Origin of the sequence: Halodesulfovibrio spirochaetisodalis (assembly GCF_001672295.1) — a bacterium.
GTDB classification, from domain to species: domain Bacteria; phylum Desulfobacterota; class Desulfovibrionia; order Desulfovibrionales; family Desulfovibrionaceae; genus Halodesulfovibrio; species Halodesulfovibrio spirochaetisodalis.
On sequence record NZ_JXMS01000030.1, the window covers coordinates 1 to 47,763 of the forward strand.

Annotated in this window: 44 protein-coding genes and 1 tRNA gene; 21 read left to right on the forward strand and 24 right to left on the reverse strand. The window is 45.0% G+C overall.

Going from position 1 to position 47,763, the window contains the following annotated elements; all coding sequences use genetic code 11:
* Window positions 1-97: 97 nt before the first annotated feature.
* Entirely contained in the window at window positions 98-1,468 is a 1,371-nt protein-coding gene (locus SP90_RS13920) for an amidohydrolase (RefSeq protein ID WP_066857159.1), read from the reverse strand.
* A gap of 455 nt (window positions 1,469-1,923) precedes the next feature.
* On the opposite strand from SP90_RS13920, the gene SP90_RS16725 reads away from it, so the two are divergent.
* The 7 genes from SP90_RS16725 (at window position 1,924) to SP90_RS13950 (ending at window position 8,363) form a co-directional block, all read left to right on the forward strand.
* Window positions 1,924-2,091, forward strand: coding sequence for a hypothetical protein (locus SP90_RS16725; RefSeq protein WP_197498804.1), 168 nt, complete (start codon window positions 1,924-1,926; stop codon window positions 2,089-2,091).
* 35 nt (window positions 2,092-2,126) lie between these two features.
* Complete coding sequence (locus SP90_RS13925; protein ID WP_066857559.1) at window positions 2,127-2,948, forward strand: transporter substrate-binding domain-containing protein; 822 nt, start codon at window positions 2,127-2,129, stop codon at window positions 2,946-2,948.
* A gap of 217 nt (window positions 2,949-3,165) precedes the next feature.
* On the forward strand, window positions 3,166-4,176 hold the full coding sequence (locus SP90_RS13930) for an amino acid ABC transporter permease (RefSeq protein ID WP_066857562.1): 1,011 nt from the start codon (window positions 3,166-3,168) through the stop codon (window positions 4,174-4,176).
* Window positions 4,173-4,904 (forward strand): amino acid ABC transporter ATP-binding protein, encoded by a 732-nt coding sequence (locus tag SP90_RS13935; RefSeq protein WP_066857565.1) that lies wholly within the window; start codon window positions 4,173-4,175, stop codon window positions 4,902-4,904. Before SP90_RS13930 ends, SP90_RS13935 begins: the two co-directional genes overlap by 4 nt.
* A 460-nt stretch (window positions 4,905-5,364) precedes the next feature.
* Window positions 5,365-6,156 carry a MogA/MoaB family molybdenum cofactor biosynthesis protein gene (locus SP90_RS13940; RefSeq protein WP_066857568.1) on the forward strand — a complete coding sequence of 264 codons (792 nt, stop codon included), beginning with the start codon at window positions 5,365-5,367 and terminating at the stop codon, window positions 6,154-6,156.
* A 12-nt stretch (window positions 6,157-6,168) separates the two neighbouring features.
* Window positions 6,169-7,497 (forward strand): HD domain-containing phosphohydrolase, encoded by a 1,329-nt coding sequence (locus SP90_RS13945; protein ID WP_066857571.1) that lies wholly within the window; start codon window positions 6,169-6,171, stop codon window positions 7,495-7,497.
* The gene (locus SP90_RS13950; protein ID WP_066857574.1) at window positions 7,494-8,363 is read left to right on the forward strand and encodes a 4-hydroxybenzoate octaprenyltransferase; all 870 of its coding nucleotides are present in this window, start codon (window positions 7,494-7,496) and stop codon (window positions 8,361-8,363) included. The genes SP90_RS13945 and SP90_RS13950 overlap by 4 nt, the downstream gene beginning before the upstream one ends.
* Before the next feature lie 206 nt (window positions 8,364-8,569).
* Here SP90_RS13950 and SP90_RS13955 read toward each other — a convergent pair whose 3' ends face one another.
* The 4 genes from SP90_RS13955 to hypA form a co-directional block, all read right to left on the reverse strand.
* On the reverse strand, window positions 8,570-10,132 hold the full coding sequence (locus tag SP90_RS13955; protein WP_066857577.1) for a phosphoethanolamine transferase: 1,563 nt from the start codon (window positions 10,130-10,132) through the stop codon (window positions 8,570-8,572).
* A 142-nt stretch (window positions 10,133-10,274) separates the two neighbouring features.
* Window positions 10,275-11,510 carry a P-loop NTPase gene (locus SP90_RS13960; RefSeq protein WP_066857580.1) on the reverse strand — a complete coding sequence of 412 codons (1,236 nt, stop codon included), beginning with the start codon at window positions 11,508-11,510 and terminating at the stop codon, window positions 10,275-10,277.
* A gap of 249 nt (window positions 11,511-11,759) precedes the next feature.
* A complete protein-coding gene (gene hypB, locus SP90_RS13965) occupies window positions 11,760-12,416 on the reverse strand; it encodes a hydrogenase nickel incorporation protein HypB (RefSeq protein ID WP_066857583.1) in 657 nt (218 codons plus the stop codon).
* 9 nt (window positions 12,417-12,425) lie between these two features.
* Window positions 12,426-12,779, reverse strand: a complete 354-nt coding sequence (hypA, locus tag SP90_RS13970; protein ID WP_066857586.1) for a hydrogenase maturation nickel metallochaperone HypA — start codon at window positions 12,777-12,779, stop codon at window positions 12,426-12,428.
* Window positions 12,780-12,920: 141 nt separating this feature from the next.
* Between hypA and SP90_RS13975 the strand changes: the two genes are divergently transcribed.
* Genes SP90_RS13975 through SP90_RS13985 form a run of 3 tightly spaced genes read left to right on the forward strand, consistent with a single transcriptional unit; the run spans window position 12,921 to window position 15,249 of the window.
* A complete protein-coding gene (locus tag SP90_RS13975) occupies window positions 12,921-13,646 on the forward strand; it encodes a tetratricopeptide repeat protein (RefSeq protein WP_066857589.1) in 726 nt (241 codons plus the stop codon).
* 25 nt (window positions 13,647-13,671) lie between these two features.
* The gene (locus SP90_RS13980; protein WP_066857592.1) at window positions 13,672-14,475 is read left to right on the forward strand and encodes a tetratricopeptide repeat protein; all 804 of its coding nucleotides are present in this window, start codon (window positions 13,672-13,674) and stop codon (window positions 14,473-14,475) included.
* A gap of 27 nt (window positions 14,476-14,502) precedes the next feature.
* Window positions 14,503-15,249: an AMIN domain-containing protein gene (locus SP90_RS13985; protein ID WP_066857595.1), complete on the forward strand. Its 747-nt coding sequence runs from the start codon at window positions 14,503-14,505 to the stop codon at window positions 15,247-15,249.
* A 218-nt stretch (window positions 15,250-15,467) separates the two neighbouring features.
* Here SP90_RS13985 and SP90_RS13990 read toward each other — a convergent pair whose 3' ends face one another.
* Window positions 15,468-15,668 (reverse strand): heavy-metal-associated domain-containing protein, encoded by a 201-nt coding sequence (locus SP90_RS13990; protein ID WP_066857598.1) that lies wholly within the window; start codon window positions 15,666-15,668, stop codon window positions 15,468-15,470.
* 159 nt (window positions 15,669-15,827) lie between these two features.
* Here SP90_RS13990 and SP90_RS13995 point away from each other — a divergent pair, with 159 nt between their 5' ends.
* Window positions 15,828-18,374, forward strand: coding sequence for a heavy metal translocating P-type ATPase (locus SP90_RS13995; protein WP_066857601.1), 2,547 nt, complete (start codon window positions 15,828-15,830; stop codon window positions 18,372-18,374).
* 218 nt (window positions 18,375-18,592) lie between these two features.
* Here SP90_RS13995 and SP90_RS14000 read toward each other — a convergent pair whose 3' ends face one another.
* The 10 genes from SP90_RS14000 to SP90_RS14045 all read right to left on the reverse strand — a co-directional run bounded on the left by SP90_RS14000 (window position 18,593) and on the right by SP90_RS14045 (window position 29,807).
* Window positions 18,593-19,015: a hypothetical protein gene (locus SP90_RS14000; RefSeq protein ID WP_066857604.1), complete on the reverse strand. Its 423-nt coding sequence runs from the start codon at window positions 19,013-19,015 to the stop codon at window positions 18,593-18,595.
* A gap of 130 nt (window positions 19,016-19,145) precedes the next feature.
* Window positions 19,146-20,633 (reverse strand): UTP--glucose-1-phosphate uridylyltransferase, encoded by a 1,488-nt coding sequence (locus tag SP90_RS14005; protein WP_082936464.1) that lies wholly within the window; start codon window positions 20,631-20,633, stop codon window positions 19,146-19,148.
* Between the two features lie 183 nt (window positions 20,634-20,816).
* Entirely contained in the window at window positions 20,817-22,658 is a 1,842-nt protein-coding gene (locus SP90_RS14010; RefSeq protein WP_066857681.1) for a UbiD family decarboxylase, read from the reverse strand.
* A gap of 315 nt (window positions 22,659-22,973) precedes the next feature.
* Window positions 22,974-23,468 (reverse strand): rubrerythrin family protein, encoded by a 495-nt coding sequence (locus tag SP90_RS14015; RefSeq protein WP_066857607.1) that lies wholly within the window; start codon window positions 23,466-23,468, stop codon window positions 22,974-22,976.
* A gap of 409 nt (window positions 23,469-23,877) precedes the next feature.
* Entirely contained in the window at window positions 23,878-24,375 is a 498-nt protein-coding gene (locus SP90_RS14020) for a rubrerythrin family protein (RefSeq protein ID WP_066857610.1), read from the reverse strand.
* Window positions 24,376-24,806: 431 nt separating this feature from the next.
* Window positions 24,807-27,170, reverse strand: a complete 2,364-nt coding sequence (locus SP90_RS14025; RefSeq protein ID WP_066857613.1) for a type IA DNA topoisomerase — start codon at window positions 27,168-27,170, stop codon at window positions 24,807-24,809.
* A gap of 42 nt (window positions 27,171-27,212) precedes the next feature.
* Entirely contained in the window at window positions 27,213-27,779 is a 567-nt protein-coding gene (locus tag SP90_RS14030) for an RIO1 family regulatory kinase/ATPase domain-containing protein (RefSeq protein ID WP_066857616.1), read from the reverse strand.
* A 167-nt stretch (window positions 27,780-27,946) separates the two neighbouring features.
* Window positions 27,947-29,245: a 4Fe-4S dicluster domain-containing protein gene (locus SP90_RS14035; protein WP_066857619.1), complete on the reverse strand. Its 1,299-nt coding sequence runs from the start codon at window positions 29,243-29,245 to the stop codon at window positions 27,947-27,949.
* Between the two features lie 35 nt (window positions 29,246-29,280).
* Entirely contained in the window at window positions 29,281-29,505 is a 225-nt protein-coding gene (locus SP90_RS14040; protein WP_066857622.1) for a hypothetical protein, read from the reverse strand.
* A gap of 8 nt (window positions 29,506-29,513) precedes the next feature.
* Entirely contained in the window at window positions 29,514-29,807 is a 294-nt protein-coding gene (locus SP90_RS14045) for a YciI family protein (RefSeq protein ID WP_066857625.1), read from the reverse strand.
* 372 nt (window positions 29,808-30,179) lie between these two features.
* Between SP90_RS14045 and SP90_RS14050 the strand changes: the two genes are divergently transcribed.
* The 4 genes from SP90_RS14050 to SP90_RS14065 all read left to right on the forward strand — a co-directional run bounded on the left by SP90_RS14050 (window position 30,180) and on the right by SP90_RS14065 (window position 32,001).
* Entirely contained in the window at window positions 30,180-30,545 is a 366-nt protein-coding gene (locus tag SP90_RS14050) for a hypothetical protein (RefSeq protein ID WP_066857628.1), read from the forward strand.
* A gap of 88 nt (window positions 30,546-30,633) precedes the next feature.
* Window positions 30,634-31,026, forward strand: coding sequence for a MoaF N-terminal domain-containing protein (locus tag SP90_RS14055; RefSeq protein ID WP_066857631.1), 393 nt, complete (start codon window positions 30,634-30,636; stop codon window positions 31,024-31,026).
* 6 nt (window positions 31,027-31,032) lie between these two features.
* Window positions 31,033-31,542 carry a MoaF-related domain-containing protein gene (locus SP90_RS14060; protein WP_066857634.1) on the forward strand — a complete coding sequence of 170 codons (510 nt, stop codon included), beginning with the start codon at window positions 31,033-31,035 and terminating at the stop codon, window positions 31,540-31,542.
* 12 nt (window positions 31,543-31,554) lie between these two features.
* The gene (locus tag SP90_RS14065) at window positions 31,555-32,001 is read left to right on the forward strand and encodes a hypothetical protein (protein ID WP_066857639.1); all 447 of its coding nucleotides are present in this window, start codon (window positions 31,555-31,557) and stop codon (window positions 31,999-32,001) included.
* 228 nt (window positions 32,002-32,229) lie between these two features.
* On the opposite strand, the gene SP90_RS14070 is transcribed toward SP90_RS14065, so the two are convergent.
* The 5 genes from SP90_RS14070 to phnD all read right to left on the reverse strand — a co-directional run bounded on the left by SP90_RS14070 (window position 32,230) and on the right by phnD (window position 36,539).
* Window positions 32,230-33,024 (reverse strand): HAD-IIB family hydrolase, encoded by a 795-nt coding sequence (locus tag SP90_RS14070; protein ID WP_066857642.1) that lies wholly within the window; start codon window positions 33,022-33,024, stop codon window positions 32,230-32,232.
* Between the two features lie 125 nt (window positions 33,025-33,149).
* Window positions 33,150-33,947 carry a phosphonate ABC transporter, permease protein PhnE gene (phnE, locus tag SP90_RS14075; protein WP_066857645.1) on the reverse strand — a complete coding sequence of 266 codons (798 nt, stop codon included), beginning with the start codon at window positions 33,945-33,947 and terminating at the stop codon, window positions 33,150-33,152.
* A complete protein-coding gene (gene phnE / locus SP90_RS14080; RefSeq protein WP_066857648.1) occupies window positions 33,940-34,728 on the reverse strand; it encodes a phosphonate ABC transporter, permease protein PhnE in 789 nt (262 codons plus the stop codon). The genes phnE (SP90_RS14075) and phnE (SP90_RS14080) overlap by 8 nt, the downstream gene beginning before the upstream one ends.
* A complete protein-coding gene (gene phnC / locus SP90_RS14085) occupies window positions 34,725-35,516 on the reverse strand; it encodes a phosphonate ABC transporter ATP-binding protein (protein WP_066857651.1) in 792 nt (263 codons plus the stop codon). The genes phnE (SP90_RS14080) and phnC overlap by 4 nt, the downstream gene beginning before the upstream one ends.
* A 9-nt stretch (window positions 35,517-35,525) precedes the next feature.
* Window positions 35,526-36,539, reverse strand: a complete 1,014-nt coding sequence (gene phnD, locus SP90_RS14090) for a phosphate/phosphite/phosphonate ABC transporter substrate-binding protein (RefSeq protein ID WP_066857654.1) — start codon at window positions 36,537-36,539, stop codon at window positions 35,526-35,528.
* A gap of 477 nt (window positions 36,540-37,016) precedes the next feature.
* Here phnD and SP90_RS14095 point away from each other — a divergent pair, with 477 nt between their 5' ends.
* The 4 genes from SP90_RS14095 to SP90_RS14110 all read left to right on the forward strand — a co-directional run bounded on the left by SP90_RS14095 (window position 37,017) and on the right by SP90_RS14110 (window position 42,209).
* A complete protein-coding gene (locus SP90_RS14095) occupies window positions 37,017-37,742 on the forward strand; it encodes an SIMPL domain-containing protein (protein WP_066857657.1) in 726 nt (241 codons plus the stop codon).
* Between the two features lie 209 nt (window positions 37,743-37,951).
* The gene (locus SP90_RS14100) at window positions 37,952-38,272 is read left to right on the forward strand and encodes a hypothetical protein (protein ID WP_066857660.1); all 321 of its coding nucleotides are present in this window, start codon (window positions 37,952-37,954) and stop codon (window positions 38,270-38,272) included.
* A gap of 191 nt (window positions 38,273-38,463) precedes the next feature.
* A complete protein-coding gene (locus tag SP90_RS14105) occupies window positions 38,464-39,663 on the forward strand; it encodes an FAD-dependent oxidoreductase (RefSeq protein WP_082936466.1) in 1,200 nt (399 codons plus the stop codon).
* Window positions 39,664-40,052: 389 nt separating this feature from the next.
* A complete protein-coding gene (locus SP90_RS14110; protein ID WP_066857666.1) occupies window positions 40,053-42,209 on the forward strand; it encodes a methyl-accepting chemotaxis protein in 2,157 nt (718 codons plus the stop codon).
* A gap of 139 nt (window positions 42,210-42,348) precedes the next feature.
* Here SP90_RS14110 and SP90_RS14115 read toward each other — a convergent pair whose 3' ends face one another.
* Entirely contained in the window at window positions 42,349-43,137 is a 789-nt protein-coding gene (locus tag SP90_RS14115; protein WP_066857669.1) for an ABC transporter permease, read from the reverse strand.
* Window positions 43,134-43,835 carry an ABC transporter ATP-binding protein gene (locus SP90_RS14120; protein WP_231895575.1) on the reverse strand — a complete coding sequence of 234 codons (702 nt, stop codon included), beginning with the start codon at window positions 43,833-43,835 and terminating at the stop codon, window positions 43,134-43,136. The genes SP90_RS14115 and SP90_RS14120 overlap by 4 nt, the downstream gene beginning before the upstream one ends.
* 452 nt (window positions 43,836-44,287) lie before the next feature.
* On the opposite strand from SP90_RS14120, the gene SP90_RS16650 reads away from it, so the two are divergent.
* Complete coding sequence (locus tag SP90_RS16650; RefSeq protein WP_157471322.1) at window positions 44,288-44,431, forward strand: hypothetical protein; 144 nt, start codon at window positions 44,288-44,290, stop codon at window positions 44,429-44,431.
* A gap of 651 nt (window positions 44,432-45,082) precedes the next feature.
* Window positions 45,083-45,169 (forward strand) — tRNA-Leu (locus tag SP90_RS14130).
* A gap of 217 nt (window positions 45,170-45,386) precedes the next feature.
* On the opposite strand, the gene SP90_RS14135 is transcribed toward SP90_RS14130, so the two are convergent.
* On the reverse strand, window positions 45,387-47,763 hold a 2,377-nt coding region (locus SP90_RS14135; protein WP_269449363.1), incomplete at its 5' end, for a calcium-binding protein.

Below are 47,763 nucleotides of genomic sequence, written 5' to 3' on the forward strand. Positions count from 1 at the left end.
TCGTAAAAAAAACGCATGTGTATTTCACATGTATTTTTTTACTACTTTTGCGTTGCTGATAGCTATATGCAAAAACAGCGAACGATACATGCATGAGTTAACGGACGCGCACAACAGGGAAGCGTGGTTTTAACTGTATTCCGGCACGTTCTCTGATGGAATCTGCATGCTGTTGTGCTTTTTCGAGAAGAGCGCTTTCGTCGAACGTGACAATAGCTTTATCCTTCATAAGCCACTGCCCGTCACACATGGTATGCGTCACATTAGATGAGTGCATTGAATAAACAAGGCTGGACACAGGGTCGTGCACTGGCACAGAGCCCGGTTTGAGTGAAGGTTTGATGATTGCGAGATCTGCCTTTTTCCCAGAAGTCAAAGAGCCAATCTGATCCTCCCACAACAGTGCCTTGGCAGCGTTTACAGTTGCCATCTCAAGAATGGTTTCCGCTGGAACAGTCGTTGAGTCAAGCGTGCGGCCTTTATGGATAAGGGCAGTCAGGTACAGTTCGTCCAGCATGTCCATACGGTTGTTGCATGGTGCACCGTCCGTCGCAATGCTCACACAAACACCTTTATTAAGCATTTCAGGAACCGGTGCAAAGCCAAGGACACGCATGGCTGCACCCGGGTTGTGTGAGACTTTAACATTGTGCTCGGCAAAAAGTTCAATTTCACGTTCAGTAAGCCACACTGTGTGTACTGCAAGAAGGTTCGGGCCGAGAGCACCCAGCTTTGCAAGGTGTTCGACAGTGGTGGCACCGCGTGTGTTGCGTACAAAATCAACCTCTTCTTTGATTTCAGCAACGTGCATATGAATGCCGAGGTTCATTTCGTCAGCAAGCTTCTTGGTACGCACGATAAGTTCATCGGAGTTGTTGAAGATGGTTCTTAACCCGAACCAGCAACGGATACGATCGTTTTCAGCGCCGTTCCAGCGTTTGATTAGGTCAAGCTGGATATTGAGTGCTTCGTCTGTACTTTCCTGTTTGTTTTCTGGAATTCCCTCACCGCAGTCCATGGTGGAGCGGGCTAGGATGCCTCTGATACCGGCTTTTGTGACAGCCCGTCCCATTGCGTCCACATGTTGTCCTCCTGGCTCTGCGAAGCAGGTCACACCTGAGCGGATGAGTTCTGCACAGCAGGCAAGAGCTGAAATTTCAACGTCTTCTTCTGTCATAGCCAGTTCGTAGGGCCATGTTCGTTCATGCAGCCATGTGAGGAGGTCTACATCGTCTCCCAGTCCACGCCCGAGTTGTTGGCACAAGTGAACATGTGTGTTGATAAGACCGGGAATAATGATGGAATCTGTACAGTCAATGACTTCAGCATCCGGTGAGATTAGCTCGGGTTCTACTGTGCCGACAGCGCTGATGCGGTCGCCAGTAATAAGGATATCACCGTTAACAAACATCTCGCGTTTGTCATTCATGGATAAGATAAGTGCATTGCGTAACAGTTTTTGCGACATGAGCCCTCCGCAAAGAGAAAATTGGAAAAAACGTGGGAATATGCCTGAGGGTTCCTGCTGTCAAACCTGCTGGTGTTGAGACAATTGCGCGAGACAGTTTCGTTAAAAAATCCGAAGCAGGCTTAGATGTAGCTAAGGAATAATGCGTGGTTGCCACGTTTTGGAGTGGACGTTACGGAGTGAATATACTACATATATCAATCGGCAACCAAGCTGCGGGAAACAGCTGTTGTCGACGGTGCCGGACCCGGTATTTCTGTTGTACAAAAAAAAGTGTACAGTTTCAGTCTGCTGGGAGGGAAGCCGGTGTGGCCTTTTGGTTTTATTAGTGAAAAATGATGTGCGGCAGCATTCTGCAGTGGGGCCGAAAACGGTTCTGGAACGTTTGATAGGCTGCTGAAGAACATGTCTGATGCATGATCTGAACGTTATTTTTTATGTAAGGAGTTAGTAGGATGGAACGAGTACTTAAAGATCGTTATAAGCGCGAGTTTGTTGAGGTTATCTGTCCGATATGCCGCAAAAGTCAGATTATCGCTTTGCCCGAAGAGCCTATGCCAAAGTGCGATAAGTGCAGACGGGAAATGGTAATTAAGGAAGTTTTGACCGAAGGGAAATACTAACTCTAGTTGTTTTTTATTATTATGGGAGAATAGGGATGAAATTTGTAAAAGTACTTATGGCGATTGCCATGACCTTTATGCTTGCAGCACCTGCTTCTGCAGCAGATATTGACCTTGCAAAAGAATCTACAATTAACAAGATTCTGAAAAGCGGTGAGCTTCGTGTCGGTTTTGACGCAAGTTACGCTCCTTTTGAGATTACCGATAAAAACGGTCGTTACATCGGTTTTGATATCGATCTTGCAAAAGAACTTGCAAAAGCTATGGGCGTAAAATTTGTGCCGGTTAACACAGACTTTGACGGCATTATTCCTTCCCTGCTTTCCAACAAGTTTGATGTTATTATTTCCGGTATGACCCTTACTCAGCAACGTAACCTGCAGATCGGTTTCTCTGATCCATACTTCCTTATGGGACAGGGCGTAATGGTTTCCAACAAGCTTCAGGGTAAAATTGCTCGTTACAAAGAGTTGAATGACCCTAAATATGTTGTTGTATCCCGTCTTGGTACAACCGGTGAAGAAGCTGTTAAAAAATATCTGCCAAAAGCAACCTACAAGTCTTTCGAAAAAGAAGTAGACTGCGGTATGGAAGTTATTTCCGGTCGTGCTGATGCATTTGTTTTTGATATTCCTGCCCTTGAGAACATTGCTTCCGTTCAGGGTAAAGGCAAAGTATTCGTATTGAACGATCCGTTTACTTTTGAGCCAATGGCTATCGGTTACAAGCAGGGTGACCCTGATTTTGCGAACTTCCTCAACAACTTTATTTTCCAGTTTAAAAACGACGGTCGTTACCAGCGTCTTTACGACAAATGGTTCCGTTCCGATGCTTGGAAATCCCAGTTGAAGAAATAGGGAATTTTGTCTACAAGGGGTCGGCCTAGTGCCGACCCTGTTTATTTTACTGTCACGCTCACCTGCGTTGCAGGGGACAGTAAAAATAATACAAGGCAAGCTAAGCTTCCTTCTGGTTTTATGACTCGCTGTGATATATACACAGCGTGATGTGGAGCCGGAAGGTTTTACTGTTTTTAAGAACTTGTTTGTAACGTGTTGAGATAAGGATTCGCAGATGATGAATTACACAGGACTCGACCGTCCTAAAAAGCCGGGCTATTACCTCTTCTGGAAAGCCATGTTTGTGGCAATTTGCCTGCTTGGCATCGGCTTTATTTACGCTGCTGCAGATTTTGTAGATTACAACTGGCGCTGGGAACAGGTGCCGCAGTACTTCTGGCTGGATAAAGACCTTGAGGTTCGTTCCGAAGCAGAAGGTGATCTTACAAAGATTGATAAGACTGCTGCAGGGTATACTCTGATTATTCAGGACGGCGGGCATGAGGAAATTGTTAACCTGCCTCCAGATGCAAATATTTTTCTGGTAGAAGGTGACTACGTATACATGGGTGATACTATCGCCGAATACCGTGTAAGTAAGCCCGGTATTTTGCTTGAGGCAACCTATGTAACGCTTAAGGTTTCCATGCTTGCGATTGTTCTTGGTATTATCGTGGGTATCCTTGCCGGCTTGATGCGTATTTCTGAAAATCCTTGTCTGCGTTGGCTTTCTGTTACCTATGTTGAACTTATCCGTGGTTCGCCTCTGCTCGTTCAAATTTTCCTTTGGTATTTTGTGGCAGGTTCTCTTATCAATGCCATGCTGGATAAAGTAGGGCTGAGTGCTATTCCTGCCTTATGGTACGGCGTGTTTGCACTGGCTATTTTTACTGGTGCTTATGTGGCTGAAATTGTACGTGCCGGTGTCCAGTCTGTGCATCGTGGTCAGAGTGAGGCTGCGCGTGCATTGGGACTTAGCGGACAGCAGGCTATGCGCAAGGTTATCCTGCCGCAGGCATTCCGACGTATTCTTCCTCCTCTTGCAGGCCAGTTCATCAGCCTTATTAAGGACTCCTCACTGCTTGGTGTAATTGCTGTGCGTGAGTTGACAAAGGCTACCCGCGAGGTAATCAGTTCGTCCCTCATGTCTTATGAACTGTGGATTGCTTGTACGATTATGTACCTCGTACTTACTTTTGCCCTTTCTGTGGCGGTTCAGTACCTTGAAAGGAGAGCGGTACGATGATCAGTGCTAAAAATGTAAATAAATATTTCTACATCCCTGAAGAGCTTCATGCTCTCAAAGATGTTTCCATGAACGTGGCAGCAGGTGAAGTGCTTGTTGTTATCGGGCCGTCTGGTTCCGGTAAATCTACGTTTCTGCGCTGCTTAAATCGTCTGGAATATGCAAACAGTGGCTCTATCACCATCGAAGGTACTGAGGTGCTGGATCCAAACTGTGACATCAACGAAATCCGTGCCGAAGTTGGCATGGTCTTCCAGTCCTTTAACCTTTTCCCGCATATGAGCGTGATTGATAATATTACCATGGCACAGATGACCGTGCGTAAGCGTTCTAAAAAAGAAGCGGAAAAGAAGGGTATGGAACTGCTGGAAAAAGTTGGCCTTGCACATAAATATAATGTGTATCCTGATCAGCTTTCCGGTGGTCAGCAGCAGCGAATTGCTATTGCCCGTGCGTTGGCAATGGATCCGAAGGTGCTACTGTTTGATGAGCCTACCTCGGCGCTTGATCCGGAAATGGTTGGTGAGGTTCTTGATGTTATGAAGAATCTTGCAAAAGAAGGTATGACAATGGTCGTAGTAACTCACGAAATGGGCTTTGCCCGTGAGGTGGCTGACCGCGTTGTGTTTATGGATGGCGGGCAGTTGGTTGAAGAAGGTACTCCTGAACATTTCTTTACCAGCCCTGAGCATGAACGCACTAAGTTATTCCTCAGCCAGATCTTATAGCAGTTTTGATTATATTATGATTCATCAGGCGGGCTCGATTTTGAGCCCGTTTTTTTATTTGCTCCTGACTTTTGTGTTGTCTGTGACTTTGTGGGTGTGCGCTTACTGGATGCTTTGGGTTCGGTATTGCTTTGAAAACAGGAAGAGGGTATTTGTCCTGCTGGCTATCTATCCATTTTTATTGCTTGATTCGGTAATAGCCTGATAAAAAGGCGTATTGTTTTTATTTTTTATTTTCACTATGATATCAGGATAATATAAAGTAAATGCTTGTTGTTTATTCTGAAGAGAACGTTTGAGTTCTTTTCTTCATATCATCGTATCTGAATCTGATATGCTTATTTTTTGGAGAGACGAGCTGGTCTGGCTATGTGAAAATACAAGATAGCTTAATGCACTGACGATTGTATTGAGCACAAATGATAAAGCAGTTTTCTGCAATGCAGTGTAGTTTGAAGATATGAACACATTTTCGTTGAAAGCGTTACAGACGTTGTCCTGTGGTGATGTCGTATTTATCGGTAGAGCTGGTGAAGAAAATTCCTTGGCCGCATCTATTGATACGGAACTACCACCGGCGTACTTTCCTGTAGGAACTCATTTTACTTCCGTAGATAACAAAAATGCTCCACTTTTTCAGGTAGTGCAGAACGGGTATACACCATCACGCTGTGGAAAACACTCCATAGAAGGTATGTGGGTAGAATTGCTCTGTGATGTTGAGAAAGATACGACGTATTCTGTTCACCCCGTAAAGAAGGAGCTTAGTCTTGCGTGGGTGACCCTTTCTGATAAGGGTGCGCGAAAGCAGCGTGTAGACGGCAGCGGGCCCTTAATTGAGCAGCTTGTCCGTGACGCCTATACACTTTCATATTCTCGCGGATTCATTATTCCTGATGAGGAGCTGCAGCTACGCCAGTTACTGTCGGATTTAGCTTTACTCCAGAAATTTGATCTTATCCTGACCACAGGTGGAACAGGTGTAGCTCCCCGGGATGTAACACCGGAAGCAACATTGAAGGTTATTGACCGCAGGCTTCGCGGGATAGAGCAGGCTATGATGGCAGCCAGTTTGCAAAAAACTCCGCATGCTGTGGTTTCAAGGGCTGTTGCAGGTACTCTTGGTGGCTCTCTTATTATAAATATGCCGGGCAGTACAAAAGCTGTTGCGGAAAATTTGGAAGCGGTCTTACCTGCATTGGGGCATACTATCGCTAAATTGCAGGGTGATCCGGCTGATTGCGGGAATTAAGTAGGAGAAGCTGTGGTATTTCAGCATGAATGTCAGGCTCCGGGGCTTGCCTTCACAGAAGAGGATAACTTTAAAGTTCGTCTGTACGATCTTGTCAGTGCGTTAGCCCGTTCATTGGATATGGTTTCCCAGACTCTTGCAGGGCACCATACTAATGTCGGATTTATTGCTTCACGTATTGCCGAGTGCTACGGATTAAGCAGCTTTGAGCATAGAAATGTTGTTCTGGCTGCAATGCTTCATGATATCGGTGCAGTGTCACTATATCCTGCAGTTGATTCCCTATTGTTTGAAGATGATACCATTAAGCACTCCATTGCCGGTTCTGTTATCATCAGTTCCTCCCAAAAATTGAAAGACGTATCCAAGCTTGTTGAATACCACCACACTCCGTGGCAGGAATTGCGGGAAATGGATAAGCACTATGAAATCAGCAATATAATCAATCTTGCTGATTTCATTGATGTGAATACCAGGCGTGATCGTCCCGCACGGTTACAGATTCCTGTGCTTATCGATTTATGCCGTAAGCACTCTGGTACGCTCTTCAATCCTGACTATCTCGAAGCTTTGCGCGAATCTGAATCTAAACGGAATTATTACCACAGTCTTCATTCTGCGCGTACAGAAACATCCCTCAACTTATCCACACAGTTTGATTCAGATATTCTTAATGCTGATGGTGTACTGGACTTCACAGGATTATTTGCGAAAGTTATTGATTTTCGAAGCAGGTTTACAGCAACACACTCTCAAGGTGTAGCTGTAACATCCAGTGTTCTTGGTCGCTGGCTTGGTTTTAATGAAGTCGAGCAGGTATTTTTCCAGATAGCTGGTCGTCTCCATGATATCGGTAAGCTGGCTGTTCCGGCGGCGTTGCTCGAAAAAAATGGACAGTTGACCAAAGAAGAGTTTTCCATCATTCAGCGCCATGCAACGTACACGGAGCATATTCTTTCCGGTATTCCGGGGCTGGAAGTGATTCGGGACTGGGCATGCCAGCATCATGAGCGTATGGATGGCAGTGGGTACCCGCATGGGATTGCAGGGAAAGATATCTCACTCGGTTCCCGCATTGTACAGGTTGCGGATGTTTTTACGGCGATAACTGAAGACCGCCCGTACCGCAGGGGGATGGATTTTGATCAGGCAACAAGGGTCTTGCGTCAGCTTGGCGATTCCGACAAACTGGATCCTATTGTTGTTGAGGTTCTTATTGAGCGGTATGATGAAATTAATGAACTGCGCTGCAAGGGGCAGATGCAGGCTTTAGAGCATTTTTCTAATTATTCAAAAGTACTGTATAATAAGTACGGTATTGTTATTAAGGATGTTTCATGACGGCGGTTTCTACTCCTGTGGCCAAATTCGGTGCGGTATGCCGGATGGTTAAGATTGAACACTCTGTTTTTGCACTGCCTTTTGCCTATTTGGGACAGTTTATCGCTGCAGGCGGTTTTCCATCAATAAAGCCATTTTTGCTGCTGACAGTAGCAATGGTGGCAATCCGCTCTGTTGCCATGGCATTCAACAGGGTGATTGATCTGCCGTTTGATGCCAAGAATCCACGAACACAGCAGCGTCCTCTTGTGACCGGAGAAATCTCACCGGTACAGACATGGGTGTTCATTGCTGTGATGGCACTAATTTTTGTTATTGCCTGTTTTTTTATAAATGAACTGAGTTTCCAGCTGGCGCCGGTGGCACTTTTTGTTGCAGTTTTTTATAGCCTGCTGAAACGATTTACATGGTTATGCCATTTTTGGCTGGGAGCAGTGCTTGCCTTATCGCCACTTGCTGGTTGGATAAGTATTGATCCACAGTTTACAGTAGCCGCAGTACTGTTCGCCTGGGGTATTTTATTCTGGGTTGCAGGCTTTGATATTATCTATTCCTGTCAGGATGCAGACTATGATCGTTCTGTTGGGTTGAATTCTGTTCCGGCACATTTTGGCCTTGAATCCGCGTTAGTTATTTCTTCATTTTGCCATGTAGTTACTTCCATTATGTTCCTTATGGGAGGTTGGGCTGCCGGATTAGGTTGGCCGTACTTTGCTGTGTGGGCTGTTGTTTCCGGTGTACTTTATTGGGAACATACGATCATCAGTGCGGATGATATGAGCCGTGTAAATATGGCTTTCTTTACGATGAATGGATTTATTTCTGTCATGTTGTTCATTGGAGCTCTTGCAGGAATTTTTTTCTAGTTGAATTTATTACATACGTAAAAATTACTTTTTAGTTCTTTATGGGCTGACAATTGGTCAGCTTGTTATCGACTTATACCAAAAAGCCGAACACACCTTTCTGTGTGTTCGGCTTTTTGTATTTCTTTTTGTGACTAGTAGTTATGAATTCTGAAGTAAACAAGGCAAGCCCAAAATGTCTGTAAGCTATCTTTGCGCGGAATGTATTAATTCTCGTTACATGCCTGATGAGAAGGACAAGACGTTAGTAGTGCCGTTTGTGTAGTATCCTGAATGCATATTCCTCCCAGATTGAGAATCCATGGGAAAAAGACATCGTGCGAAAGAGGTGAGCAAACTTTATTCTTAAGTGCTGCAACCGCCCGTGGATGTGTTTTGCTATATGTGTCTGAGACCCAGATGAAGAACGGTACGTTTCGTTGTTCTGCAGCATTGGCATTGCCATGTCCGAAGCGTCCTTCTTCCCCTAAAGATTCACCATGATCTGAGCTGTAGACAACTACGGCATTTTCGTCGCGTACAAGGTCAATAATCGATGCAATAAAACTGTCTGTGGCAAGGATACTGTTGTCGTATGCATTATCAATAATCTCTTTTTCCATATCCTCAGTGTAAATGTCAGGAGTAAATCTTTTGAATTCTTTTGAGTATCTGGCAGCGTAGTTTGCGTGGCTTCCTCGGGTATGTATTGTGATAGCCTGATCGTCGTCTGCACCGTTTGTGAGTGTCTTTTTTAGCGGCGCAAGAAGCATTGCATCTTGGAATTCGCTGTACTTGATATCACCCAGAGTGTTGCGGAATATTTTTTGATCTACATTGCCTATGGCTTGCGTTGTGGGAGTGTCATTACTGCTAAACCGGTCGTTTGCGGATATCCATGTTGTTGAGAAGCCGTGTTTTTTAAAGAGACCGCAGTAGGAGCTCATTGTCGTTTCTGGATGCTTACTGGTTGCCGGAGTTATCATCGCAGGGACTGAAAGGCGCGTGTATGCAGCAAACGATGTAATAGCTCCAAAATTGATAAGGTTTTTTTCTATACTCAGCTTTGGGGTAGTGTCTCGCATGTAGCCGTTTAATTGGAATCGGTCTGCACGGGCAGATTCTCCGATAATAATAATGAGCTTTAACGGAGTAGCGGATTTTGTGAATGAAGAAGGAAGGGCAGCAGCGCTGAGGAGTTTGCCTTTCGTTATATTCTTAATGAATTGGCAAGTAAAATCAGCGAATCCGGTGATTACAGAGTAAGGAAAAGCATATTTTATTGCTACAGCAGGGCGTACTTTGCGCACTGGTTGAGTTTTCTTGTATGCACTTAGAAGGACCGTAGTAGGAAGCAGAATAACAAGCAGGATTGCAACCGTTTTCTTATTAATTGATCCGGTCGAACGGCGCAGTAGAAAAAAGATTGCAACGGAGAATAATAGGGCTGTTATACCAAAAATCATGACCTCAGGTGTCATGAATTCACCTGCTTCTCCGCAGTTAGTTTCCAGAAGGAGAAAGATAAGCTCTTTGTCGACAGTTACACCGTACACTCCATGAAAGTAGCTGGTTAAAGCACTTATGAAGAATACTGGTGGAACCAGATAGGCAGCAATACTTCGGAAGCGACATGTTACGTACATAACTGTATAGTTGAGCCAAACTAAGTATACTATAGAAGGGATCAGGTAGAGAACTGGTAGTTTGGCAAGATCGGAAAGCATCATAGCAGAAAATGAGAGTGAAAGTATAAGTGCCAGATACTTAAGAGAAAATATAAACTGCAACGTATCGCTCCACAAGAAAAAAGAGTTCGAATAGAACACGAGTTTGTAATTTAATTTTGGGTACATGCCAGCAAGCAAAAAAAACAACCCCTTGCTCATACAGAACAAGGGGTTGTCATACAGTTATGTAAAGAAAAAAGTGTTAGCTTGCTGCGAGCAGTTTTCCTTCAATAAAGTCAGTTACTACCGCAACAGGGGCATTTACAGTAACGCCTTTAACCAGTGAAATGTGTTTTGCTTTCAGTGCATCGCAAGCATCCTGCGGTACTTCTTTCGCAAGTACATACCCAGCCTCAAGGCGTTCAAGAAAAGAGGCTGCAGCTTTCGGTTCATACGCTGGAGCATCAACTGTTTCTGTAGAGAGAATCTGCTTTGATTCAGCATCAGCAGTTGCAATCAGATATTGCTCTGCAAGATGCATGGATGGTGAAAGTGTACCTTTTGTTACCGGTAAGGCAACTTTAATAGTGCCTTTATGAGGCGGAAGCACAGGGTGGAGCTTTTGTGATGGTGCCGCACCGTCATCAAGCATGAGGATCGGTTTGATGATTTTTTGAATGGCCTGAGCTGTCGGGCTTTCTTTTTGAACAGAGAGGAAGGCATACCCTTCATCACCTGAGCGGACAATTTCAGGGTCAAGCGGGATGTCGCCGAGGAAACGGACGCCTACTTCTGTTGCAAGCTTTTTACCGCCGCCTTTGCCGAAGATGTTTTCAACATTACCGCACTGCGAACATACTACGCCGCTCATGTTTTCAACAATGCCCAGAACCTGATTGCCCACATCACCAACAAAAGTAACAGAACGGCGTACGTCATCAATAGCAACACCCTGTGGTGTTGTTACAATAACAGCCTGTGCATCGTTTCCAAGTAACTGCATGACAGAAAGTGGTTCATCACCTGTGCCCGGAGGGCAGTCGACAACCATATAGTCAAGGTCGCCCCAAACAACATCAGAGAGAAGCTGCTTGATAAAGCCCATTTTTACGGGACCGCGCCATACTACAGGCTGATATGAGTTAGGAAGAAGAAAGCCGAGAGACATAACAGAGAGGTTTTCACTCCATGTGACCGGCTCAATGAAAGATTCTTCAATGTGAACTTTGGAGTCACGCATGCTCAAAAGGCGCGGAACACTCGGGCCATGTACGTCGACATCAAGCAGGCCGACTTTTTTTCCGGCAAGAGAAAGACCGATGGCGATGTTTGTGGCAACAGTACTTTTTCCAACTCCGCCTTTACCCGACATAACAACAATTTTATGTTTAATGCGGCTGATGGTGCGTTGCATGCGTGCTTCGCCGGCATCCAATTCAGTAGGGGCTCCGCCGCATGAACCGGAAGAGCAGGAACCACTGCTACAGTCAGTACTCATAATGGTCTCCAAACAGTAGACTTGTGCCGCGTTGTGAAAAACAGTCTGTCCAGTGCGGCCGTGGGTGAGGCAGGCTGTACGAAATTCGGTATAATGTCAGTAGTCACTGACGAGAGGGTTGTCCAGAGGCAGATTTCTATTTTTTTGAATATTTCTGCCGATATTATAGGTGACCCGTTTTTATCGGATCGAACGATGAAAAAAGCCCCCGGAAAAACGGGGGCGAGGTGTAACTATTTGGGTAAGATTTTACTTTTGCTTGGCTTTGTGAGCAGTACGCAACCAGTCATACCATGTATCAAGCCCATCACTGGTAGTGCAGGATGTCTCGAATACAGGCATATCTTTGTTTAACTGTGTTGCAAACTTTTTGGCGCGCTCAACATCAAACTGAACATATGGGAGCAGGTCGCACTTGTTCAGAATCATAGCGGAAGATTTTTCAAATAAGGCTGGATATTTTTCAGGCTTATCGTCACCTTCAGGAACGCTGAGCAGAGCAATTTTGTAATCCTCACCGCAGTCGAATTCAACGGGACATACAAGGTTCCCGACATTCTCAATAAACAGAATGTCGATTTCATCAAGATTAAAATTGGCGAGAGCAGCAGTAATCATGTTGCTGTCAAGGTGACAACCACCGTCTGTGTTGATCTGCACAGCTTTAGCACCAGTTTCGGCAACTCTGCGAGCATCATTGTCAGTCTGGCAGTCACCTTCGATGACAGCCATGGTGAATTCATTTTTCAGATCGGTAAGAGTGCGCTCAAGAATTGAGGTCTTACCTGCGCCCGGTGAACTGATAAGGTTGAGAACCAGAATACCGTGTTTTGCAAAAAGTTCTTTTAATGTAACTGCAATTTTGTCGTTTGCTTCAAGAATGTTGCGTACTACTGGGATTTCCATGGGTACTATTTACTCCGCTTCAAGATGATCTACGTAAAGTTCTTTTCCTGTGAGCACGTTGTGCCCGAATAGACTTTCGCATTCAGGGCAAGGCATATAAAAAAGATCCGTCCCTTCCGGTGTGAACTCTGTAGAGCATTCACCGCATGTGACAGTCACAGGAATTTCTTTAAGCTCCAGCTTAGCATCCTCCAAAGGGCTTTGTTTGGTCTGTACTTCAAAAGCAAACTCAAGTGCGTCGGGCACAAGGTTTGTCAATTTTCCGTAACAAACACGAACCATCAGCAATTTGGAGGCATTATGCTTTGCCATCTCTTCCTTGACGATATCGATAAGACTTGCTGCTATTGCCATTTCATGCATGCCAGAACCGTAAAGCAAAAGATACTAAGCGTCCACAATGTTTTTGAAATACTAGTTTGATGTCCTAACATGCTGTTTTCAAGAGTAAAGGGCTGTGATAGGGTTAAGCCAGATTATACGCGCATATATTGGGGGCAATAGATGACAGAAGGTGTATATCACACTAAGTCCAGTCTTTGGATTGGGTCAGGTGCGACAAGAAGACGAAGTATTTCGAAGCGATACTGGTTTGCCAGTGAGGGTGCAGGTGGCTGTATTGAAGTACAGTTGCTCACGAATAACTTGACCCCCATTGGCGATAAGCGTGTTATCGATCGAGATGAATTTGAAGATGAGTATGTTTTTGAGCCGGGATTGCTTGCACTGGAAGTGCAGGCCACAAATATTGCACAAGATAGTAGTGTACGGCAGTTGTTGGATGCTCAGGATGAGCTGGTTGCAACTGTTTCGGCTCTGGGTGAAAAACAATCTGCTCTGCAACATGAAGAAAGAGAAGCTTCTGAACGTTTTGATAAGGGCATGAGTATGCTGCGCGGTGGCTATGTAAAGCAGGGGCGCAAAATATTACTTGCCGTTTCAGAGAAGAACGTGAAATGGAAGAGAAGACATAAACATTTGTTTAACGGGTTTGGGACACGTCTGCGTAAACAACGTGAGCCGGAAATTGCATTGAAACATTACTTGAAAGCAATTGAGCTTTCTCCTAATGATGATCATTTATGTTACAATGTTGCCCGGGTCTATTATGATTTACGAAAAATGGCCGATTGTAAAAGATGGCTTAATCGTGCTCTTGTAGCAAATCCGAAACTGGAGCCTGCCCAGAGATTTTTGCAGGCAATAACGCGAAAGTCATATTTACGATAATTTGAACGTCATCAGGAAGTACGTTGTGTTGCATTTAGAATTTAAAGGTGTGTACTCCACATTTGAATCTGAACAGAGTTCTGCTCCTGCAGAGCAGGGAAAACGATACTGGCTTGTCTGGTTTACAGATAATGACACTGTAATGATTCAGGCATTATCCACGCAGCTTACAGTTGCCGGAGCTCAGTACCGCTTACGTATTGAAGATTTTATGCACAGGTTTATGGAAGAACCGGATGTTCTGCTGCAACCGCAGGTGCTTGCGCACGCACATCTTGTGGAACATGAAGCACGTTCTTTGCCTGATGAACCATATAAGTTTGTGTTGAAAGACAAGCATGGCGGAGACGTTACTCCTGAGCTTGTCTCTTCTTCAGAAGCGCTGGAAATTGCGCGCAGGGAAGCAGAAAAATTTGCTGAAGAGCAAAAGACCCCTGAAAACGTTGCAAAGAATTTGAAAGCAAGTTTTGAAGAGGCACTTGTTGCTTTGGAAAATGGCGACAGACGTAATGCGCTTAAGGTACTGACCAGACTGGCGGACTCTAAAGAGGGTATTGTTCCTGAGCATAAACATGTGTTTGCTGACTTTGGTTCTAACTTACGCAAACAAAAGCTTCCTGCCGCTGCTTTACAGCACCAGTTGCGTGTTGTTGAGATGAGTCCTGAAGACGACCATGCATTGTTCAACGTTGCACGTGTCTATTACGATATGGGAGATTTTGGGAACACGATTCGCTACCTGAACCGCGCAATTTCTCTTAATAAGAACTTGCGTCCTGCTCAGCGTTTTCTTGAATATGTTCGAAGTGAAGGGCGATCTGAAAAGTAGTTTATGTAATTAGTATGTGGAGGGTGCATGAACCGTAAAATTATTATGCTTATTTTACTGGCTCTGGTCGTAGGGGCTGTGCTTATTGCATATAATAAATGGATAATGCGCGATGCATACATCATTTCTACTAATGCCTCCTCGCAGCTTGCTGTGACGAACGCTGCAACCGACAATTCTCTGAAAGCACTTGTGATAAAAAAAAGTGCCACAGATGCATTGAAAACAGTTGAAGATACTATTCCTGACAGCAAGGTCGTTCTGATTAAAAAGAAGGAAGCGGCTGTCTCGAATGAGCTTACTAAAAAGAATGTTTCTTCTAAGGGTATAATCCCTGCAGGTGTGACTTCTTCAGAAAAAGTTTTGGGGAAACAACAGGATAAAGCTACTTCAACGGTTTCTTCGGATGTTTCTGCAACGGTACCGCAAAAAAAGAAGAGTATTGCTAAATCCTCTCCTGCAAAGGACGTAAAAACTGCACTACCTTTGCCAACGGTTGAGTATGCCAAAGAGAAATTATCAGTACAGACATCTGCATTGTTCACCTATAAAATTTTTACGTTAAACAAGCCGCAGAGGCTGGTGATTGATGTTATCGGGCGTTTTAGCGAAAAGCTTTCAGCCCCGAACGTTGCCGAAGATGGTCTGGTCAAGGCTGTGCGACTTGGGCACCATAAAGACAGAGTGCGTATTGTACTCGATTTAAAGAAGCCATTATCTCAAGATTGGATTGCAGAGCGTAAAAGTGACTCACTTGTTGTTGTCATACGATAACAGGCTGTCTGATTTGGAAGAAGAGAAAACAACACCTGTGGTGTATGTGCTCCTGACAGATTAAGCTAGTTTTGTTCTGGAAAAGGAATATTAAAAAGCCAAGCTGCTACATATGTAATACTATGTGAAGCTTGGCTTTTTACGTATGGCGCATTGTTGCGCATGTGGTCAACTGGAGCTGGAATAATCCGGCTCTTTTTTATTGATTTGAGTTAATGCTATTTTTTTACTTCAAACCCTATACCGGTGATAGCACTTTCAATGACATCTTGAGGAACTGGCGTTGCTTCTTTCCATTCAACTTTGCCGGAAAGCAAATCGACAGAGACGTCAGAGATACCTTCAATGGATTCAAGTGCTTTAGTAACTGCGCTGACGCAGTGTTGGCAGGACATTCCGGAAACAGTGAGTGCTGGCATTGTGTAATCCTTATGCAACTGTTTTAAAAGAATTGAATTTACTCAGTCTCAGGCGTAGCATAGCTCAAGTACCAGTACCGCTCAACCTCATATTCTGTTTGAGGTTGGGTGCCTTTTAACCATATATGATTGTGCCTGATTGAAGCAATGAGGTTTGTTATGACTGATACTCATATCGAGTCTGAACGTACGGCTGGACTTCGCACACTAACTATTCCCGTAAAGGGAATGACGTGTGCTTCTTGCTCTGCCCGTGTTGAGAAAGGCGTTTCTGAAATAGACGGGGTCTCAAAGGTTGCAGTGAATCTTGCGACAGATTCTATGCAAGTTGAGTTTGATCCTGCTCAATGCAGTGTGGAAGATATTGTGCAGAAGGTCGCAGCTATCGGGTATGAGGCTGTTCCTCCGCAGTCATCCTCAGCGGATGGTTCTTTACTGCGTTTTTCAATTACTGGGATGCATTGCGCTGCGTGCTCTGCACGCATTGAGAAAGTGACATCTCAAATGCCGGAATTTTCTTTTGTGGAAGTTAATCTTGCAACGGAAGTCGCACGTATACAACCGGCCGAAGGCGTTTCTAGCGAAGCTGCCATTGCTGCATTTATAGAAAAAGTTGCTATGCTCGGGTTTGGTGCCACAGTGCAGGAAGCAGAAGAAGGTGCTGCTCAGGATGTTACATCCCTATGGGAAGAGCAGCAGGAAAACATGCGTAACCGTCTTGCGGAAATGAAAGCTAAGCTTGTTCCCGAGATTATTTTTGCTTCGCTTTTGTTGATTATTGCGATGACCGATATGACAGGCTTGAGCTTGCCTGAGTGGTTAGCTCCTCATTCTTCGCCAAAGACTTTCTCTCTTATTCAGTTGATTTTGGTTATCCCTATCATGTGGTCAGGGCGTGATTTTTATATTCATGGCTTTAAAAATCTTTTCAGGGGTGCTCCGAATATGGATTCCCTCATTGCTGTAGGAACAGGTGCTGCCTTTGCATACAGTCTTTGGGGAACTATTGAAATTTATCTTGGTATTGATGTCATGGCGAGAGTCATGGATCTGTATTTTGAGGCTGCAGGGGTGCTGATTGCGCTTGTATCCTTAGGAAAATACCTTGAAACCCGCTCCCGCTCTCATACCTCTGATGCCATCAAAGGATTGATGGATTTAACACCAGATACTGCCATTCGCATTGTTGAAGGTGAACAGCAAACAGTTCCGGCAGCAGATGTTGTGGCTGGAGATATTCTGCTTATCCGTCCTGGCGAGCGCATTCCTGTGGACGGCAGTATTCTAGAGGGCTCATCAAGTGTTGATGAATCTATGCTGACAGGGGAATCACTGCCAGTCTCCAAAACCGTGGGTGACTCTCTTGCCGGAGGTACCGTGAATACCCATAGTGCTCTGACCATGAAGGCTGAGCATGTAGGGGCAGATACAGTGCTTTCACGCATCATTCGTGTTGTTCAGGATGCGCAGGGTTCCAAGGCGCCAATTGCCTCTATGGCCGATACCGTGAGTTTATATTTTGTTCCAATAGTTATGTGCATAGCCTTACTTTCAGGGTTAGCTTGGCTTATAGCCGGCGCATCGTTCCCGTTTTCGCTACGCATATTTGTGGCGGTCATGGTCATTGCCTGCCCGTGTGCAATGGGGCTTGCGACACCAACGTCAATTATGGTGGCAACAGGCCGCGGTGCACAGCTCGGAGTGTTGTTTAAAAACGGAACAGCGCTGGAGCAGACAGGTCGAGTGCAGACTGTTGTGTTTGATAAAACAGGTACTATTACCTATGGCAAACCGGAGCTTGTTTATGTGGAACCTTTGAATGGATTCAATGAACAAGAGGTCTTGGCATATGCTGCTTCTCTTGAGAGTCTTTCTGAGCATCCATTAGCAACGGCCATTGTGAAGGGAGCCAAAGAACGTGGTGTTTCTTTGGTTGCGGCGCAAGATGTTACTGCAGAGTCCGGTAAAGGCATTTACGGAATTGTCGACGGAAAGCATGTGCGCATCGGGAATGCCGCGTACACAGAGGTTGAGCGGAATACAGAAGTCATGGCGCGGATGAAAGAACAGGCGCAACAAGGCAGAACTGCACTCATTATGTCCGTAGATAATACTCCGGCGCTTATGCTTGCTGTTGCAGATACGATTAAGCCGGAAGCATCTGTTGTTGTACGAGATCTGAAAAAAATGGGTATAGATGTTGTTATGCTCACTGGAGATAATAGTGTGACTGCGAGTGCCATGGCGGCGCAGGCGGGCATTGATACTGTTATTTCTGAAGTGCATCCTGAGGATAAGAGCAAGACTGTTCAGAAGCTTCAGGAAAAAGGACATCTGGTCGCAATGGTAGGGGATGGAATTAATGATGCCCCTGCGTTGGCTACGGCAGATGTAGGAATAGCAATGGGAACAGGTATTGATGTTGCTGTTGAAGCAGGTGATGTTGTCCTTATGTCGGGAGAACTGACAGGCGTACTTACCGCAGTTGCACTGAGTAAAGCTGCTGTCAGAAATATTAAGCAGAACTTAGTATGGGCATTTGGATACAATACTCTGGGAATTCCGGTTGCAATGGGATTACTGTATGCATTGTTTAATGGCCCGACACTGTCTCCAATGATTGCAGGCGGTGCTATGGCGTTGAGTTCTGTTTCTGTAGTATCTAATGCACTCAGACTGCGTTGGTTCACCCCCCGTTCTGATTAAGCCGAAATCGCACTTTGCAGCGTATTGTATGGAGATTCAGGGCTTATATGGGTAATTCAACAAATAGATAGAACGTAAAAAGGTGACGGTTACACGTCACCTTTTTTATGTTGTGAATGCCGAACGTTGTTTGCGCGACGAGGGGCGGTTTGCAGGGTGCAGTAACAAGGTCTTTAGTCTTGTAGAGGCTTCTAAGCCTTCTTACCGAAGAACGGAGGTTAATAGTGGCGTATGTATTCAGAAATATTATCTGCAGAACAATTTTTGCTTACCCAAAATGCTGCTGCCCATACCATGAGCGCCGCGGCATCGGTATTGGTAAGCTTGGTAAGTTTAGCTTCCAGCGTATCTCTGCTGAGTCCGTAAATGTTGTGGAGTTGTTTGGTATTGCAAGCATTTGCTACTCGAAGCTGAAGGTACTCCTTACTGGAGTTTTCGGGCTGTATTCGAAGATTTTTGTGTGCAGAAATGATGAGCGCAAGTTCGCTGTCTGAGAAGGTGTGCTTTATAATGCTGATTGCTTGGAAAAACGTATCCACTACCCAGGGCAGAATGAATTCTGCTCCGGCACTTTTGGTGCGGAAATAGTCTTTAAGCCATTTTTCCTGATCTGATGTGATACGTGCGGCTACTTGCGGCATAGAGAAGAACCTCCAATGTGCCTCGGGGGTATTTCTTCGGGATGTATCGGGTTGAAGGAAAAATATATCAACGATGAAGTATGATTGGTTTGAGTTTTTGTAATAATTTTAGAGAGTAGGGCGAATTATGTTATTTGATCTCAACTGCTCCTTTGAACGTGAGGTTGTCCGGTAGCAGGAGGATGTTTCCGGTTTGGTTGTTTATGCTTACGTCTCCTACAAGAGAGATGGAGGAGTTGAAAATGATATCGCCGGAGATACCGAGCTTGCTGCATGCAGTGAGAGAAGGGACACCTTCTTTAAATTTTTCATAAATACTGTCAAAGCTACCGTAATACTGCGGGTCCAGTTGAACTTGAAGGTTCTGGGTAATGTTTGCGTTGTTCATTTTCAGCATACCGGTTGTATCCAAGAGATAGTAATCTGACATGACTTTGAGGAGATCGTTTGTCTGTTTTACAGGGATAAAACGGTCGCGATTGGTGATGAGTGCCTGTGCGTCTGCAAAATGGGAAACCGCTGCGCCCATGGCACTTTCTATTTGATAAACCGGCGTGCTGCTGTTGTCGTGTGGGTTGACAGGTTTTGGATTACGAATAAGTGGAAGCTTAGGTAATCCTTTTTGCTGGATATGTTCTTTTAACGCGGCAAGATTAATCCAGATGTTGTTTGTATTAAATAAGCAGTGCTTCTGGATATCGTTGAATGTATCTATGTCGCATTCAGGACACTGTCCGATTTCGCGTAAAATAAGGCTACCATCTTCATGTCTGGCAATATGACCGCCTTTGCAATCACTTTCTGTACGCTCAGTTACTTCCATGAGGAACGGAACCTGCTTTTCTGCCATATAGCCTAGAATGCGCATATCAAGCGTGGCACCAAGATTGTCTATGTTGGAGATGAGTGCATATTTTCTGCCTTGCCTGAGGAGAGTTTCCAGCACACCCGAGAGATATAATGCGGCAAAAATATCACCATGTCCCGGAGGATTCCACTCATAATCAGGGTTATCGGGGTATGATACAGGTTCAAGGGTATGTTGCTCTATTTTAGGAAACTTATGTTGGACAAAACAGAGAGGGAGTTGCGGCAACCCACTCATATGTCGTAATTCATTCAAGGTGTCTTTGTGTGTGTTGTAGCTGTTCATGAGAACAAGCGGCAATGAACCACCGTATTCTTCCTGCATGGATATGGCTTGCTGTATGGTGATATCGAGAAATGAGAGGTTATCTTTGACTGGAAGAAGTGACTTGGCAAACTGCATCCCCATGGTTGTGCCTAGACCACCATTTAACTTGATCGCAACTGCCTCTTTGGCGTGTTCTTTACCTGTCTGGGTATAGCGTGCAAGGTCGTTAATATGGTCAATATGCTGCTTGGATACTGGTGATATAGTACTTTCGTGTATGTAGCCGGTTGCCTTATTGGCGATGTCGGAGAAGTAGGTTGCAAAAAGGTCTATAACAGGGGCAGGAAGTCCTTCGTTCCTCATTTTTTCTTCGTACAGCGGCAGAAGCTGTTGGGCACTGGAGTACCGCTCCGGTGAACCGGAAACAGATTGATTCTGTAATGAGTTAGTTGCAGGGTTGTTATGAGAACCGGATCTAGGCATGGTGACTCCCTTTTCACGAAACGAGTTATACCATCCACGGCACAATGACGTGAATTTGCGGATGAATTTACCCACTACCACACTCAGGAGAAGCTGGAAGTATAATTTTCGAAAAAACGAAGTACTTAGAAATTGAATTAATCAAAAATAAAAGCCTGCGGATGTAATCCGCAGGCTTTACTCTTAGATGATGTTGTGAAGACAGCCGCCTTTAGCGGCCATTTTGTCTACAGAACGGGTTACATCCGGATCCTCTTCCAACGCCGGAGCGTGGAATGATTTTAAACGGGCATCTATAATCACCGGCCCTGTGCATCCCCAATGCTTGCAGTGGGTAAATGCACCTGCACCATACATGTCTGTAGCAGGGTCGGAGCGGGTAAAGGTTACCCACAGGAAGTTGTCCCAGTTTGCCGCAGTGAAACCAGCGTCATCTGCAACAACTACAAGCGGGAGAGACTCCAGATTGCCAACTTGTTTAAAATGTTCTGCAAGGCGGAACATGGCGTTGTCATGTTCATCACGTGCAGCCGTATGTTTAGGGCCTTTTACGACAACGATACCGGACATGAACAGTTTTGCATCACTGAAGCCGTCCGGCAGGGTGAAATGTGATGGAATACTTGAGCCGAGTGTGCGTTTGACAGGCCCGCAAGCTGTCCAGATAAGTTTTGAGCCTTGGTTTAAGCTAATGCCTGTGTAGTCAAGGGTATCAATGGTGGTGCGGGTGATGAAATGGAAATCGCGTGCAAAGTCTGTACGCTCCAGCATGTGCGTAAAGAACTCTTTGTAATTATGGGTACTAAGTCCCTGATTATCTTCTTTTGCTGCAAGAATGACGTACTTTGAAAGGGATGTCTGTGTGTTGCCGAGCAAAGAAAGACCGCATGTGATAAGTTCCTGCGGCTGACGTTCTTCAGCGTACGGAACATAACGTTCACTTCCTATTGCAAGCAACAGGGGATGAACACCAGCAGGGTCAACCGCATGTACCTCATGCACACCGTTGAATACGGTCGGCACCAGCTCCGCGGTGAGATCGTGGATAAACTCACCGAAGACTGTATCTTCCTGAGGAGGACGCCCTACAGTGGTAAATGGCCAAACAGCGTCGCTGCGGTGGTATACATTGTCTACACGCATGAGCGGGAAGTCATGTGCAAGGCTGTAGTAGCCCAAATGATCTCCGAAAGGTCCTTCCGGTTTTTGCTCATTTGGATAAACAGTACCGCTTATGCAGAAGTCGGCTTCTGCGAGAATTGGAAGCTGGCCTTTTCGTGTGATCATCGGCATGCGGAATCCCCCGAGGGCACCTGCAAAAATCAGTTCTGCAATACCTTCAGGTAGTGGCATAATGGCTGCCATGGTCATTGCAGGAGGGCCGCCGACAAAAATATTTACCTTCAGTGGCTCGTTGCGGCGGAGGGCTTCTGCATGGTGGTAGCCTATTCCGCGGTGAATCTGGTAATGGAGACCAACTTCTTTATCTTTTTCGAATGGAGCACCGGTAAGCTGTACGCGGTACATTCCAATATTGGAGTTCATGAATCCAGGTTTGTCCGGGCTTTCTGTGTAGACCTGCGGCAAGGTTACGTAGCCGCCACCATCCATAGGCCATGAATGCAGTTGCGGGAGTTGGCTGACAGTTGTCGTGCTGTCCATTACAGGGCCAGTTTTTACCTTTTTAGGCATGGTGGAGTAGCCTGCACGCGGCACACCTGCGTAGCGCCAAGGACGCTTGAAAAAGTCAAATGGGTCAACCTTCAGCTTAAAAATACCTTCAAGGGCATGAAGTGTATCACGGAAAATCCAGCGGGTTCTCTCCATTGTTCCAAAGATATTACATACCATAGGAAATTTGGTACCTTTCACGTTGGTGAAGAGTATTGCAGGGGCTTTTGCGCGGAACGCGCGGCGCTGGATTTCAGCCACTTGCAGATGTGGGTCAACTTCTTCGTGAATGCGGATAAGCTGCCCGCTTTGTTCCAGATCAGCAATAAGTTGCTGTGTATTTCTGTATCGCAAGATAACTTCCTTATATGTCAAGCTGAGTTGAAGAAAACCTGCATATTCCTGAAAGTGCTGTGTGCTGGAATATCGCAGAGGATGGAGTATGATACTACGAAAGAAAATTTTGCGGAATAATAGAGTAAAGTAGGGGGAGCCGCAAGCAGCTGAAAAGCCTTGTTTGAATACGATAAGGACAGGGTAGAAGATAAAAAAATAGCCCCTCTTTATCGCAATGATAAAGAGGGGACTTGCGCTCCATTCAGCAGAGTAGCCAGAGGCTGGCTCTTCCAAATGCTTGACTGAAAACAGCTCCAGTCAAAAAAATATATACTAGTCTACTTTGTAGTATGCTTTTGCAGCAGCACCACAAATAGGACATTTTTCTTCAGTTGGACCTTCATGGGTGTGACCACATACAGAACAGTTGTAGTAGTCAACGTCTGCTGGGTTTTCGAGGTTCTCAAGAGCTTTTGTGTAGAGGTCTGCATGAACAGCTTCTGCTTTGTTAGCAAAGCCGAAGTAACGTGCTGCAACTTTTTCGCCTTCTGCTTCTGCTTCGGTGATCATTGCAGGGTACATTTTTTCAAATTCAAAAGTTTCACCAGCGATTGCATCTTTAAGGTTTGCAGCTGTATCGCCGATTTTACCAGCATTACGCAGGTGAGCATGTGCATGGATAGTTTCTGCATCAGCAGCAGCACGGAAAAGTTTTGCAACCTGAGTGTGGCCTTCTTTTTCCGCTTGTTTAGCGTAAGCAAGGTATTTACGGTTAGCCTGAGATTCACCAGCAAAAGCAGCCATGAGGTTTTCAAGAGTCTTGGACATTATTTCTCTCCACAAGTGTGTTTATTTGTTATGTGTTAATCCCTTAACAGGAATGATTACTGTTTATATTTTCAACTCAGCTTTGTAAAGCGAAAAAAGATTTTTTTTAAATTTCTTTTTTACGAAAGTTATGTCTCGATCATTAACGGATTACTATACGTGAAAAATAATAGTGGGAAAGTTGTTTGCTGGAAAACCGATGATGCATTCAGCGGGCATCCCTGACGTAATCAGCGAGCGATTTTCCAGCAAACAGGCAGAACCGGCTGTTCTGTTGTGAAGGTTTTCGCAGCAAAGATATGCAGGTTTTAGCTACAAAAGCACAGGAACCTGAATACAAGTGGAGTTGTACAGGTTCCTGCTTTTGTATTTCGTTATCCTCACATACGCGGTGGCAGCGAGATAAATACTAGTCTACTTTATAGAACGCAGAAGGGGATGCGTTACAAATAGGGCACTTATCACCTTCGAACGGCCCTTCGTGTGTATAGCCGCATACAGAACAGTTGTAGTAGTCGGTTTCTACCGGATTATCGATACTATCCATCATCTTTTGATACAAAGTGGCGTGTACTTCTTCTGCCTGATTCGCATAGGTGAAGAACTTGTGAGCTGCTTTTTCCCCTTCAGCTTCAGCATCTTTGATCATTTCAGGATACATATTCTTAAATTCATGAGTTTCACCTGCAATGGCATCCTTAAGGTTCTCAAGCGTGTTACCGATTTTGCCGGCATTGCGAAGGTGGGCATGCGCGTGGATGGTTTCAGCATCAGCAGCGGCACGGAAAAGTTTCGCAACTTGCGGGTGGCCTTCCTTTTCTGCTTTGGCAGCATAGGCAAGGTATTTACGGTTAGCTTGAGATTCACCAGCAAAGGCAGCCATTAAATTTTCAGCAGTTTTACTCATGATGTACTCCGTTTGATTTGTTGTTTTTCTAGTCGTTAATAGGAATGATTACTGTTTATAGAAAGGTCTTACTCTTGTAAAGCAAAAAAACACTTTTTCTAATTTTTTCTAACCATTGCGAATAAAATATTGACTGTACAAAACATAACCTACCGTTGTTACAGCTTTTTGCCAGTATTTATTCCTGATTGTTTTGTCTGAAAATGTCTGTGTCTCTTTGCAAAGTCAGGACGATTGTATGTGTGTTTAGCTGGTAGGCAGGAAAGCACAAAAAGCCACGCCTTGTGTATACGAGGGTATGCACAGGGCGTGGCTTTGTACTTTTTGAAAATACAGAATTGAAGATGGTGCGGCTAGCGAGTGCTGGAAAGGTTACTTTGGATGCTTTCGGAGAAAGGATTTTATTTTATCTGTAACATACTGAATAACTATTAGTTCTCTGTTGAAGTGGATGTGGCTTCCTTTTCGCTAGAATCGTCTACACTTGTTTGTGACGGTGTGTACTCTGTCGGCACTTCATCTGGTAAGGGCGCAGGGGGTGGCATGTCTTCCGGCGCAACATCGAACGGGGCAGCTGTGTATTGCGCAGTCTCTGGTGTTTGCTGCTGCGGACGAGGAGAGTTCGCAAACTCCAGTCTTACCTGTCCAAGCTCAATTTTAAGGTAAGCAGAGTAGTTTTTTCCTGCCTTTGAGACAAGTTCCAGTGGTTCTGTGGTGCGTCCTTTGGTCAGCAGCTCATCGACAATTTCATTGTCCATAGTACGCCCGAACATTGTTTTCCATATTACGAACATGCAGCCACCGTCGTCACGTTTCCAGTTGGAGCATGCATATCGTTTGTCCAAATCTGCAATTTCACCACCGCATAACGGACACTTTCCGTCAGGCTCTCGTTCTCCCACTTCTCTGGCTTTCATTTCCAGCAGGATAGGGGCAATGCTTTTCCCTTTTATGTGGCTGATGCCTCCGGCAACAAGGTGACGAATTGAGTGCATAAACTCAGGGTAGGTTGCATTCCCCCCTTCAATTTCTTTGAGGTTATGCTCCCATTGTCCCGTCATTTCAGGCGAAACGATGTCCGGTAACATGGCGGATATAACTTCGATTATTTCCTGACCGGAATTTGTTGCCTGAAGTTTTTTTCCTTTTCGCTCAATGTAGTTACGTGAGAGCAGTGTTTCGATTATCTGAGCGCGTGTTGCTGGAGTTCCAAGGCCACGTTCTTTCATGGCAAGGCGCAACTCATCGTCTTCAACAAATTTACCTGCAGTTTCCATGGCGCTGAGGAGTGATGCGTCAGTAAAGTGTGCAGGTGCTTTGGTCTGGCGCTTAACGGTATCAACTTCCTCCGTGGAGACTGAAGTACCTTTTCGCAGTGCTGGAAGAGGATTGTCCTGTGCTGTTCGCCAAGGTTCAACAACAAGCCATCCTTTGTCTTTGAATACTTTGCCCTTAGCGATGAACAGGTGCTCTCCCACAAAGACCCGCACAGTGGACGACTGATAGACGGCTTCTGGACTGAAGGCCGCAATGAAGCGCCGACATATCATGTCGTATATTTTCTGTTCGTCACCAGAAAGTTGGAGTAGATTGGCTTTGCGAGCCGTTGGGATAATAGCGTGGTGATCAGTAACTTTTTTATCGTTCACGCATGGAAACTTTTTACCATCCTTAATACGGTTAACAGCAGGAACCGTCTCATCTTTATATAGAGGATAGATGGCACGGAAGTACGTAAGGATTTCTGCAAAGAGCTCCTTTGTCAGATGACGTGAGTCAGTTCTTGGATAGGTGATAAGTTTTTTTTGCTCGTACAATGCCTGAGCAACCGCGAGGGTTTCTTTCGCAGACAACCCGAAGCGCGTGTTAGCTTCCCTTTGCAAGGTGGTAAGGTCAAAAGGCAGTGGCGGCTTGGTAGTACCTTTGCGACTGGTTACCCCTTCTATTTTGCCTTCTTTTCCTTTGCATTCGTCAACGACTTTTTGCGCGCGGGATTCGAAATTGATGCGCGTTTCTTTTTCGTCTTCAGGGAGATGGTACGTCGCAGAGAAGCAGTTTGCAGGTGCTGTATCAGCATCATCATTTTGCACAGTACTTGGGCTTGATGTGCTGTTTTTAACTGGACGGCAGAATGTTGCTTCTACCGTCCAGTAATCTTTCGGTACAAAGTGTTCAATTTCGTTTCGGCGGTCTGCAAGGAGTTTGAGTACAGGTGTCTGTACACGCCCGACTGAAATAAGACGATTCGCTTTTACCGTGAATATGCGGGAAAAGTTCATGCCGATAAGCCAGTCAGCCTCAGCTCTGGCAAAGGCGGCAAGCCCAAGATTACGCTTTTTTGCGTCGGGCATAAGCTTGTTTAAGCTTTTTTTCAGCCCTTCTTCCGTCATGTCGTTTGCCCATAACCGCTTAACCGGCTTGGTGCAGCCTGCCAGCAGATATATACGGCGGAAGATAAGCTCACCTTCGCGACCGGCGTCCGTTGCGTTGACAACGTCAGTCACTGTTTCGTCGTTCAGTAAGCGATTCAGTACGGCGTACTGCCGTTGGCCTTCTTTAAGGACTGCAAGCTTGAATTTAGGCGGGATAATGGGCAGTTGCTCAATGTTCCACCGTCCTTGCCAAGCTTCATGTTGTTCTTCCGGTTCGGCAATGCCTACAAGATGTCCTACCGCCCAACTGACGATGTGGGTGGTACCTTCTAAATAACCTTCCCTGCGGTTTGTCGCGTTAACATGCGGTGCAATTTCGCGGGCAACCGAGGGCTTTTCTGCAATAATAAGTGTCTTTGGCATTATCCGACACAGGTAGGACGAACCGGACGTTGCGTCAATGTTCTATTTTTTGCCTCGTAGCTTCTGGAACATGCCGGAAATTTTTTGCGGTAGCGATATATTTATCCAGCGTTTTTCTACCTCGTTACGAAAATGTGTTCCGAGATCTTTTTCCAGCCGGTACAGTACGCCAGATCTGCCACGGGACACAAATATCGAGTCAGTGTATCCTTCCAGATCTATCACATAAAATTCACCGTCTTTATAAAGAAAATTTCCGCGGTTGAAGTCGAAAAAAACAATGCCTGCATTTAAGATAGAAGCAACAAGTTCGATGAGGCGCTTTTCAATTTCCGGGTCGTTTGTTGTTGTGAGATATTCTTCCAGCGTTGGCGCATTGATTTCTTTAGTTACCACCATGTATTTTTCGGCTTTAATAACCGGTGGTGTTTTTATTCTCAGTTCCGAAAATTTATTAGCAATATACGCGAAGTTTTCTCCGGGGTATCTACGGATACCAAGCCAGTATTTGAGCTTGAGCTCAAGTTTTGGTGTGAAATATTTTGTATATTCGCCTGTTTCTTTGTTGTAATAAACCGAACGCTTATGGTTCTTTCGTAAACACGTCATTATAAACCTCTCAGCTGTTTATGGCACCATGCGGTGTGCCCACAGCAGCTCCTCCCCCGAGGTGCAAAAAGCCCGAAGGGCATGACGTGTCTACGATGATTTTACGATGATTTTCAATGCAAAATTTTATAATCTACAATGTGGAATGTTAAGAAACGGTTAAATGTTTATTGATTTCCTGAAACGGTCTTGAGTGTCTGTAAAAAACGGGAGCGGAGCTTATCTCCCATGAGTCCTTTCTTGACAGCAGGGAGCTTCAAAAATCCGCCGAGTACGGCACGCATGAAGTTTTCAGCGGCGCTGTTAGGGTTGTCGAAAAGCAGGTTTTGTAACGTACCGCGCTCAAGAGACTGGAGAATGGCACGCTCAAAGGTGTCTTCCGGATGTATGATTCGCTTTGAAGATTTCTCAAGAACCAGTGCGCCGGGTTTGCATTTTAATGCGCAAACGCCACATCCCAGACAGAGAGCTTCGTCGATGACTGCAAGCTTCTTGGGACGCTTGCCGTCAATAACAGCACCATAGCTTTCCTGCATAGTGATGGCATCGACAGGACATGCTTTGGCGCAGAGCCCGCAACCGATACAGTCTTTTTCAGAGCAAGTGGCAATGAATGTGGATGAGATGAGAATATTCGTGTAGCCGCTCTTTTTAATGCCATTCATCAAATTGCAACAGCAACCGCAACAGTGACAGATGAAACCGACATCCTGTTGAACATTATCTGCTGTAAGTGTGAATCCCATATCTTTGGAGCGGGCAAGGATGTCTAGCATTTCTTCCTTGCTGGAGCGTCGTGCAAGGCCGTTTTTAATCATGGCTTCAGCTCCATCTCCCATTGTTGTGCATGTATCCAGCGGTACATTACACTGTCGCTCTCCCAAATGATGCTTCTCATGTCTGCAGGAGCATAAGCTCACAGCAAAAGACGACTTTGCATCTACCAAAGTCTCAGCACGTTCGTAATCCAGCACCTCAACGTGCGGGTCTTTGAGGATTGTTTCTTCGTGAGGCAGAGCACGCATTACGGAGATTTCCTGCCCGTCACCAAAGTTTGCATGCATAAAATCTTTGTTGCCGAACATATATGCCTGAAACAGTTCAGCCCATTTTTTTTGCGGGAGATTGGGACCAGTGCGCATCATGGTAAATTCAAAGAAGCCTACAATAAACGGGCTTACCATGTATTCGTAATGATCTTCATTCCAGATATCGCATACAAGCCCTTTCGTGCACATGCCATCGAGCATAAAGTGTAATTTCTGTTTATGGATTCCCGTCAAGTGAGCAATGCGTTCCAATGAAGCAGGCCTGTACGGCATAGCCACAATAAGTTCCGCTTCAGCCGGAGTGTAGAGGTATGAGATCATCTCTTTCAGGGCGTCATTCCATGGCATGCGAACCAGTGAGCCGTCTAATTTTTCCCCAAGCTGTTTATAAATATCTTTAGCGACGATGTGTCCCATATGCTCTCCTAGTGCTGATAGAGGCTGTAAACGTCTTATTTGCTGTTTGTGAATCCGGTCAGGCGGCGAAGGCTGTGCCCTGTATGTATCAGGAAGGTATACCGCGGTTGTTCCGGTTGCGTTGCTTCCGGTTGGTCTTCTTCCAGAATGGCATATTGTCCCGGTAGAGGGTCAGCCTTTTCAGGTGCCCGAGAAAACCCCCTACCTTTAAGAAGCTCTTCTTGTTCCTGAACTGTTGTTGGATTTACGGGATTATTCATAAGCAGTGCTATGCTTTTTCCTGTATGGCTTCAAGTCCGTTTGCAACCATAGAAGGGATAAATTCTTGTATGTCATATGCAGCGAGATTTTCAGTATAAAACGGGTCAGCTTGAAGTATGTTTTCAAGTGTTTCTCGGGAGTCTGCGGTGGCTAGGATTATCCCTCCGTTGCGAGGAACTTTTCGTCCTGAGGCGATAAAGTGACCTGCTTTATATTGCTCGTGAAGATATGCAACATGTGCATCCAGGTGCTGGTCAATCTGGTCTAATTCACAAGTATAGGTAAGAGATACAATAAACATCTTTATTCCTTTAGCTTGGCTTGGATAAGAGGGAGACGGCATTGATGAGTATGTGCTCAGGTATTGTATGAGCTTGCTTTGGCAAGTCAAGCTACTGTGTTCAAATGTTTATGTATATTTTCGTCTTTGAATGAGATCTTCTGTACTGGTTTTTGAAAGATGGCGTGTTGTAGTGTCTGTTGTTTTTGAAATAAAGTGTTGAATTTTGTTTTGTAACTACTAAATGGCAAATTATTACAATGTAGTAGTTCTTTTTAATGTAACTTATACTTAAATATAGATTATTTTTGTGTGCCTATACTTTCTACTGAATAGAGTTTTATGTCACCTTAGGACGATAAAAGAGACCGTACCTTACAACGGGAGATTACTATGTTTAAAAAATACGGATTGTTGTTAGCTATTTGTACAGCGTTGCTGTTGGGTGGATGCGGAACAGATAAATCAACTACCGATACAAAGGCACCTGAAACCCAACAGGAAATGCAAAAAGATACCACTGACAACACAATGCAAAATCAGGAGCAGGAGACACAACCTGCAACACCTGAGGAAAATACCGATCAGGGTATGTCTCAGGATCAAATGAAGGAAAATACTGACATGGGTTCAGAAACCATGCAGCAGAACGACACAATGAAAGAAGACATGGATAAGACCATGCCTGAAAAAAACAGCACTGATGAGCAAAAAACTTCCGGACAACGTCTTCCGGTAACTGGTGTGTTAAACACGTAGTGTTGTAATAGGGCAGGAGGCTGAGCGTTTCTTGCTTCCTGCCCTTAATAACAAGCGTAGGTCTGTTGCGCGCAGGTGAGGTTTGGCTATGATACAACGCTTTTTTTGTGCCTTGCTGCTTGTCCTGGTTCTGGCCGGATGTGAGCTGTACACCACGCATATGACGCCGGATCAGCTTATTGGTCAGACAGTTATCTTGACGCTGGAGTCAGGGGCTTTTCCTGATTCTACGATGACAATGCAGTTTGTTTCCTCAAAAGATTTAGTGTGGCGTTTGAGCGGGAATCTTGGGGAAGCAACGGGTTCTTCTGATTATCTTGTTTCCAGAATTAATCCGCAGACCATTTTGATGGCCTGGCGGAATGAAGAACACGAGGTCAGTTATATTGTAACGATGGATTTTGATGAACGGCGTTGTTTTTTAGTGCGCGCAGACCATGGTCGTAACTTATTGTCTGAGGGCGTGGTCGCTATCGAGTAATGAGGCATGGCTGATAGAAACGTGAAGAAAGCGGGTGCGGGTATGCGTAACACGATCATTTTCTTATTTGTAATTTTCTTTGTGCAAATTACCGCCTGCGGTATGGCACAACAGGTGGATATACAGCCCGAAGACCTTGTGGGGAAAACTCTCACGGAAACATGGCGGCGGGGTAGTTTTGTCGGGGCTTCATACAAGACTCACATTATTACACCGAACAGGATGCGCTGGTTTGCGTTGACCGGGAATTTGAAGGGCAAGAGTGAAGAAGTTGAATATGTTTGCACAAAAGTAGGAAGGGAAATCCTGCAAATTTCCTGGCGGGAAGAAACTACAGGGTCCCAGGCTATAGTGACCTATAATTTTAAAACAATGAAGATGTACGGCGTAATCGTTGAGAAAAAACGTGATTATTTGTTGCAGGGATCGTTCACCATTGAGCTGACAAATGCGAAGCGAGATGACCAGAGTGATCTGCCTCAGTTGTTCAAAGATACCCTTAACACTGAACAGTAGGTGGGGGGGATTATGAAAAACGTATTTGCAGCACTGGTATTGATTCTGGCTTTTACAACGGTCTGCTTTGCGGCAAAAAAAGACGTAAAAGAAAAGAAAGACGAGGACGTGATTACTGTTCCGCAGGAAAAGAAAGTTGTCATTGAGGACCTTATAGGAAAGACCATTGCGTTTACGTGGGAGTCCGGGCCGTTTAAGGATGAAGATAACCAGTTGCTGGTTGTCGACCCGAATACCATGCGTCTTTCTGTAGAATCCGGCATGAATATGACTGATCCGAGCACCATTAAATTTGAGGTCATACAGATAGACAACGAGATTTTTATCCTCACATGGCGTAGTGAAGAGTATGCACAGACTCTTGTTATGACCCTCAACTTCAAGACACATATGATCTATGAAGTTGTAGTGACGGAAAAAGCAAACTATGTGTCGCAAGGACCTTTTATCTTGAAGTGATGGTGTGTTTTTCTATTTAGGTGAACTGGGTCAGATTGGACTTATTGAGAAACGACACGTTACTTTATGATGAAAAAAGCCAAGCTCTTACATACGGCGTATGGTTAGAGCTTGGCTTTTTTGAATTTTATGCTGTCTACTCAGGCAGGTACAGTCGTGCAGGCTTGAGTCAGGTCTTGCCGATACTGGGGCACTGAACTGAAAGTACTCTCTGTATAATATGATGCGTTATTTAACGGAGAGAAGACCGTGGGCAATCTGAGCGAAACCGGCTCCGCCACGCTTTTCTGTGATCCATGACGGTTTATGTTCAATGGTGCTCTCAAACTCTAGAACATTGGCTACTCCTACAGAATTAGGGAAGTAACCGAAGATTGGAGCGTCGTTTGGAGAATCTCCAGCGTAGACAACCTGCTCTCTAACTTGCTCAAGTTCCACATTAAACTCTTCTTTGAGAATCCGTGCAGACATAGCGAGTTTATCATACTGCCCGAACCATGCATTAACATGAATTGAACTGATTTTAGCTGTTGTACCTGCTTCGGTACAAATCTCTTTAATTTTATGTACATCTTTTGCACAAAGAGCCGGTACATCTTCGCAGAAATCAATAGCGATATCTGTTTCACGGTATGCCTGATCTGCAGAGATTGCGCAGCCGGGTACTTTTTCTACAACAAGTTCACCGAGCTCTGCGAGTTTAACTTTATGCTGTGCTCGGAGTTCATCTTCTGTTGCGTAGCGACGGATCATCTTTTTTGATGTGTCATCGTAACGGAAGTAAAATGCACCGTTTTCACCAACTACTCCATCCACAGGCCACATGCGGGCAATCTGGTCACACCAGCCTGCGGGGCGTCCGGTAATGGGAATTACAACAAAGCCGTTTTCACGCAGGCGCTCAAGAGCGGTGTAGGCTTCAGCACGGAGGCGGCCTTCGTCAGTCAGTGTGTCGTCAATGTCGGTCAGGATATAGCGGATGTTTTCTTTAACATCTGCGGGCATGGTGGAAAAAGGCTTCATGTGAAATGCAGTTCCTTGGCATTGGTGTTCTGAAAAATGAAAAAGCATATAAAAAGAGGGCAACCAGGTGCCCTCTTTTAGTGTCTTGCGGGTAAATGCGTAACGCACTTACTTGATTCGTTGTCCTAGATGATGTTTTGGCGAATCTTAGTAACAACGATTTCTGCAATAATAACGATTGTGAAGATGCACAGCAGAATAAGTGCAACTTGCTGCCATCGGAAAAGGTTCAACGCTGTATCAAGTGCAACACCGATACCGCCAGCACCTACAAGGCCGATAACAGAGGATTCACGAACGTTAATGTCCCAACGGAAGAGAGCAAGTCCCCAGAATGCTGGAGCAACCTGAGGCCAGTAGCCTTTCAGCAGGACACTGACAGTAGGAGCACCGGCAGCGCGAAGCGCTTCAATCGGGCCGTGGTCTACTTCTTCCAGTGCTTCTGCGAGCAACTTGCCACAGAAACCGATGGAACGGAAGCCGATAGCAAAGGTACCGGCAAGTGCACCCGGGCCGAAAATTGCTACAAACAAAATAGCCCAGACAAGAGAGTTAACGGTACGTGATGAAACAAGAATAAACTTACCGCACCAGTTAAGAACCGGAGACTTGGTAATGTTGTTTGCTGACAGCAGCGCAACCGGTACTGCAAGGAACAGCGCAAGGATGGTGCCGAGCGAAGCAATGTTCAGTGTTTCAATAAGTGCATCGTGAATATTTTCCTGAGTGTAGGACGCGAAGTCCACAGGCCACATGCGGGTAAATAAATCCTGCAGCTGGTATGGAGCGTCATAGAGAAATTCTGGAATAATTTCTACAGTACTCAGGGAAAATACAAACAGGGAAACTGCACCAAGATACACCGCAAAGCGGGCCAGGCGCTGCCCGGGAGTGAATCGTTCCCATGTCATGGTATCAGTCATTGAAAATCGCCTTTATCTTTACGGAAATAATTTCGCTGAGCATGATAAGTGCAACGATTGAAATGAGAATCGCTGCAAGGAAATCATAGTCAAAGCGCTGGAATGCAGCAAACAGAGTACCGCCGATACCGCCAGCACCTACGATACCAACCATAGTGGAGTTACGCAGGTTCGCGTCGAACTGGTATGTGGCAAATCCGATGAAGCGGTTAAATACCTGTGGAAGTACTGCAAAAATAAGTACACTTAAAAAAGGTGCGCCAGCGGCCTTCATTGCTTCAACAGGTTTTAAAGAAATTTCTTCAATAGCTTCGGCGAAGAGTTTACCGATGAAGCCGATTGAAAGAAAAATCAGCGTAAGAATACCTGCAAGCGGGCCAAAGCCAACAGCTTTAACGAAAAGAATCGCAAAGATAACCGGATGGAAAGAACGGCATACTGCAATAACAGTACGTGCAGGCCATGTGACCCATTCCGGCATAAGGTTTCGGGCCGCACACATGCCGATTGGCAGGGAAAGGCCGACACCGAACACAGATGCGATGACTGCAATTTCAATAGTTTCAATCAGGTTTTCAACGAGCAGTTTCCAACGCTCGAAGTTTGGCGGAATCATTTCGCTGAGAAAATCAGCGCCGTTTCCGAGACCGTCAATGAAACGTGTCCACGTAAAATCAAGTGCATTCAGCGCATATACAACATAGCAGGCAAGCAGAAGCCAGCCCATACGTGCTACGATGTTTGCCTTGAATGGAGACTTTCTTTGTACATCCGTGGTCATGAGAGCCAGTCCTCGCCGCCGTAAATTTCTGACAAATGGCTGTCTTTAAGTTCAGACGGGGTACCGTCAAAGATGATTTTACCCTTGCTCATACCGATAATGCGGTCACAGAAGCGTTTTGCAAGGTTCACATCGTGAATGTTGATGAGAACAGGAATGTGCTCTGTGGAGGAAACTTTTTTCAGCAACTCCATGATCTCTACAGACGTTTTCGGGTCAAGAGAACTGGTAGGTTCGTCCGCCATAATAACGTCAGGGCTCTGCATCATGGCACGTGCGATACCTACACGCTGACGCTGACCACCGGACAGGCTGTCTGCACGCTGTGTAGCAAATTCACCGAGACCAACGTGTTCAATCAGCTGGAATGCGCGGTTGATGTCAGCCTGATCAAACTTGCGCAGCCATGCACGCCAAACAGGGATGTAGCCAAGGCGCCCGCAAAGTACGTTTTCGATAACGCTCAGACGCTCAACAAGGTTGTACTCCTGAAAAACCATGCCGATGTGACGACGAGCCATGCGCAGGTCTTTACCTGAACATTTCGTGATGTCTTGTCCGGCAACGGTAATGGAACCTTTTGTAGGTTCAATAAGGCGGTTGATGCAGCGGAGCAAAGTGGACTTACCGGTACCGGAAGGTCCGATAATGCCAACAGTTTCTTCACCAGAAACTTCAAAGGAAAGACCTTTAAGAACAGGTTTTCCCTTTACGTATTCCTTTTCCAAATTCTCGATCAAAAGGGAACGGGTTGCCCCGTTCCCTTTAATGGTATTTTCAACAGACACGTAAGACTCTTATTTCTTTTTAGCTTTTTTTGCTTTTTTAGCAGCTTCTTTGGCAGCCATTTTTTTCAGGCCGTCAGCGTTGTAGCTGGTGCCTGTTGCGTCAGCGATGTCGCGGATAACTTTCCAATCAGCTTTGTAGGTGATCGGGTAGAAGCGGTCAGCGCCTTTAAATGCTTTCTGCATTTCTGCAGGGAAGCGGTATGTGCTGAATGCGCCAACGATTTTCTGTGCAAGTGGAGCACAAAGCTGGTTTGAGTAACCGAAAGAAGATGTAGGGAACTTAGGGCTGCGGTAGATAACGCGAAGAGCGTCAGGCTTAACGCGGCCAGCAGCTACCATGCGATCGTATACGTCAGATGCAACTGGTGCTGCATCGTAGTCACCATGTACTACACCGAGAATGGACTGGTCATGCTTACCGGAGTAAACAACAGTGTAGTCTTTATCTGGTGTGATACCTTCTTTAGGGAAGATAGCGCGTGGAGCAAGGTTACCGGAGTTAGAAGATGCAGATGTGTGTGCAACTTTTTTACCTTTGAGGTCAGCCAGAGATTGAATTGGGCTGTCCTGAGGAACAACTACGATAAGGTTGTAACCCTGGAAGCCTTCCGGGTAGCCTTTTACAGCCATTGGAACGTAGCCAGCAAGGTTAACAGCAAAACCGGTAGGGCCGGTAGAGAAGCCGGCGATGTGCAGTTTACCGGAACGCATTGCTTCAACTTCAGCAGCGTTTGACTGAACGGTGTAGTAAATCACGCGTTTGCCGGTTGCTTCTTCAAGGTATTCCTGAAAATCTGCAAAAGCATCTTTGTATACAGCAGGATCTTCTACAGGAGTGTAGGTAAATACCAGTGTGCTAGGATCTTTACACTCGTCAGCAGATGCGAGGTCAGCAACAAGATCTCTGTCTTCGTCACAGTAGTTCATGTCCAGACCGCCACGGTTTGTACAGTCATCTGCGGCGAAAGCAGGAACAGATGCTAAAAGGAATGCCATAGCAGCAAGCAACAAAATTTTCTTCATGTGTTTCTCCAGCATAGAGCTAAGCAATCCGCACGATTAAGAAAAACGTACGGCACATCGTTAATCGAAAAAACTCGAACGACCTATTCTTCGCCTCTCATAGAGGATGTAACCGGTTAAGACAATAGGGTTGGAAAAAAATATTTTAGATTAGCACATAAAATGTGACATTTCTGTGACGATCAAACATAAAAAAACATGTAATCTTAACTGGTTGTATTGTTGAAATAAAATATAGATAGTGTGTGCTAACATTTTGGAAAAATTGTAAAATATTCTTCTCAATTGAGCATAAGAAAGGTGATTTGATTTGTCTGGTTTGCGGATAGTTGGTGTAATCACGCGAAGGAGCATAGTGGAAAAACGAAAGAAATATGCCCGTGGAAAAAATATGAACTTTTATGGAAAATGCGTATATAGTAGTCAGAACGCAATACGCGTATTGAACTATAGGAAAGATAAATCAGGAGAAGTGGAATGCGTTACCTCACAATATTATGCATAGTTATATCATTTGTCATGCCATCTGTTGCTCAGAGTGCTCAGCCGACACAAAAGCAGATTGTTTTGAATGAAACTGGGGAAGCCAAAGTTATGCCTACTTCCGGTTCTCTTTCTTTTTCACGTATAATCGTGGTGCTGCTTAAGCAGGACAACGGAAAAGAAATTTCACCTGAGCAGGCAAAGCAAGTGCTTGCAGAAGAAGTAAAGAATCTGACTGGAAAATTAAAAAAGAATCTTGAATTCGCTTCAGGTTTTACACAGGAATTTAATGCAAACGCTTCTTTTTCCCCATATTATAACCGTATTGATTCACAGAATGTGATTGTGGGCTATCAGGTTCGGGCAACGTACTCCATTACCATTCTGGACTTGAAGAAGGCGCAGGATGTTACTCAGGCCGTCTTGAAGAGCGGGGTGGAAGATGTCTCCCAGCTCTATACTCAGGTTGACGAAAAAGCTCGTCGTGTTTGTGAGAAAGAAGCACTGACAAATGCAGTTAATCGAGGGAAAGAGCGGGCAGCTGTAATGGCAGAGTTAATGGACAGCGAGCTTGGAGCCATAAGTACGGCAGTCATTAACTCGGATATGCCGACACGGATGTATATGGCAAAGGCAAGATTAGAGTCAGATGCCAATATGTACGAACCGCAGGCGTCTACTTGTAACGTGCGTGTAGAGCTTGTTTTTTCTGTAAAGTAAATAGTACAGATATATTCGTGCTGGGTAGATAAGCTACTCTCGCACTAGATGTTAATGAAGAGATGAAGCGTGGTCAGTAGTGGCCACGCTTTTTTATTCAAGTGGGTTTGAGCACAATAGGATGTATGATTTATCAGTAATGTAATGGCTGGTTATTCTTTATCTACTGAATATGTGTGGTAACATTGCCAGCAAAAGGGGGCAAAGCCATGCATGATTGTTACATACGAATCAAAGGTATAGAATATAACGTATTACGTACTGATGTGGAACATCCGTCAGCAAAAGATAGAGAGAAGTATTGTAAGGTGGTTCGTACCGCTTTACAGGAAGCGTTTCCTCATGCTGATATTCTTGTGACGAACACTGATGAGCCAGAGAGGATACGGTTTATTACAGACGGAACAACACTGGCTGATTCCTGGGTTCATGAACACGGCAACCACGAAGTTCGCACGATAAGCCGTGTGGCCTGGGAAGAAGCACTTGAAGAAGACAGGAAAAATGCTGCGGCATGCGACAGGCTGTAGCAATTTGTCATAGTAGCTTTAAACGCCTCTTAGTGTAGAGGCGTTTTTTTATTATCTTTTAACTGGGGCAGAGCCAGATAGTCTGCATGACCCTACTGAGGGTACCGTGAGAGATGTAGTTATTATACAGGAAGGAGTGAAGTTCTTTTCGTAACATATAGACTGAACATTTGAAGCTCAGGAGAGTTGCTATGACTACACCAAAGGAAGCTTGTAGATTGACTATTGGAAGTTGCATGGAAGATTCTGTATCCAAAGGGCGGCTTCGTGTTTTGATAGTAGGTTTTGGCATAGCAGGCGCAACTCTCGCAGCGTTACTGTCTCAACGAGGGATACATCCGGCTGTTATTGAGAGGGCAGACAAGGGAGAGTCAGAAGGGTATGTGCTCGGCCTTTACCCATTGGGGAGTAGAGTGTTGTATGGACTTAATATGCATAGAAGATACCGTGACATAAGTACAAAAATGGAACGGTATGTTTTGCATGACCCATCAGGAAAGATACTTAAAGAGTTTCCATTAGATAGTATCAATGAGCGTTATGGGGATATTCGTGGGGTGGATAGAAAATTGATGCTTTCGTTGTTACGAAGCGGAGTTCCAGAGGAAAACGTCTTTTACAATACTACGATCCAGCATATTCAAAATAATGATCAGAACGTCATTGTGACTTTTTCTGACGGGTCAACTCAGATGTTTGATCTGGTTGTCGGAGCAGATGGCATTCATTCTGAAGTACGTGCTTTGCTTCTTTCCCGAAATGAATTTTCTTATCGTCCAACTGGTTGGGGCGCATGGGGCTTGTGGCGATCTCTGGAAGGATTTGACCGTTCTACGTATCGGGAGGTATGGGCAGACGGTTGGTTTGTGGGGTTGTACCCTGTGCAGGAGCGTCTGGCTGTTTTTATTGGTGGTAATAAAAAGATGTTAGCCGACTACACTCCAGCACAGTATGCAACAATGCTTCAGGAAAGAATTGAGGCAGGAATACTGCATTCGGCGCTGCAATCTCTTGAAGGTCTGGAGGATTCCTTTTTTTGGAATATGGAAGATTGTCGTTCATCATTGTGGAGTCGTAATCGTGTTGTCTTGCTGGGGGATGCAGCAGCAGCCTTTCTGCCTACAGCCGGTATCGGAGCTTCTATGGCGATGGATTCTGCAGCAGTGCTCGCTGATGAATTATCAAGAACAGATGCACTGCACCTTTCCGGTGCAATTACCAAGTACGTAGCAAGACAACGTATTAAAACAGAAAGAGCACAAAATAATTCACGTTTTTTGGCTTTTCTTATGTTTAAGCAGGCTGCGGCGACTGTACAGATTCGAAATTCAATAGTGAGGAAGTGTTCACTCAATAGTTTATTGAAGAATATTGTGCGTATTATGAATTGATTTTACTTGGAAATGTAAATAATGATTCGAAGTTGTAAAATAAATGTAACGTTATTTAAACATGTTATTCGTAATGCCACAGAGAGATTAGTCGATAGGAGTAATAATAGGAGGTTGGTGTACGTGCCGGATGATATTTCCTGTTCGCCGTCAGCGAAGCGGTAAAGGAAAGTTAAGTGAAGTCTCGATTGCAGAGTAGTCAGCATGAATTATGCTGACTCTTTTATTGGAGACTACGTTGTCGGGTGCTGGCGTTTTAATCTTTTATGATGTTTTGCGTATGGCAGATGTAAAGGATGAAAAGCAAAGGCATGTTCCGGGTAACTTTTTACAATAACTAAGAGTGAACAGAGCGGGCAGTACTGTTCATACTTGTTAGAGGGTAAAAAATGTTCGATCGCATGAAGTTTAGAAATAAAATTATTTTATGTCTGTGTATTGCGATGTGTATTGTTTTCGGTGTGTATTCGTATCAACTTTCAGGTAAAGCGCGGGAAATGTCAGTTGTGCAGGCAGAGGCCAGCGCGAGGCTTGTTGGTGGGAAATACGGGAATGCAGTGAAGCTTGAAATAGAAGAAGCGTTGGCAGTAACAAAGTCGTTGGTCGAAGTTGTCAGAGCAATGCGTGCCAGCAAAGAAACAATGAATCGTGATGTTGTTGACGGCATGATGAAAGAGGCCATTCGCAGCAGCGACGCTTTCTACGGAATTCAGGCGGTATTTGAGCCAGACGGGCTTGATGGACGGGATGCTGAATATGCCGGTACAAAGCCGTGGTGGGGAAAAGACGGACGCTATGGGCCGTATTTTTGGAAAGAAAACGGAACATTTAAAGCAGAGGACTTAACTCAGCATAATCCTGAGACAACTCGAAGCTGGTACATGGAGCCTCGCGATAAGCGCTCTGTGGTTATTACAGAGCCATATTTTGCACCAGTAGCAAAAAAGTACATGACAACAATCTGTGTTCCTTTGTTTGAATCCGGCACATTCCTCGGAATGGTCGGAATCGATGTGACGTTGTCGGCATTTAATGAGATGGTTCGTGGAATCAAGCCGATGGGAACAGGACGAGCGGCGATCATGTCCACCAGTGGCTATGTTGTCGCACATCCAAATAAAGATTTTGTAGGTAAGAATATTACAGAAGCTTTTCCTGCGGACGTGCAGAGTGCTGTTAAGAGTGCGGTGGCTCAAGGTGAGGCGCTTAACTTTACGGCTGTGTCACCTGTAGATGGAAAAGAATACATGTATGTGTTCGAGCCAATAACCATTTCAGGAACAGACAGTCCTTGGAGTATCCTCGTTATTATTCCTACTGAGACTATTTTGCAGGATGCAAATGAATTTTTGAGCTTTAGTCTGTTGTTCTCTGTGGTTTCAATTCTTCTTATCACGCTGGTAATCTGGTCAATTGTTACCTACCTGACTAAGCCGTTCGGTGTTTTGATCAAAGCCTCACAAGATGTTGCGGCGGGTGATTATGCCGCGCTTCCGGATACAACCAGTTTTACTGGTGAGTTTCTCACGCTGTATATTTCTATGAAAGATATGGTGGATAAGCTTGTACACAATATGCGTATGGCTGATGAGAAAACTGAAGAAGCAGAAGTAAAAAGCCGCGAAGCAGAAACTGCTTTGGGACAGGCTGAAAAAGCCCGGGAACAGGCTGAGAATGCTAAGCGGGAAGGTATGCTTCAGGCTGCTGCACAATTGGAAGGAATTGTTGAGCAGATTTTATCCGCGTCTAATCAGCTGGCAGTACAGGTGAATGAAGCAAGTCGTGGTGCTGATGTACAGCGTGAGCGGACAACCGAAGCTGCGACGGCAATGGAGCAAATGAACGCAACAGTGCTCGAAGTTGCACAGAATGCCGGAAGAGCAGCAGAAAGTGCTGATAGCGCACGTGATAACGCTGAATCTGGTGGTGGAATTGTAGAAAATGTTGTTCAGTCTATTCAGCAGGTAAATGCGGAAGCAAAAAGTCTTGAATCCGGTTTAGACGAACTGGGGACTCAAGCTGAAGGCATCGGCACAATTATGAGTGTAATCTCCGATATTGCTGACCAGACAAACTTACTTGCTCTGAATGCCGCAATCGAGGCTGCCAGAGCCGGCGAAGCTGGACGTGGTTTTGCTGTAGTTGCGGACGAGGTGCGTAAGCTTGCAGAAAAAACAATGCAGGCAACTTCTGAAGTAGAACGCGCAGTGTCGGAAATTCAGCAAGGTACCCGACAGAATATTGCTGGTATGCAGAATTCTGTAAAAACAGTTGCCACGACCACGGAGCTTGCAGGGCAAGCCGGAGAGGCTCTTGGTAGCATTGTTCGCATTGTGGAAGAGACTTCGGATCAGGTGCGTATGATTGCGACAGCGGCTGAAGAGCAGTCTGCTGCATCAGAACAAATCAGTCAGAACACAGAAGAAGTTAATAAGATAGCAAGCGATACTGCAGAATCTATGACAGAAGCAGCACAGGCGATGGCTGAACTCACCCGCCTTTCTGGTGAGTTGTCGCAGGTTGTAGATGCGTTAAAGCGCGTGTAATAAACTACGAGGGGCAGGTGCAGTGCGTTAACCTGCCATGAATTATAAAGAATAAAATCCGTTGCAGCCAGAAATGGTTGCAACGGATTTTTTATTCAGTGCCTAGTCGGACGATGTTACTGGATAGAACTAAGTAAGACTATTCATACTTGTTTAAGACCACTGTCATCGCAGAGGTAAAGCAACGTTTGCGTACCAGATGCAAAACAAGAATTGAGGCCATAGCCGTGGAGCCTACGATCATTAACATTACCACAATTTGATACCGGACAGCGTCAGCAGGATCTGCTCCCGCTAATATTTGTCCAGTCATCATCCCTGGTAGTGAAACAAGTCCCACGCTCATCATAGAGTTGATTGCCGGAATCATGCCTGCCTTGAGTGCAGTCCGGAAGATGCTTTCAGTGGCTTCTTTGTAGGTTGCACCGTAGCATAGGTACATTTCAACTTGGTCACGTTTATTGCGTAGTTCTGAGAAGAAGCGTTCAAGGGTGAGAGAAAGTGCGTTCATGGAGTTGCCTGCAACCATCCCGCCAATGGGAATAAAGTATTGAGGGCTCCACCACGGATCGGCTCCGATGATTACTTTTGTAACTACAATGGTGATCAGAGAGTAGCTGAGCATGACAGCAACTGTTGTCGGAGCAAAGTAGGCTACTTGTTTTTCTTTGACTCTTCCGTGAACAATTTGAACCGAGGCAATCGTCATGACCAGATATACCGCAATAACAAGGATAGCATTATTCAACCCGAACAGCAGGTTAAGCAGGTACCCCATGGCAAGTAGTTGAGCAAAGGTGCGAATTACCCCTATAAACAAGTCGCGTTCAAGCTTCAGATGATAGTAGAGAGAAGCCGCACCGGATATACAGACCAAACCAAGGGCAATGAGCAATTGTGGCCATTCAATGGGAATAAATGTTGTCATGGTGTCACGCTCACTGTGCTGTCTGCCACATGCAGATGCATGTGCGGACAGGTAGGGTGGTAGCTGGTATGGTTTACCATAAGTACAGATATACCTTGTTGTATTAATTCCTCTGCTGCCATTTCCACTGCTTCCCTGCTTTCTCGGTCGAGTGAGCTTGTTGGTTCATCAAGACAGATTACGTCAGGATTGGTCAGAACTGCCCGAATGAAACATAGGCGTTGTTGCTGGCCTATGGATAAAGTCTGAGCAGAAGCTTCGAGCGAGACTTGGCTTAATGCGAGCCGGTCGAGCCATTCAAGCAGTACTCTATCTTCTGGAGCGGGCTGATTTTTGCGGCTATGCAAGGCAAAAGGAAAAACTAGGTTTTCACGGACAGAGCCGGAAATTATAATAGGTTGTTGCTGTACGAATCCAATATGTGTTCGTAATGTTGGTGGAAAGAACGTGTTGAGTGGTGTTCCGTTCAGCAGTATGCGCCCTCGTTCCGGTTCTTCAAGTCGTACAACAAGTCGCAACAAGGTTGACTTCCCTGAGCCTGAAGCTCCCGAGATTAAAACAAACTGTCCTTTGTGGATAGTAAAGGAAACATTGCGTAGCCCAGTTCCTCCAGGCCAAGAAAAACTTACGTTATCGAATGTAAGAACAGGAGGGCTGTCTGGCTGTTGTTGAATTTTGTGTGATGGAGAATGCATCATATCTCACTGGTTGTTGTGTCTGTTACGCTTGGTTGGTGATTAGGAAATTGCAAGCGATGAATACACCCTCGGCATGGGTGATTTAGACAATCCGACATATATATTGCTTCATGTCAAGAAGATGAGGGAATTGTGACAAATTGCAAACGAATGCTGCAAGCGCACTAACGAATTTTAATTCCGTGTCTATTTTTTCTTTGGAATTATATGATTATGACGCACCATCACCTTGTTCAATAACCTTGTGTTTACCGGACAGGCTGTTACAAAATAGAAGTGAATATGTAGATGTAACCATCAGCATGCTTTGCAAATTATAGCTATGTTGCGGTATGTTGGGGAGTAACTAGTTTTAGGGGGAACGTTTTTCAAGAAGACTATAGTGGGTGAAAGAACCTGCTTGTGCGAGTGGAGTATCATACAAACAAATATGCCTCTCATGGGTTGCTCACATGAGAGGCATATTTGTTTGTAAGTTACTTTTCGACGTTATGATCGACAATGCACACTCCATTGCGCTGGATGTTATCAAAGATATTGTATTCTTTATACAATGGTGCACATTGCCATTTCTCAATGGGCTGGGAGCTGACTAGTTGTGCTGTCTCCGGGATGGCTGCATGTTTTTTGTTTGCAGTACAAAAGTATACCTTGAACGAGTTATCAGCATCTTTAAAACAATCAACAAGCATAGCAAACTCCTGATGGTTTAACGTGGAATGCTACCCCCTTCTAACACGTTATGGTGCCTTGTTGAAAACTCCAATTAGAACTTGGTTGGGATTATAAAGAGGCTCAGGCGGAGATAATTTACCTACCTGTCATTCTATGACTTATTGTGTCTGGTTCAGATGATAGTAGGACGCTTATAGAAGTGAATAAGGTACACAACTTGTTATGATAATATTAAGCTGAGGTTTATCAAAAAGCCTTATGAGATGGTTAGAAAATATATAGAACCGTCGCGCTGTTCATAGGGAGTTAGCTATTGCAGGAGTGCGTAAGTACTTTTTGGGGCCTATTGGGATAGGGCGATAGATCTCTTGAGAAGGATTGAGTCAGCCAATTGCTCTAATTTGAGCGGAATGATGATTCAATAACACTGTCTCCCTAAATCTTGCATTAGAGATAAAAATAGAAGGTGTGCAGAGCGTGATATCTGGTTAGGTTTTTGTTAGAAAAGTAAAAAAGAATCCTTAAATCTGTTGACAGGATGAGCTACTTCCCATAAACACAACTTCTCACATGCCGGGATGGCGGAATTGGTAGACGCAGCGGATTCAAAATCCGCCGGGTTCACGCCCTTGAGAGTTCGAGTCTCTCTCTCGGTACCATGCAAAAACAGGCACTTACGTAGAGATACGTGAGTGCCTTTTTTCGTTTGCGTTACCCGCATAGAAATTATGTCCTGCCGATATAAAAGATTAGGGAATGGAATCTATATACCGTTTGAACAATTGCCTGATGGCAATTTGTTACTCCAGGTAGTTATATTGCGCGCAAAGTTAAAAGCTCGCCACACTGTTCCAAAACAGTGTGGCGAGTAGAGGATTAGTTATCCCAAGCAGTAGTTACAATATTCATGAGTTCTTGATTGTTCTTTACATCTTCAACAGATGTGAAATCAAGGCCATGGTCTGATGCATAGTTGGATAAATCAGCTACAATCTGGTTGATCTCTGCAGAAGAGAGTGAGCCACCTGATACCAGTTGGACGGTTTCAATCGCGTTTTTGCTATGACCTTGCTGGAAAATAGTTACCTTATCAGTTTCACCATAAGAAATGACAAGATTGGGTCCTTCCATGAAGAACGCGACGTCATTTTTAGCAATGCCCTTACCTAATTTTAAGGTGTCAGGGTCAAAGTTTGCTACGCATGTCATGGCTAAGTTGTCTTGAATTGTGTCGTGTCCATCACCTTTATTAAAGACATATGTGTCTCCAAAGTGACCGCCAATAAGAGTATCATTACCTTCTCCACCAATGAATCCGGCTTTTCCTGAAATGGCTGAAATGGTATCTGAACCGCTACCTCCGTATAGAGTAGAGTTCGCTGCATAAGTGAAAATCTGATCATTCCCAGATCCACCATCGATAATACAAGTTGTTGGTCCAGAGACCATTATCGTGTCATTCCCACCATAACCGTTAATAATAGCAGTTTGAGCGGGAACTGGAGTCATTTGGAAATCCATATTCTCTGTGAGCTCAATTATTGACACTGCAGAAGATATTTCCATTTCACAACCATCAGCAAAGCAAATGGATTCAATTCCGGCAGATACGCCTGTTTTAGCGCCGACGATTCTGATTGAATCAGAATCATTGTCTCTGAAGTTGATGATCAAATCATCACCATCAGCAGAGTAGCGGAGGTCTTCAATTCCAATGCCGGCACCAAGTTGGATTTTATCTACGCATGTGCAGGTAGGATCCACAGATGCTTCGATAATAGTGTCATGACCATCTCCAATGTTGAAAATGTATGTGTCACTGCCGGAGCCGCCAGTCAGCGTGTCTGTACCGGCTCCTCCCGTGATGGTGTCTTTACCACCTCCAGCATTGATCGTATCGTTGCCAGTGCCACCTTTCAGAATGTCATCTTTTTCTCCAGTGGTAATGTTGTCATTGCCGGAGCCAGCGTCAATAACTGCGGTTGCATCAGTTACAGTAATCGAGTCATTACCACCTTTTGTTTTTAGCACTGCTAAGAACTTATCAGCGGGAACCACGATAGTATCGTCAGCGTCAGTTGAAGTCTGGCAAGCTATAACTGTAGCAACTTCAACGAATGAGCCGTCAGCAAGAGCAATTTTTTCGATACCATGGGATAAGTCAGTTAATCCACCAGCAATACGAATGGAGTCGCCATCATGACCATTGATTTTGATAACCAGATCATCTCCATCTGCATTGAATATAAGATCTCCAGCAGTTACTCCTACTCCTATGTTGAGAACGTCCACATCTACGCCATTGCATACACCTTCGTGTATAGTATCGTTGCCGTCTCCGACATTGAATATATATACATCGCTGCCCGATCCGCCAGTGAGGTTGTCGTCGCCTGTACCACCAGTGATAGTGTCGTTACCACCACCCGCATTAATGATGTCATTACCTGAGCCGCCAGCCAGGGTGTCGTTTTTTGAACCTGTGTTAATGGTGTCCTTTCCTGTTCCACCATCAACGACAGCAACAATATCACCGGTAGTGATGTTATCATCGCCTCCCTTGGCGTTAATAACAGCGATAGCTGCACCAGAAGAGACAACAAATGTGTCATCATTATCTGTCAGCACCGGATTAGATATAACTGCTGCAAGGTCAATAGCAGTTCCATCAGCAAGAACGATTTTTTCAACGCCATGTGATGGATCTACTAGTCCACCAGAGATACGAATGGAGTCATCATCGTGTCCTTTGATTTTGATAACCAGATCATCTCCATCGGCACTGAAGATAAGATCCTCAGTAGTGATACCTACGCCGATGTTGAGAATGTCCACGTCTACGCCATTGCATGTCCCTTCGTGTATAGTATCGTTGCCGTCTCCGACATTGAATATATATACATCGCTGCCCGATCCGCCAGTGAGGTTGTCGTCGCCTGTACCACCAGTGATAGTGTCGTTACCACCACCCGCATTAATGATGTCATTACCTGAGCCGCCAGCCAGGGTGTCGTTTTTTGAACCTGTGTTAATGGTGTCCTTTCCTGTTCCACCATCAACGACAGCAACAATATCACCGGTAGTGATGTTATCATCGCCTCCCTTGGCGTTAATAACAGCGATAGCTGCACCAGAAGAGACAACAAATGTGTCATCATTATCTGTCAGCACCGGATTAGATATAACTGCTGCAAGGTCAATAGCAGTTCCATCAGCAAGAACGATTTTTTCAACGCCATGTGATGGATCTACT

Coding starts and splice junctions, on each gene's coding strand:
- SP90_RS14055 (WP_066857631.1), top strand. CDS start 30,634: ATGATACAACGCTTTTTTTGTGCCTTGCTGCTTGTCCTGGTTCTGGCC.
- SP90_RS14095 (WP_066857657.1), top strand. CDS start 37,017: ATGCGTTACCTCACAATATTATGCATAGTTATATCATTTGTCATGCCA.
- SP90_RS16650 (WP_157471322.1), top strand. CDS start 44,288: ATGAGAGGCATATTTGTTTGTAAGTTACTTTTCGACGTTATGATCGAC.
- phnE (WP_066857648.1), bottom strand. CDS start 34,728: ATGACCACGGATGTACAAAGAAAGTCTCCATTCAAGGCAAACATCGTA.
- SP90_RS14120 (WP_231895575.1), bottom strand. CDS start 43,835: ATGATGCATTCTCCATCACACAAAATTCAACAACAGCCAGACAGCCCT.
- SP90_RS13925 (WP_066857559.1), top strand. CDS start 2,127: ATGAAATTTGTAAAAGTACTTATGGCGATTGCCATGACCTTTATGCTT.
- SP90_RS14115 (WP_066857669.1), bottom strand. CDS start 43,137: ATGACAACATTTATTCCCATTGAATGGCCACAATTGCTCATTGCCCTT.
- SP90_RS14015 (WP_066857607.1), bottom strand. CDS start 23,468: ATGTCCAAGACTCTTGAAAACCTCATGGCTGCTTTTGCTGGTGAATCT.
- phnE (WP_066857645.1), bottom strand. CDS start 33,947: ATGACTGATACCATGACATGGGAACGATTCACTCCCGGGCAGCGCCTG.
- hypA (WP_066857586.1), bottom strand. CDS start 12,779: ATGCATGAAATGGCAATAGCAGCAAGTCTTATCGATATCGTCAAGGAA.
- SP90_RS13995 (WP_066857601.1), top strand. CDS start 15,828: ATGACTGATACTCATATCGAGTCTGAACGTACGGCTGGACTTCGCACA.
- SP90_RS13920 (WP_066857159.1), bottom strand. CDS start 1,468: ATGTCGCAAAAACTGTTACGCAATGCACTTATCTTATCCATGAATGAC.
- SP90_RS14025 (WP_066857613.1), bottom strand. CDS start 27,170: ATGCCAAAGACACTTATTATTGCAGAAAAGCCCTCGGTTGCCCGCGAA.
- SP90_RS14040 (WP_066857622.1), bottom strand. CDS start 29,505: ATGAATAATCCCGTAAATCCAACAACAGTTCAGGAACAAGAAGAGCTT.
- SP90_RS14070 (WP_066857642.1), bottom strand. CDS start 33,024: ATGAAGCCTTTTTCCACCATGCCCGCAGATGTTAAAGAAAACATCCGC.
- SP90_RS14110 (WP_066857666.1), top strand. CDS start 40,053: ATGTTCGATCGCATGAAGTTTAGAAATAAAATTATTTTATGTCTGTGT.
- SP90_RS14105 (WP_082936466.1), top strand. CDS start 38,464: ATGACTACACCAAAGGAAGCTTGTAGATTGACTATTGGAAGTTGCATG.
- SP90_RS13990 (WP_066857598.1), bottom strand. CDS start 15,668: ATGCCAGCACTCACTGTTTCCGGAATGTCCTGCCAACACTGCGTCAGC.
- phnD (WP_066857654.1), bottom strand. CDS start 36,539: ATGAAGAAAATTTTGTTGCTTGCTGCTATGGCATTCCTTTTAGCATCT.
- SP90_RS14020 (WP_066857610.1), bottom strand. CDS start 24,375: ATGAGTAAAACTGCTGAAAATTTAATGGCTGCCTTTGCTGGTGAATCT.
- SP90_RS13985 (WP_066857595.1), top strand. CDS start 14,503: ATGAACCGTAAAATTATTATGCTTATTTTACTGGCTCTGGTCGTAGGG.
- hypB (WP_066857583.1), bottom strand. CDS start 12,416: ATGGAAATCCCAGTAGTACGCAACATTCTTGAAGCAAACGACAAAATT.
- SP90_RS16725 (WP_197498804.1), top strand. CDS start 1,924: ATGGAACGAGTACTTAAAGATCGTTATAAGCGCGAGTTTGTTGAGGTT.
- SP90_RS14050 (WP_066857628.1), top strand. CDS start 30,180: ATGTTTAAAAAATACGGATTGTTGTTAGCTATTTGTACAGCGTTGCTG.
- SP90_RS13975 (WP_066857589.1), top strand. CDS start 12,921: ATGACAGAAGGTGTATATCACACTAAGTCCAGTCTTTGGATTGGGTCA.
- SP90_RS13930 (WP_066857562.1), top strand. CDS start 3,166: ATGATGAATTACACAGGACTCGACCGTCCTAAAAAGCCGGGCTATTAC.
- SP90_RS13940 (WP_066857568.1), top strand. CDS start 5,365: ATGAACACATTTTCGTTGAAAGCGTTACAGACGTTGTCCTGTGGTGAT.
- SP90_RS14045 (WP_066857625.1), bottom strand. CDS start 29,807: ATGTTTATTGTATCTCTTACCTATACTTGTGAATTAGACCAGATTGAC.
- SP90_RS13950 (WP_066857574.1), top strand. CDS start 7,494: ATGACGGCGGTTTCTACTCCTGTGGCCAAATTCGGTGCGGTATGCCGG.
- SP90_RS14000 (WP_066857604.1), bottom strand. CDS start 19,015: ATGCCGCAAGTAGCCGCACGTATCACATCAGATCAGGAAAAATGGCTT.
- SP90_RS14060 (WP_066857634.1), top strand. CDS start 31,033: ATGGCTGATAGAAACGTGAAGAAAGCGGGTGCGGGTATGCGTAACACG.
- SP90_RS14100 (WP_066857660.1), top strand. CDS start 37,952: ATGCATGATTGTTACATACGAATCAAAGGTATAGAATATAACGTATTA.
- SP90_RS14035 (WP_066857619.1), bottom strand. CDS start 29,245: ATGGGACACATCGTCGCTAAAGATATTTATAAACAGCTTGGGGAAAAA.
- SP90_RS13960 (WP_066857580.1), bottom strand. CDS start 11,510: ATGAGTACTGACTGTAGCAGTGGTTCCTGCTCTTCCGGTTCATGCGGC.
- SP90_RS14030 (WP_066857616.1), bottom strand. CDS start 27,779: ATGACGTGTTTACGAAAGAACCATAAGCGTTCGGTTTATTACAACAAA.
- SP90_RS14005 (WP_082936464.1), bottom strand. CDS start 20,633: ATGCCTAGATCCGGTTCTCATAACAACCCTGCAACTAACTCATTACAG.
- SP90_RS14065 (WP_066857639.1), top strand. CDS start 31,555: ATGAAAAACGTATTTGCAGCACTGGTATTGATTCTGGCTTTTACAACG.
- SP90_RS13935 (WP_066857565.1), top strand. CDS start 4,173: ATGATCAGTGCTAAAAATGTAAATAAATATTTCTACATCCCTGAAGAG.